Here is a 56,648-nt window from a genome sequence, read left to right on the forward strand (position 1 = left end):
GAAGACCCGCCACCGCCTGAGCCGCTCGACGAGCCTGGCGCGGTGGACGCCGAACTGATGGTGCTCGACAGGGACGACCCCACGTCGTGTGTGAACCCGGTCGGATTGTCCCATGGGCTGTTGCTTCCGGCATACCAGACGAACCCCTGATGCCCTTGAGCGGCCGCCGCGGCGAGGACGCCGGCGAAGCGTTCCGCCCAGCGGTTCTCAACGCCGAGCGCGATCGCATAGGGCAAATAGCGCTCGAAAACCTCGGGCGTGTCCCTGGGCGCGGTCATGCGATCGAGCCGCTCGGCTTCGGTGATCGAGAGATACTGCTTGAACCCGGCGATATGGTCGAGGACGGTGCGTCCCTCCGGCGTCGGCGCCGAGATCCACCAGAAAGCGGAAAGCACGAGCGGCGCGGCGAGCGCGGGAAGCGCAACCGGCAGCCACCAGCCGGTGTTCAGCGCTTCGGCAATCATCGGCGCACCGAGGGAAGCCGCGATAGCCACACCCGCCAGGCTGGCCAGCGAGAGCAGGCATTTGCCGACCGCGGAGTCGTGAAAGACCAGCCACAACAAAGCGACGGCCAAGAGACTTCCGAAGATCGCGCCCGCGGTCGAGGGGGCGACTCCGTTTGTCGCTACGACGACGGAAACGGCGCTAAGCCAAAGGCCGGCCAGGAAAAGCAGCAACCCCGCGGCAGCCCAGCCGTAGTTGCGCTTGAACAGCTTGTCTTCATATTTGACCTTCAGGACTTCCGATAAGGCATTGTTGGCAGCGGAGAAGCTCTCGTGATTTTTCTGCTCCATCATGATCTCTTCGCCCGGTCGACAAAGACAATCGAGCGCGGCCTCTTCCTCCTCTGGGAGCGGCGTCGGCGCATCGAGGCGTTCGAGCCGCGTATGCTTTCCCGAAAGCCAACCGCGGTCTTCCTCGACCATTCGAACATGGCCACGAACGCCCATGTCGACCAGCGCCGAAGCGAAACTCCGATTGTCCGCGCCCATCCGCGTCACGTACCGCATAGCGGCGGGGCTCAGATCGTCCGGCGGGGAGAAGATCGGCACGACGGTCCCGGCACGCGGATCGCGTCCGGCCCGCTGCCACGCCACGTAGCAAAATCCGCAAAGCCCAAGCAGGACGAGAAGGCCGAGTGCGGGAGGGCCGTAGTCGGCGAGCCACCAGGCGGCGCGATTTGCCGCGGCGGCTTCAGCGACGACATCCTTCGGAAAGGCCGCGGCGACGGTCAGGCCTTCGTAGGGGGCAAGGCCTTTCGTCGTCCGGAAAGCGATCTCGCCCGGACCGTCGGCGATGACTTCGGCGTTCGAGGCCGTCGATCCCTGGGATCCGGTGTACGCCGACGGCTGCGCGAAACTTGCTGATGTTGGCAGGTGAAGACGTGCTTCAGCCAGATCGATCGGGAATGGCCAACCGTTGCCCGTGGCGTTCCAATAGAGCTCGTCATAGCCCTTGAAGCGGCCGATTTGCCGCGTTGTCCGGTAGTGAAGCACGAAGCTGTGCTCGCCGACCGGGATGATCCGATCCGGATCGCCGACCTTGATCCTGACGCCGTTTCCGTAAGGCGCGCTACTGGCAGGCACCGGCGCGCCGTCGAGCGTTGCCCCATCCATGGTGAACCCAACACGAATCTGTCCGCCGCCGCGGGGATTGCGATAGCGCGTCGGAAAATCGCGAAGAATGCCGTGGTTGATCGTCACATTCTCGACGTTGACGTCGATCGTCTCGGTGACTTCGAGCGAGCTGTCCTTCTGGATTCGGACGTCGCTGAGGAAGCGCAGGATGCGCTCTTCGGCATGCGCCGACGTCGCGGCGAACAGAAGCAGCGCGGAGACGGCGCGCAGCGCGCGGAGCATGGTCAGGCCGCGGGCTGGGCGAATGAAACCTTGGGTGCGCTCTGGATGCTCGGGTCGTCGTCCTGGTAGAAAGGTTCTTCACGAAAGCCGAGCGGGCCCGCGACCACGACGGCCGGGAAGCTCTGTATGCTCGAATTCAGGTCACGGACGGTCGCGTTGTAATAGCGCCGCGCGCCCTGGAGCTCGCCTTCGATCGCGGAAAGCTGGCCCTGGAGCTGGAGGAAATTCTGGTTGGCCTTGAGGTCGGGATAGGCCTCCGCCACCGCGAACAGCCGTCCGAGAATGCCGGTCATCTGGGCATCGGCGTGCGCCGTCGCCTCGACGCTGCCGGCGTTGACGCTTGCCGCGCGCGCCTTGGTGACCTGCTCGAACACTTCGCGCTCGTGCGTCGCATAACCTTGGACCGTCTCGACGAGGTTGGGGATGAGGTCGGCGCGGCGCCGCAATTGGACGGTGATCCCGCTGAAGCCTTCCTTCACCAGCGCCCGCAGCCGGACCAGGCGATTGTACAGGCCAATCGCCATCAACAGCAGCAGGACGATGACGCCCAGCACAATCCAACCAACCATGATGAAGCCCCCTGTGATCGCCCGAAAGCGACCATAAGGCAGGACGTTGACGCGCGCTAGAAGGCGGGAATGCCGGTGATCGCGCGGCCCATGATCAGGGCGTGGACGTCGTGCGTACCTTCGTAGGTGTTGACGGTCTCCAGATTCGCCGCATGGCGCATGACGTGGAACTCGGCGCTGATGCCGTTGCCGCCGTGCATGTCGCGGGCGATCCGGGCGATATCGAGCGCCTTGCCGCAATTGTTGCGCTTGATCAGGCTGATCGTCTCGGGGATGAGCTCGCCGTCTTCGAGGCGGCGGCCAACGCGCAGCGCCGCCTGAAGCCCGAGCGAGATCTCGGTCGCCATGTTGGCGAGCTTGAGCTGCACCAGCTGGTTGGAGGCGAGTGGACGGCCGAACTGCTTGCGGTCGAGCGTATATTGGCGCGCCGCTCGGTAGCAGGCTTCCGCTGCGCCCATCGAGCCCCAGGCGATGCCGTAGCGGGCGCGGTTGAGGCAGCCGAACGGACCCTTCAGGCCCTCGACGTTGGGCAGCAGCGCATCCTCGCCGACCTCGACCCCGTCCAACACGACCTCACCGGTGATCGAGGCGCGGAGCGACAGCTTCTCCTTGATCTTGGGCGCGGACAGGCCCTTTGCGCCTTTGTCGAGCACGAAGCCGCGGATCTTGCCGTCGTGCGCCTCGGACTTCGCCCAGACCACGAACACATCGGCGATCGGCGAATTGGTGATCCACATCTTGGTGCCGGTGAGGACGTACCCACCCTGCACCTTCTGGGCGCGGGTGCGCATGCTGCCCGGGTCCGAGCCGGCGTCGGGTTCAGTCAACCCGAAGCAGCCGACCCATTCGCCGCTCGCCAGCTTCGGAAGATACTTCCGGCGCTGCTCCTCGGTGCCGTAGGCGAAGATCGGGTACATCACGAGGCTCGACTGAACCGACATCGCCGAACGGTAGCCGCTATCGACCGCCTCGACAGCGCGGGCAATCAGGCCGTAGCTGACGTAGCCGAGCCCGGCTCCGCCATAGTCGTGCGGGATGGTCGCTCCGAGCAGGCCGAGCTCGCCCATCTCGCTCAGGATCGCGCGGTCGAAATCCTCATCGAGATAAGCGCTGGTCACACGCGGCTGCAGCTTCTCCTGCGCGTAGCCCTCGGCGGTATCGCGGACGAGGCGCTCCTCGTCGCTCAGCTGATGGTTGAGATCGAACGGATCCGCCCAGTCGAACGGAAGGATGGCAGGCTCGCCCACAGTGAAATGCCCCGCGTTGTCAGAAAGTCGGGGCGCTCTTAGCGGCGCGGCGCCGTCTTCGCCACCCCGGCTAGAAGGTGCGCTTTAGGGTCAGCCCGAAATCGACGTGCTTGTTGCGCGGGCGGAACTCCGACGCCCACGGCACAGGGTTGGTCCGATTGGGCCGGAAGAATGTCCGGTGCCGCAGAGCCTTGGTATTCAACATATTGTCGACATCCAGCGTGACGGTGGTCTTGGAATTGGGACGGAACTCAATGAACGCCGACCCGTAAGCGCCGGCGTTCTTGAAATCATCGATCTCATCGGTGCGGAACAAGGTGTAATGGGCACGGTCCTGCAAGGAAGCGCCATAGCTCCACTGCCCCAGGTCCTGGCGGTAATCGACTTGCCACTGCCAGGCCGGCCAGAAATCGGTCCAGTGGCGCATCTCGTGCGTACTCGGATCTTCGACGCGCGTTTTCTGCAGCGTGCCGGTGGCGGTTAGCCGGCCACCCTTGATCCCCAGGCGGTCGAGCGGTGCGTTGACATTGATGCTTGCAAAGCGGCGCGTGCCAGTCCCGAGATTGCCCGGCGCGTCGAGACCATCGTCGTTGAGGATGCGGTCCTGGAGCTGGTTGACCTTGTCGTACCCGAGATCGAGCTTGACCAGGCCGGTCTTGAGCAGCGGGTGCTCGACCGTGAACCGATATTGCCACGTCTGCTGCGGCACGAGGTTGGCATTGCCGCCGTTGACTCGTCCCGCGGAAATATCGGCGGCACTGATGAAATCATAGAAGTTGAGCTGGGCGACGACCCGCTGCACCGCCGCGCGTGCGTGCCAGCCATTGTCATTCCAATCGAGCGCGAGGTTCGGCTTGAAGAAGCTCAGCGATCGATCGGCCTCGGCATCGCCGCGCACCTTCAGTTTCGAAGTCTCGAATCGGACGCCGCCGTCGAGATGCAGGGTCGAGGTCAGTGATCGGCCAACCGTGAGATAGCCCTCGGCGCGCTTCTCGCTGACCGTGGCATTGTCGATCGGAAGATCGACGGGCTTCTCGCTGCCATCGGCGTTGATGATCGAAAAAGTGAGGTGATTGTCGAGGTTGTTATAGGCCGCCTCGACTCCGGCATCGACGGAGAAGCCCGCGAGGTTCGACCGGGTCCAGCTCAATCGGCCAATGGTCTCGGCCTGTCTGGCTTTCTGCACCTGGCGGAAGCCGCCGAGAACCGGCGGGCCTCCGGTGTAGATGTCTTCGTAGTCGCGGCGCTTGCGCGTCGCCAACCCGACCAGCTTGATCGCACCGCCGCCGAGCGGGCGCGAAATGTCGCCGCCGACTTCGAAGCCGGGCTGATTGTACCGTTGGAACAGCTCGTCATCATGTTCGGGACCGTTCGCCGGGATCACGTGGTTGGTTTGCGGCCGGACGCCGTTCTTGTCCTCCTGGATGCGGGCGTTGAGATGGATCGTGTGATCGGCGGCCGAGCCAAGCGTCCAGTTGATCGCCGCGAACGGCTGACGGATGTAATAATGATTGACCTTGATCCGCCGCTCCGCGGTCGGGCCTTGCGCCGGAACGCGGAAATCGTCGATGCCGTTCTCGATATAGTCGGTGCGGTTGAGACCGGCGGAGAGATTGAACTCGGATGGCCCGCGATGCAGCACCACCGAGGCCGTGGCATCGGGCACAAGCAGGTGCTCGTTGGAATAGCGGCGCAGCGAGCCGGTGAAATTGCCTTCTATGCCGCGTCCGGGAGCGGCGGACAGGATGATGTTCAAAACCTGCGTCTTGCCCGCGTAATCGGCGCCATAGAGATCGCCAGGACCGACTTCGACGCGCACCACCTGCTGGGCGGGGATGCGGCTTAGCGTCTGCTGCAGGCTTTCGGACTTGCTGCTCGGCCGGGAGCCGTTGAGGACGACGTTGCCGGCGGCCCCGGCGAACCCGCGGACATTGCTGTCGCCGAGGTCGAGCGCAAAGCCCGGCACGCGCTGCGCTATGTCGAGCGCGGTGCGCGGCGCATATTGCGCAAAGAACGCCGCGTCATAGTTGGTCGTGCGCCCGCTTTGCGAAGCCGGCGCCGCTTGCGCCGCCATGGTCGGCGACGGAGCCGGCGCGGATGGCGAAGGCGCCTGAGCCGTCGCCGAGGTGGCAGTGATCAGCGCGGCGGTGGCGACCGTCGCGAGCAGCACAGCATTAGGCATTATATGGTCCCCTGGGGATGGCACCGGAGGGCACAGTTACGGGCCCGCACCGACCCGCTCCATCGGGGTTCTACCTATCTGCGGACGGTTCGACGGAACCGCCGTCCAGGTCTGCGAAGGGGCGAAGGGACTAATGCGCAGCGGCTCCGCTCCCGCCAAAGCTCTGTTTGAAGGTCAAACCGATGCGAACATGGCTATCGCGATGCCGATAATCTTCCAGCGCCGGCTCGGGCGACGTGCGGTTGGGGATGAACAGCAGCCGGTCGCGGTCGCCGCCGGTATCGGAAATATCGGTCAGGTCGAGCGTCACCGTACTCTTCGTTGACGGACGGTATTCGACGAACCCGCTGACAAAGGGCTGCGTATTGAAATTGGTGTCGAATTCGTCGGTGCGGAAGAAGGTTATCCGGCGATTGTCGTTGAGGGTGAAGCCATAAGCGAACTTGCCTGCGTCGCGGCGGATATCGGCATCCCACTGCCAGCGGGGATAGAAACCGCTGAAGTCGCGCGAGCGATGCGAGATCGGATCGTCGACGCGAGTCCGCTGAACCTGACCGTGAAGCTTGATCCTGAGTCCCGTCCACAGCCGATCGAGCGGCGCGTCGAGCGTCAGGTCGGCATATTGCCGGCGACCCTTACCGAGATTGCCCGGGGCGTCGAACGCATTGCCGTCATCGTCAAGAATGAGGATGCGGTCCTGGAGCTTGCTGACAAGGTCGTAGCCGAGTTCGAGCCGCGCCTTGCCTTGCCCAAAGATCGGGTGCTCGACCAGCAATCGGCTCTCCCACGTCCGCTGCGGCACGAGATTGGCGTTGCCGCCATTGACGCGACCAACCGACAACTCGGCCGAACTCACGAAATCGAAAAAGTCGAGCTGCGCAACGGTGCGGCGAAGGATCGCCTGGGCGTGCCAGCCGGCGCCGGGCTGCCAATCGAAGGTCACGCTCGGCTTCAGGAACTTGAGCGAGCGGTCTTCGGTGGCATCGCCGCGGACCTTGAGCCGTGACATCTCATAGTTCAGCGCCGCGTCCATCCTGAGATTGTGGGTCAGCGGACGCCCGGCGTTGACGTAGACCTCGCCGCGCAGCTCTTCGACGGTCGCGTCCTCGATCGGAAGATCGATCTTCGTTCGGTCACCACCGGGCTCGAGCGAAAAGAAGTCGAGGTGATAGTCAAGGGTGTTCCAGGCGGCCTCGGCGCCGGTTTCGAACCGGAATCCGAGCAAGTCCTGCCGCGACCAGCTGACCCGACCGATTGACTCATTGCGCTGCGATTGAGTGAGCTGTTCCGAGCCGCCCAGGATCTCGGCTCCGCCCAATGAACGGAAGAGGTAGGTGTCGCGCGTCGTCTTGTGCTGGCGGTTTGCCAGCCCCACGAGCTTGACCGCGCCATTTGCAAGGGGGCGCGTGACGTCGCCGCCGACCTCATAAACGGTGGTCTTGTAATCCTCGACGAGGTTATCGTCCCGCTCGGCATCGCCGACCGGCGTCACATGGTTGTCCTGAAGCAGGAAAAAGGTGCTCGGCGCGACCCGCGCGTTGAAGTGGACCGATTTGTCATCGGCCTGCTCGAGCGCCCAGCTACCAGACAGATAGGGGTCGTGCGGGTGGATGTGGTTGAACTTGTCGCGGAACTCGACGAGATCGCCCGTCGCGAAGTCCGTGACACGATCGAATCCCTCCTCGAAATAGTCGGTTCGTCCGAGATCGCCCGACAAGCTGAACGTGGACGGACCTCGGCTCACGAGGATCGACGCGCTGGCGGTGGGGACAACCTTGCCGAACCAGTGGCGCACGGCGCTGACCGTCGCATTGCCGGCAATGCCGCGGTCCGCCGACAGGAACAGGTTCGCGACCTGGGTTTTGCTGGAATAGTCCGCGCCGTAGAGGTCACCCGGACCAACCTCGACCTTCTTGATGCGGCTTGCGGGGATTCGAGCGAGCAATGATTGCAGCGTCTCCGACTTGGAGCTCGGACGCGCTCCGTTGAAGACGACGTTGCCAGCGGTCCCGGAGAAGCCGCGGACGTCGACTCCGGTCGCGGCCTCACTGCTGCCGAGGTCGAGGGTGAAGCCGGGAATGCGCTGAACGATGTCGAGCGCGCTGCGCGGTGCATATTGGGCGAAGAAAGCGGCGTCATAGACCGTCGTCCTGCCGGCCTGCGCCGGGGTTGCCTGCGGCAGCTCGCCCGCGCCCGGAGTTTGGGCAAAGGCAGGGGATGCAGCCAACGCCGCGACGCAAACGGTGATCAGGAGAATTCGAGCAGACGCAGACATTGACGCGAACTCCGAGAGGTTCAGAACCTCTCCGGTTTGCGCGAGCGCCGTCAGCGCACGCGGGAAACCAGCGTCAATTCTTCGTCAAAAACGTTTTTGAATCGCTGATCCAGGCCTGCCGGCTAAGCGGCGCCAGACCGGCCTTTTGTCGCTGGACGTTGATTGCGAGTCGAATGCGATCTTCGATCTCGTCAAAGCGCGGGTCGCTCGCCAGCCATCCAAAGGTCGGGTCGTAACGAAGCGCCATCATTGGGATTGGAGCAAGCCGGAACGGCTTCACCCGCGACCAATGATCGAGCGCTCCAATGGCGGCCTCGCGATTGCCAGTGAGAGCGGCGACGACACCAACGGAGAAGCGCTTCTCGTCTCCCAGCAAACCGCCATTTGGAAGGCGATCCTTGGCTTGGCGATACTGCGTGAGGAGACGATCCGCCTCCGCTTGCCGACCAGTCCTGCGCAACGCAATGATGGTTTCCGGCTGCGCGAGGCGATCGAGCGATATCCGGTCCTCCGCGACAAGCGGTCGTGCCGCGTCGTAAAGCTGAACAAGCGTATCGCCATGCCCCGAAGCAATGAGTAGCGCTGCGCTGTTCCAATAACCGGACTGGTCCCAATAATGGGGGCCTACAGCCTGCGCCGCAGTCGCAAGCGCGGGCCAATTGCCGGTCAGCGCGGCGTTGCCAAGGCGATCATAGCCGACCAGCTTTGCAGCAGCCTGATTATTGCCGAGCAAAGAAAGCGTCGATGCCAGGTTCAACCGCATCTGCCGCTCTTCAGGATAAGAGCGCTGAAGCGCGGAGGTTGTCTTTAGCTGCCCCGCCAGGTCATCATCGAATTTCTGCATCGACTGAAGGAGCAGCAACTTGGCGCGCTGGTCGGTGCTGAGATCGAAAAAGCGCTGGACGTATTGCTTCGCCTCCGCATTTCGACCGACCAGATAGAGCGCCCCGATCAGATGGTCGTAATTGAGTCCCCATAAAGGGTCGATTTCGACGGCGCGTTTGAACTCGGCAATCGCGTCATCGTAGCGGTTGAGCGCTTCAAGCGTTTGCGCGTGCCAGCGATGGAATTCGGGGCGCTGAGGGCTGAGTTGGACCGCCTTGCGCATGTAAGGCTCGGCGCTGGCGTCGAGGCTCAGCGAAAGGAACCCGATCGCGGCGTAGCCGTCCCCGAGGTTCGGATCGAGCGCGACCGCCTTACGGGCGAACGGCTCCGCATCGGCTTGAGCCTGGGAGAAGGGGATCGACCCGTAGGAGGTCGGGTGATCCGATTCGAGCATGATCAACTGCGCGAGCTCGGCATAAGCCGGGGCGTAACGTGGATCGCGGGCAATCGCTTCGCGCAGCAACCGGTCGGCCTCCCGCAGCGTCGGCTCGCGCCGCTCGCGGACGAGCTGACGTGCCGCGAGATAGCGATCGTAGACGTCTGGCGTCGTTTCCTGGGGCCGAACGCCGGCGAAGGATTGCGCGACCCGCGCGGCGACCGCGCCCGCAATATCGCCCTGGACGGCGAAAATGTCGCCCGCCTTGCGCTCATAACGCTCGGACCAGACCTGCGCCCCGTCGGAAACGCGGGTCAGGCGAGCGATGACAAGAATGCGATCCTGGGCGGTGCGGACGCTGCCGTCGAGGAGATAGGTTACCCCGAGCTTGCGCGCGGTTTCCAGCGATTGCGCTGGATCGCCAAGCTGCGCCGCCGATGCGCGCCCGAGCACTCGCAGCTGCCGTTGCCGGCCAAGCAGATTGAGGATTTCGTCGGAAACGCCCGACGCAAAATAGTCTTCGTTCTGTTTCCCGAGGTCGTCGAACGGAAGCACCGCGACGGTCGGGGCCGCCGCGACCGTCGCCGGCCTCATGAAGCTGAAGGCCAAGGCAGCAGCGACAAGCACAGCAATCGCGACCAGCGCAGGTATGACCCAACGACGTTTGCGCGACTCGGCTGAGCGAGGCGCCACACCGACGAGCGGAACCGAAGGCGCGGCCTTGGCCTGGTCGAGCAGCGCCTCGGTCTCGGCGGCGGGCCGGATGCCAAGCTCCTGGTCGAGACGACCCGAAAGTCGGCTGTGCCGGCGCATCGCCGCGGCGCGATCGCCGCCGGCGATGTCCGCGACAATCCCAAGCTGCGCGACACGCTCGTCGAGGGGGTCGAGCCGCTCGAGCTGGTTGGCGATCCGCCTTGCCGCCGTCACGTCACCGCAGCGCAGGCTTTGCTCGGCAACGCCGAGAGCGCCGCTGACTACGGACGAAGAAATGCGCGAACGTTCGTCACGTAACCAGTCGTCGAGCTCGGGCGTGATATCGTCGAGCCCGCCGAGCAATGGTGATTCAACATCATCGAGCGCATCGGCGAGCTCCGCCGCGTCTCGTTCGTCGATGAGGCGATGAACGGCGCCGATGTCGGTCGAAAGTTTCTTCGCCCCTGGCCCAACGGCCTGCCGATCAGCGACAATGTAGCCATTCGAGGATAACGACCGAAGCTCGTAGAGCGCTTGGCGGAGGCTCGCCTTTGCCTGCTCGTCGCCCCGATCGCCCCACAACAAGTCGCTGACGCGTGCTCGCGACAGGGGTGTCTTCGAAAGGGCGATCAAGGCCACAAGTGCCCGAGTCTTCCGCGATTTGGGGGTGACGTCGTCGCCCGCCGAGCTCACCAGGCGCACCGGCCCAAGCAGTCCGAGCGTGAGCTCGCTGGTCCAAAGGAGATCGGCCTTGGGCCCCTGGTCGGCCATTTCAGGTGTATCGCATAGCTAAAACAGTCTGGCTTGGCCAGCCACGGGCGTGAGGATCTACCTCGGGTTCACCTTCATTTGCACGAGGTCGTTGACCGGCGGAAGGGGATTGCGCTGGCCCGCGGCCCAGCGCGCGAAATCGGGGCTGATGTCGAGGGCCTTGAGCTGCACGAGGTCGCTGACGCGCAGGTGAGCGTAGCCAGCGCGCTGCATGCCCGCGACATAGTCCGGCGTGACATCGAGCGCCTTGAGCTGGACAAGATCTCCAGCGGGGAGGCGGCCGTAGCCGAGGCGGTCGAGCGCGGCGACGTAATCCGCGGTGATATCCAACGCCTTGAGCTGGACGAGGTCGTCGGCCGGAATGTTGGCATAGCCGAGCCGGGCGAAGCCGCCGATATATTCGGGCGTGATGTCCATCGCGCGAAATTCGACCAAATTATGGATTGCCGGTGGGCGGTAGCCCAGCCGGGCGAGGTCGGAGATGTAACGAGCATCCACTCCAACCGCCGTCATTTCGATCAAATTGTTGATCGTCGGCGTTGGGTACCGCGCGGCGGCGACCGCATCGATAAGCGAACGGCGTACGTCGAGCGCGACCAGGCTGAACGCCTCGTCTCGGCTTGGCTGACCAATGCCCCGCGCCGCGAGCAGCTGCTCGAAGGTCGGATCCGACGTCATAGTGCAGGTGCCGCCGGCATAGGATTCACCGCCATGACCGATGCAATCGAGGCGTCCGGCTTCGCGGATCACGGCGAAGCGAAGCGGTCTGCTGCCGGAAGAGTGAAATGCGGCAAGGTCGAGTCCGGCGAGGTCGGCCGCGCGAAAGGAGCTCGACCAGTTGTTGTGGTTGCGGCCGTTTCGGTCGTCGCGAAAGTCGGCGCGGATGGTGCCTGCCTCGTGGGAAGGCTCGAGCGTGAAATGAAGCCAGTCGGCGGGCTGGGCGATGACTGCGGACGACACCGACAGGCCGGCGCAACACAAAGCGAATAGGAAGGCGAGAAAACGGTTCATCTCGGGTCTCCTTGTGCGATTGATTGGGGCAAAGTTCGCCCGTTCGCCCGGGCCAGGCGCTTTAGAAATCATTGTGGAAGTTCAGTCGGAAGTGGGAGCGGGGTTAACCGCCGCCGTCGTCATCCGGATCGTTGACCGGATCCCAGTTGGCGGGTGGAACCCTGGGCGGCCTCGGCGGCGCGGGCGGGGCCGGCACCAGGTCGCGCGGCCCGACGCCCACCGCCCATAGCTCGACCAGCTTGTCGGGGTCGCGGATCACATAGCCAGAGCGGCGCAGCTGCTGGACATATTCCGGCTTCACGCCAACCGCGCGGAGCTGGACGAAATCGTCCATGTCGCCAGCCACACCCGCCGATCGCAGCGCGCGAACATAATCGCCGGTCACTCCGACGGCGCGCGCTTCGGTCAGTTCGTCCTCATCGATCGCGGGAAAACCGGCGGAGGCCAGCGACCGCGCGAACTCCGGTGTTACGCCAACCGATTTCATTCCGGCGAAATCGGATGGAGTGAGGCGAGCGAGCTTAGGTGAAACGGCGCGCATGGCGCTGACATAATCGGGCGTCACGCCGACGGCCTTCATCTCGATGATCGCATCGATCTGGCGATCGTCGGGTTCGTAAGCGCGAACAATCGAGCGAGCATGATCGGTTGCGCGATCGGCCTGGGCGAGCGCGGTCTCACGTGCATTGTCGGCCGCTGCAAGCGCATTGGCGACGGCCGCCGCCCGCGCTTCTTGTGCAGTCATCTTCTGAGTCGGCACGGTCGCGGCAACAGCTGCTGCAACCGAAGTTGAAACACCGTTTGCAATGATGTGCGCGAGATCGTTCGGAACCGGCGCGGGCGAATAATAGGGCGCCTGCGTGGTCTTCCCTTTCGACTTCGCGGAGTTGGAGCTGGCTGCTTCCTTGCTTCCGCCCGGAGCGACGGTCAGTGCAGCAAGCGGCGCCGCAATCAGCACTGCGCCGACAAGGACGCCAAGAGCGAAGGAGCGAGCCACGGGACCGCGCACGGACTTGCCGTCGAGGACGCGGGCGACACGGCGGGCGAGCGAGCCCTTAGACGGAGCGACGCCATGCGCGCCAAGCAGCAGGCCGGGGCACTCGTGGCGGGCAACGCCGACCAGCAGCTGGGCATAATCGGTATCGACGATATCGGCCGCAAGCACCGCGTCGTCGGCGGTTTCCTCGCGTAGCTGATGCGCTTCGCGGGCAAGCAGCCACACCAGGGGATTGAACCAGAAGAGGGCAGTGGCGACGCGCGCCAGCAGCAGCTTGACCCAATCCATGCGGGCGACATGCGCCAGTTCATGGGCGATGATGGCTTCGGCCTCGCTCGAGGCTTCGACGGCGCGCGTGTTGAGCACGATCACTGGGCGCATCAGCCCCCAGCTGATCGGCGAGGACAACTCGTCGCTCGTCAGCAGCGCGGTCCCATGCTTGAACCCCATCCGGCGCTGGGCCCGGGCGAGGGCGCTCAGCCAATGCCCGTCGACGAGGACGTCGGCCCGGGCGCGAAGCGTGATCAACCGGCCAAGCGCGAGCAAGGTGATGAACAGCAGGATGGCGGCCGGAACGGCATAGAGCGCCATCGTCGCCGACGTCGCGTTGACCCGAAGGCGCCGCGCTTGCTGCGGGAGGGTGGCGGTCTTCGCGTTGGCCGCGGGCAGTGACGCGCTCGTCGCATTCGTCGGGGCCGCGATGGTGGGGACTTCCGTCTGTGCCGTCGTCACCTGACCGAGCAGGGCAGGCGCCTCAACCGTCCAGCTCGTCCAGCTCGGCAGCACCAGTGGCGCGAAGGCGAGGGTCACCAGTGCGAGCAGCCCCATGTGCGCGACCCATGAGCGTTCAGCCGCGGAGCGCCGTTTCATGAGCTCGAGCAGCCCGAGCGAAACGCCGGCGATGAGCAGCGACTTGAGAGCAATGGCGACCAGGACATGCATTACTGACCCCCTTTGGCCTTCCGGGCGCGGGCGATCATCTCTTCGAGCTGGTCGATCTCGTCTTCCTTCAGGCGGTCCGACATTCCAAGCAGGGCGCTCGCGGCGCTGGCCGGTGAGCCGTTGAAGAAGACGCGGACGATTTCGCTCAGGGCGGATTTCTTGGCGACCGAGTCGGACAATACCGGGCTGTACAAGAATCCGCGATCGGATTCGCTGCGCTGGACGAACCCCTTGTCCTCGAGCCGCTTCAGCATCGCCCGCACCGCCGAGCCGCTCAGTTGGTCGGGAAGCGCATCGCAGATGTCCGCGACGGGCAGGGCCCCACGCTCATAAAGGATATCCACGATCTGGCGTTCGCGGGGCGGAAGTTTGCTCAACATCATCCTGAATTCCCTTCGGCGCACGACAGACTCGCCGCGCTACATTTGTAGTGAGTGCTACATTTGTAGCGTCATTGCAAGCCAAAAATTCTTGGGCGAAATCAATGGACCTGGGTGAGGACGATCGAGACATTATCGGGAGCGCCGCGCGCAAGCACCAGCTCCACCAGCTTGTCGGCCGCCTTATCCATCGGCGCGGAGGTCAGCTCCTCGAGGATTTCATAGTCGTCCACCAGGCGGGTCAAGCCGTCGCTGGCGAGGAGGAAGATGTCACCGGAATCGGCATCGCCGGTGGAGCTGTCCATCTGGAGATCCTCCGACACGCCCACCGCACGGGTGATGACGTTGGCGCTCTCGTGCTTCTCGGCGTCCTCGGCCTTTAGCATCCCGGCATCGACCAGGTCCTGCACCAGGCTATGGTCGCGCGACAGGCGGCGGATCTGCCCGCTCCGGATGCGATAGGCGCGGCTGTCGCCGGCCCAGAAGCAGCGGAAATGCCCGTCCGCGATCGCCAGCCCGACGACGGTCGTGCCGATCGTTCGGGAGTGGTCGCCGGATCGGGCAAGTTCGATCAGCTCGCGATTGACGACGTACAGCGCGTCGATCGCCGCCTCGACCAATTCGTCCAGGCCATAGACGATCGGGAGCGAGCGAAGCGCTTCCACGACTTTGGCGCTGGCCACGTCGCCCGCTTCATGGCCGCCCATGCCGTCGGCGACGGCCCATAGCCCGCGCTCGGTGCGCTCGAAGATGGAATCCTCGTTGACCTTCCGGCGTAAGCCCACGTGCGTACGGCTGATACAATCAAAACTCATCGCCTGCCCCCTGGCGTCCCCTATGGCGGGCAGACTAGCAATTGAGTAACGTGTATGCGATTTGATTTTGCAGACTTTGGTCGGGCGGGGGCAGCCGGCAATGAATAAAGCGTACAGCAACAAGGCATTGCCTGCCGGAACGGTGTTGCGCGAATGGCGTCTCGAAGAGGTGCTCGGCGTCGGCGGGTTCGGCATCGTCTACAAAGCGCGCGGAATCTATTTCGACGAGCTCGTCGCGATCAAGGAATACTTCCCGAGCTCGATCAGCGACCGCGATTCCGAGGACACCGTGGTCCCCATCGATTCCGATGCGGAGGAAGTCCACGCACTGGGCCTCAAGAAGTTCGTCGAGGAGGCCAAGCTCCTCTGGAACCTCTCGACGCCGACCCGCCACCCCAACATCGTCAGCGTTCGCAGCCTCTTCGAGATCCACGGCACCGCCTACATGGTGATGGACTTCGAGGACGGCGTGTCGCTGTCGCGGATGCTGAAGCAGGGCAGGCGCTTCAACGAGCGCAGCCTGTGGAACATCCTTCGCCCGATCGCGCAGGGACTCGAAAGGGCGCATCGGGTCGGCGTGCTGCACCGCGACATCAAGCCGCCCAATATCCTCATCAATGAGGACAACCGGCCGGTCCTGATCGACTTCGGCTCGGCGCGCTTCACGACCGCCGAGGCGACCAGCACCAACGTCACCTTCCACACGCCGCCGTATGCGGCGATCGAACAATATGTGAAGACCTACGAGCAGGGCCCGTGGACCGACATCTACGCGCTTGGCGTTGTGATGTACGAATGCGTGACGGGCGAGAAGCCGGCGGAAGTGCTCGAGCGCCTGCACGCAGGCATGGGCAATCCGCTCGCCGGCGCCAAATGGCCCGGCTACGGCAAGAAGTTCCTGGCCGCGATCGACGCGGCGATGGTGGTCAAGCCCGAGGACCGGCCGCAATCGATTGGCGACTGGCTGGCGACTTTCGGCAAGAGCCTCGAAGAAGAGGCGGAAACCGAGGACGGCTCCGACGACGCCACGCGTTTTATTGCCCAGCAGGTCGAGACCGAGGAAATCATACCGGTCGGCACGACCGACGCGTCCAACCTCGTGGAGACCGGCGTTCCGGCCGATCCCAAGCAGGTCAAGTTCAAGCGCATGGGGCGCGAGACCACGACGTCCAAGAAGATTCTTGTGCCGCCCGGGCCGGGCGAAGCCGAAGCCGAAGAGGTCGAGGGTGGTGACGGCGAGGAAGCGGTGGTCGCCGCGACTCCCAAGGCCGAGAAGCCGAGCAAGAAGGCGCCGGTTGCCAAGGAGTCGGGCAGCAGGCCGAAGCCAGCTCTATTGGTCGGGGCAGGTGCGATCGCGCTGCTCGGAGCGGTCGGCGCAGCCGCGCTCTTCATGCGCGGCGGCGAGCCCGCTTCGACAGAAACGGTGAACGCGACCTCTGACGTCGGCGGCAACGCCGACCTTGTGCTTGGCGGCGCAACCCCGGACGCCAATGCGGCGGTCGATGCGAACGCCGTCGGCACAGAAATGCAAAATGCAGCGACCGCGGGCCAAACCGTAACGGAGCCCGATGCAGCCGGCGCTGCGCTGCGCAAGGAGCAGGCGAAAGCCACGGCCGCCGAGGCTCGGCTGGCGGCAATTCAGAAGGCGCAGGCGAAAGCGGCCGCTCAAAAGCCAGGCACTCCCGCGGCTGCGACGAAAACCGCTGCGACGGCCCCGAGCGCCGCCGCATCGTCCGAATCCAGCGGCAGCACTAGCGGCGGCGTTTCGTCCTCGAAACTGTCGCAATTCTACGGGGTCGTCGACAGCGCCCGCGGCATGGCGAGGCAGGTGATGCGGTCCGGCAATCCGTCCAACGTCCAGCTGGCGCGAAGCTATGACGCCAACCTCAAGACGCTGAGGGATTCGATCCGAGGGGTGAATTCGGACAAGGACGCCGATCGCCTGATCAAGCAGGCGACGCAGACCCGCGCCTATGTCCAGTTCCTGGTGAAGCAGTCGCAGTAGCCGCGTCTGCGTTCAGTATCCCCGTTGGCGCTCAGGGCGTCGCTGCGAGGCGCAACCCCCTGCGATTGCCGCCGCCGGGATCGCTCCAGGCGAGCGCCTCCTGGCGGCTGCGGATCTCATGGGAGAGAGATACCTGACCGACTCTCAACACGGAGCCGATCGGGAGGACGGCAGTGCGGCCGATCCGCTGACCGTCAATGTAGGTGCCATTGGTCGAATTGAGGTCCGAGACGATGACCTCGTCGTTTGCCAGGCCCACCCTGCAGTGCTCGCGTGATACGCTCGCGTGCGCAATGATCGCGTCGGCCGGTGCGGCACGCCCAATCTTGAGGCCCGCAGGTGCGACGACGAAGCATTGCTCAGCTTCCTCATCAATCACGCACAGGCAGTGAAATTCGTCGCTCTGCTGCTCGGGCAGCGAAGGTTGAGGTTCGGGAACGTCGATCTCCGGCTCGGGCGGCCCTCCCGTCTTGCGGCTGCTCGAAGCGAAAATGACATCGTCGTTGCCGGGCCGCAGCCGGTCCCGGGTGGGTGGTGTGGCCATGCGCGACCCGCGCGCGGGTGCGACCGGCTTGAGCGGAGGCGGCTCGACCAGTCCATCCGCGGCGCTGTTCCTCTGAACCATGCGCTGGACGTCGGTGACGAACGCCCGCCACGCCGAATCCGATGCGTCGCCGGACCAGCCGGAAAGGTCGGCGGTATGGGTCAGCTCGAAGGCGATCGGACGGTCGCATTCTTCGATGATCGCCGGCACCAGCTTGTTGCGGCGGTCGGCGAGGGTCGCTTCGGCGCGAACCCAGCGCGAGGTGACCGACCGCGGCGACCACAGGACGACCACCGCCTTCGCTTCTTTCAGGCGCTGCTCGATGACCTCATCGAAGGTCTGGCCCGACTGAAGCGCGGCGTCCCACCAGACGTCGAGGCCCTCCGCACCGAACGACTCGGCGATATGCCGGGCCGCCGCGCGATCCTCGCGACTGTAGGACAGGAAAATGTCGATTCCGGACAAAAGTCCCCCTTAAGCGGCCTCAGCAATCATTCGCCCATGATCGGCCGACGACCTGGCCGGCGACCGGATTCACGGCCCGGCACGACTCGCACCGATCCAAACGTAAGAATCGGTTAATTATGTTTCGATGTCGAGGGCCAAGTGTTCACCGTCCCGTGATGGGATAGCTTTGTAATCAGATATTTGGCGGAGAGGGTGGGATTCGAACCCACGGTGGGCTTGCACCCACGGCGGTTTTCAAGACCGCTGCCTTAAACCACTCGGCCACCTCTCCGATTGGCGCCAGCATATCGTTCGGGGAGCCGAGCTGTGCAAGGCGCGCGATGAACCAAGCTGGCCGGGGAGGGGTTTTACCGCTTAGCCTCGGCAGTGATGAGGATCGTAAGGTGGCCGGCGTGAGCAGTTGGATTGTGATTGGGCTGTCGGCCATGTCGCTCGGGTCGGCGTCGGCGCCGATGGCGCAACCAAAGCCGGTCCAGCTCGCCCAGACCTATGGGCCGGTAAGCACCGTGCCGTACGGACAGCCGGCCTTTCAGCAGCCGGTCTCGTCGGCTTGGGACACCTACAAGCGGCGGCTCGCCATCCTCGCCGGGCAGCAAGGCGTACGCGCCACGACCATCCAGGCCTATGTCCCCAACCTTCAAATCAACCAAAGGGTGATCGAGCTCGAGCGCACCGAGCCGGTCGCGCGCAGCAGCGGAGGCGTCGTCGGCACGCTTGCGCCTTATCTCCGCAGCCACGTCACGCCGTCCCTGATCCAGCGTGGGCAGAGCAATTACTACGACCATTACCAGGCACTGAAGTCGCTCGAGCTGCGCTTCGGCGTCGATCCGGCGGTGTTGATGGCGATCTGGGGCCATGAGACCAGCTACGGCACGGTCACCGGCAGCACCGACCTGCTGCAGGCGCTCGCCAGCCTCGGCTACTACGGTCGCCGCCGCGAATTCTTCGAGGGCGAGTTCATTGCCGCGCTCAAGCTCATCGACCAGGGCGTGCCGCGTTGGCGTCTCAAGGGCAGCTGGGCGGGCGCGACGGGCTATCCCCAGTTCATGCCGTCGGTGGCCCTGAGGCTGCGGGCGGACGGCGATGGCGACGGCTATGCCGACATTTGGGCCAACGAACTGGATGGGCTGGCGTCGATCGCCCAATATCTTCGCGACGCCGGTTGGAAGCCGAATGTGGCCTGGGGCGTGCCGGTGCGAACCCCCGCCAACCTCAACCGGGCGGCGATCGTCAATCGCTTGAACGCGCAGCGCTGCCCGCAGGTCTATCGCCGGCACAGCCGCTGGCTGACGATGAGGGAGTGGCGCTCGCTCGGCGTGACTCCAACCGGTCGTTCGCTGCCGGACAGCGAGATGGCCAGCCTGATCGAGCCGGACGGTCCCGACGCGCGCGCGTTCCTGATGACCACCAATTACCGGGCGATCCTCGATTACAATTGCTCGAATTTCTACGCGATTTCGGTCGGGGTTCTGGCGGACGCGATTGCGCGGCGATAGACAGGCGCTCGTCCACCTGAATCAAGGATCCCGCCATCTCCATGTCGCGCATTCCCCTGTCCGCAGCTGCCGCTTCGCTGCTATTCGCAACCGCCGCGCCCGCCGCTGCGCCTCAGTTCGATACGCCGGCCAAGGTCGCGTTCGTGATCGATTTGTCTTCGGGAGCCGTGCTCTACCAAAAAAACGCCGATGTTCGCATGCCGCCGGCGTCGATGGCCAAGATGATGACCACCGACGTCGCCTTCGAGCTGATCGACAAGGGCCAGCTTCCGCTCACCAAGATGTGCACGGTGCGGCCCGAGACCTGGCAGAAGTGGCATGGCCCGCAGGCGGGATCGACCATGTTCCTGTCGCCCAATGAACAAGTCAGCGTCGAGAACCTGTTGAAGGGCATCGTGACCCTGTCGGGCAATGACGCGTCGGTGGTCCTGGCCGAATGCATCGCCGGGACCGAGCAGGCTTTCGCCGAGCAGATGAACACGCTCGGCAAGAAGATCGGCCTCACCAATAGCCATTTCGGAACGGCCAACGGTTGGCCCGACAATGGCGTGACCTATGTGTCGGCCCGCGATCTCGCGACGCTCGCGCGCTATGAAATCGAGAACCATTACAAGCTCTACAAACAGTTCTATTCGCTGCCGAGTTTCACTTGGGGCAAGACGCTCGGCTCGGGCCAGGACATCACCCAGCAGAATCGCAACCCGATTCTCGGCAAGGTGTCGGGCGCGGACGGGCTCAAGACCGGCCATACCGATGAGGCCGGCTACGGCTTCACCGGTTCGGCGGACCAGAACGGCCGGCGTTTGATCGAGGTCGTTGCCGGGCTGGGAAGCTGGAACGCGCGTGTCGAGGAATCGACGCGGCTGATCCAATGGGGCTTCAATGCCTGGTCGGCCAAGCCGTTGTTCCAGTCCGGAGCCAAGGTCGGCACCGCGCAGGTCCAGCTGGGCAGCAGCAGCGAGGTGCCGCTGATCGCCCCCCGCAATCTCGCGGTCACCGTTCCGGCGGGCCTCGCCAGCGGCGCGACCAGCCTCAAGATCCGCTACCAGGGCCCGGTCGCGGCGCCGATCGCCAAGGGCCAGCATATCGCCGATCTAGTCATCACCACCGGCGACACGCCGCCGCAGGTCGTGCCGCTGGTCGCCGGCGAGGACGTCGGCAAGGCGGGATTCTTCGGCCGCATCTGGCTCGGCCTCAAGTCGCTGTTTGGAATGGCGTGACCGCCCAAGGGCCAAAACGCGGCAGGTTCATTTCCCTCGAGGGCGGGGAGGGGGTCGGCAAGTCGACCCAGGTTTGCGCCCTCGCCCAGGCGCTGCAGAAACGCGGCCTCGACGTCCTGATCACCCGCGAGCCGGGCGGCAGCGACGGCGCTGAGAAAATCCGTGAGTTGCTGCTGGCCGGCGGCGCGGACCGTTGGAGCGCGAAAACTGAGGCGCTGCTGTTCGCGGCCGCGCGCGCCGATCATTTCGAGCGGACGATCGGCCCCGCGCTCTCCGAGGGACGGTGGGTGATCTCCGACCGGTTCGTCGACAGCTCGCTCGCATATCAGGGCGGTGCGGGCGGGCTCGGCATCGAAAAGGTGCGCGAGCTCAATGCGATGGCGATCGAAAGCGGCTTCCCCGACCGCACTCTGATTCTGCTTCTCGATGAAGGCGGCGAGCGAGCGCGGGTGCGGGACAGCGATGGAAGCGACCGCATCGGCGGCCGCGGTGCCGACTATCATCACAAGGTCGAGCTCGCCTTTCGCATGATCGCTGCCGAAGAGCCCGAGCGAGTAAAGCTGGTCGATGCCTCGGGAGCGCCGCAAGCGGTGACCGAACGCCTGCTGGATGCGATCCAGGACCTGCTCCCGTGATCCTGGGGCAGGATCGCGCCGTTGCGCAGTTCGCCAGTGCCTGGGCGACCCGCCGATTGCACCACGCCTGGCTGCTCGCAGGGCCAAGGGGCGTGGGCAAGGCGAGCTTCGCGCATGCCGCCGCCCGGCGCGCTCTCGCCGACGCCGCTGGGCCGCCGTCGGAGCTGCCATTCCTAGAGACTCCGGACGATCACCCAATCGTGAAACTGGTCGAGGCCGGCAGCCACCCCGACATGCGCTGGCTCGAAAGGCTCGCGAACGAGAAGACCGGCAATCTCAACCGCAACATCAAGATCGACCAGGTTCGCGAACTCGGTGGATTCATGGCCATGACCGCTGCATTGTCGCCGTGGCGCGTGGCGGTGATCGACAGCGTCGACGACCTTGAGCCCGCGGGCGCCAACGCGCTACTGAAGATGCTCGAGGAGCCTCCGTCCAATACTCTATTCTTCCTGGTCAGCCACGCCGCCGGACGCCTGCTGCCGACGATCCGCTCGCGCTGCCGGCGCCTCGACTTCCATGAGCTTGACGACGACGCCATGACGTCAATCCTGGAAACGCAGGCGCCGAGCCTCAGCGCGGCGGAGCGGCAGAAGATCAGCGGCATGTCCAACGGATCGGCGGGTAGGGCGCTCGCGTTCGCCGAGCTCGACCTTGCCAGGCTCGAGGACGCCGCGCTCGGCATCCTTCGCCAGGGCGATCCCACCAATGCCCGCCGCTCTGACCTCGCCGCCGAGCTCGGCAAGAAGGCGGCGGCGGATCGCTATGCAGCGTTCCTCGATCTCGCGCCCTCGCTGATTGCGCGGGAGGCGCGAGGACTTGAAGGCCAACCGCGCGAACGGGCGCTCGATGCATATGCAAAGGCCCGCGAGCTGGCGACCATCGCGCCGCGCCTGTCATTGGATCCCGCGGCGACCGTGTTCCAGATCGGCGGCATCCTCGCCGAAGTTGCGGGGCCCGCTTCCTTGAAGCGCTAGGCCCGCCCGGCTACGTGCGGCTCGAACATGGCCGAGCCTTACCTCATTACCACTGCGATCAGTTATCCCAACGGTCCGCCCCACATCGGCCACGCCTATGAGGCGATTGCAGGCGACGCGATCGCTCGCTTCCAGCGGAGCCAAGGGCGCGACGTCCGCTTCGTCGGAGGGACCGACGAGCACGGTCTGAAGATGGTTCAGACCGCGCGCGCGCAGCACCGCGAAACGATCGACCTCGCGGATGAAATGTCCGGTTATTTCCGTAAGATGGTCGAGCTCTTTGGGCTCTCTTACGATGCCTTCGTGCGGACCACCGAGCCGCGCCATCACCGCGCCAGTGCCGCCTTGTGGAAGGCGCTGGAGGAGGCTGGCGACCTCTATCTCGACCGCTACGAGGGTTGGTATTCGGTCCGCGACGAAGCCTTCTACGACGAAAGCGAGCTGGTCGCCGGCGAGGGAGACGAAAAGCTCTCACCTCAGGGAACGCCCGTGGAATGGACCGCGGAGGAAACCTGGTTCTTCCGGCTGTCGAAGTATCAGGAGCCGCTGCTCCGGCTCTATCGCGACAATCCTGACTTCATCCGTCCCGAAAGCCGCCGCAACGAGGTTCTGCGCTTCGTCGAGACTGGCCTCAAGGACCTCAGCGTCTCGCGCACCAGCTTCGACTGGGGCGTGCCGGTGCCGGGTTCCGAGGGGCACGTGATGTACGTCTGGGTCGACGCGCTGACGACCTACATGACGGCCGTCGGCTATCCCGACGATCAGGCGGAATATGAGCGCTTCTGGCCCGCCGACCTGCACCTGATCGGCAAGGACATCGTCCGCTTTCACGCCGTCTACTGGCCGGCCTTCCTGATGTCGGCCGGACTGCCGTTGCCCAAGCAAGTGTTCGGACACGGTTTTTTGCTCAGCCGCGGCGAGAAGATGTCGAAGAGCGTCGGCAACGTGATCGACCCGATGGAGCTCGCCGAGCGGTTTGGCGTCGACGCTGTGCGCTATTTCCTTCTTCGTGAAGTGCCGTTCGGCCAGGACGGAAGCTACAGCGCGGAAGCCATCGTCGCGCGCGCCAATGCCGATCTTGCGAACAGCTTCGGCAATCTCGCGCAACGAATATTATCCATGGTTCACAAAAATTTGGGCGGTGTTCTTCCGGCGGCCGGAGAAGCCGCGGAAGACCGTGATCTGCGTGCCCTGGTCGAGACCGCGACCCGCACGGAAGTCCCCGAAGCCTTTGAGCGCCTGGCCTTCTCGGTCGGCATCGAGGCCTGGCTGCGCGCAGTCTTTGCCTGCAACCAATATGTCGATGTGCAAGCGCCGTGGACGCTGCGCAAGACGGAACCCGAGCGCATGGCGGCCGTGCTTGGAACGCTCGTCGCCGCAGTGCGCGAGCTGGCACGGGCGATCGCGCCGATCATTCCGGAATCGGCCGACAAGCTGTTGACCCTGATCGACGCGGGTGAGGGCGGGGTTCCGATCGCCCAGCCGACGCCCTTGTTTCCCCGGCTCGAGCTGGACGAGGAGGAGGAGGCGTGAGGTTGATCGACAGCCATTGCCACCTCAATTACGAAGGCCTGGTCGAACGCCAGGCCGAAGTGCTTGAAAATGCCCGTGATCGCGGCGTTCAGGGTTTCCTCAACATCTCCACCCGGCAGCGCGAATGGGACGCGATCGTCGGCGTAGCCGAGCGAGAGTCCGATGTCTGGGCCAGCATTGGCGTCCATCCGCACGAAGCCGACGCGCATCCCGATCTGGGCGCCGCAGCGCTGGTCGAGGCCGCCGATCATCCACGCGTAATCGCGATCGGCGAGTGCGGGCTCGATTATTATTACGACAAGTCCGACCGCGCGGCGCAGCGCGAGCGGTTTGAGGCGCATGTCGAGGCGGCGCAGCAAACGGGGCTGCCGCTGGTCGTGCACACGCGCGATTCCGAGGAGGATACCGCAGAAATTCTAACCCGCGCCGTCAGGGAGAAGGGGGTTAGGGGCGTGCTCCATTGCTTCACGGGCTCGGCGGAACTGGCGAGGACAGGGCTCGATCTCGGCTTTTACGTGTCGCTGTCCGGGATCGTCACCTTCAAGAACGCTCAGGACCTTCAGGAGATCGCGAAATGGTTGCCCGCCGACCAGATGCTGGTCGAGACGGATTCGCCGTTCCTCGCGCCCGTTCCGCACCGTGGCCAGAAATGCGAGCCGGCCTTTGTCGCCGACACTGCCGCCTTCGTTGCCGAGCTTCGTGGCGAGCCGCTCGAAGAGCTTGCCGAGACCACGACCGCGAACTTCTTCAAGTTGTTCAATAAAGCGGCGTGAAAGTCCGGATCCTCGGCTGCGGAACGTCGACCGGCGTTCCCAAGATCGGCAATGACTGGGGTCGCTGCGACCCGGACGAGCCGCGAAACTACCGCCTGCGCTCGTCAATCCTGGTTCAAAGCGCCGGTGCCAACGTCCTTGTCGATTGCGGTCCCGACCTCCGCCAGCAGCTGCTTGCCGCCCATGTCGGCACGCTCGACGCAGTTGTGGTCACGCACACGCACGGCGATCACTGTCACGGCATCGACGAGCTTCGCCCGGTGGCGTCGGCGATGGGGGGACCGGTTCCGCTTTATGCACGAGCCGACGACCTGTCGGAGCTTCAACGCCGCTTTGCCTACGCTTTCGAGAAAAGCGATTTCTATCGGCCGATCATCGACGGGCGCTCAATCGGAGACGGGGAGCGCTTCGGCGCGGCAACAATGCGAAACGTGCAGCAGCCGCACGGCGGTCCGACCTCGCTTGGCTTGCGCTTCGATGAAGACCACCGATCGGTCGTCTATGCCATCGACTTCAGCGACTTAACCGACGACATGGCCGCCTTGTACCAGGGCGCCGACGTGTGGATCGCCGACTGCCTGACGCGAATGCCGCATCCGACACACGCCCATCTCGACGGCGTGTTGGGCTGGGCCCGTGATTTGCGGATCGGGCAACTCTATCTAACGCATATGGGGAACGGCCTCGACTATCGGACTTTGGTCGCCGAGCTGCCCGATTGGGCGGCGCCAGCCCACGATGGCCTGGAGATTGAGCTCTAGATGACCAACGATCTCATGCTTGGCGGCGTTTACATCCTGATGGCGATCATGCTTGTCCTGGGCTCGTTGATGACCCGGCGCGAGCCCGCGGCCAAGCTCGTCACCGTCGCGCTCGCGTGGATCGCGATCTTCGCCGCGGGCTTCGTATTGTTCACGTTCCGCGACGATTTCGGCTGGGTCACCCAGCGGCTCCAGGCGGAAGCCCTGGGCACGCCGGTGCAGCAAGGGCGAGAAACGCGGATCCCGATGGCAATCGACGGCCATTTCTGGGTCGAGGGGCGCCTGAACGGCGAGAAGGTCAAATTCCTGGTCGACAGTGGAGCGACCATGACCACGATCGATCGTGACACGGCCTTGCGCGCGGGCGTTGCCGTTTCGCCGCGCCGCGACCAGTTCGTGCGCACGGGCAACGGCATTATCCGGGTGTCGACAGGCCGCGCCGCCGAACTGGTGGTGGGGGGCATCGCGCGCCAGGACGTCGGGCTCCAGGTCGCCGACCATGACGACTTGAATGTCCTCGGCATGAATTTCCTGTCGTCCTTGCGAAGCTGGGGAGTGCAAGGGCGATGGCTGGTTCTGGTCGCCTGATGCGCTCTGTAGTTTACATAATGCATATTATCATACTTACAGATTTGCAGAGCGAGGGGCCCCGCCTTGGCTAATCTCGCCCGCCTTGTCGCGATCATGCGCCGGCTCCGCGATCCGGTGAGCGGTTGCGAATGGGATCGCCAACAAAGCTTTGCGACCATCGCCCCCTATACGATCGAGGAAGCCTACGAAGTCGCGGACGCGATTGCGCACGACGATATGGACTCACTCGCCGACGAACTCGGCGATTTGCAGCTCCAGATCGTCTTCCACGCCCAGATCGCCGAGGAAGCCGGTCATTTCGCGCTCGACGACCTGATCGGGCGCATCTGCGACAAGCTGGAGCGCCGCCACCCGCACATTTTCGGCAATGCGAGCCACAGCCCCGGCTGGGAGGAACTGAAGGCAGCGGAGCGCAAGAAATCCCCCGACGACAGCGCTTTGGCTGGCGTCGCTCTGGCGCTTCCGGCGCTAGAACGCGCCGCCAAGCTCCAGCGCCGCGCGGCCCGGACCGGTTTCGACTGGCCCGACCAAGCGGGGCCGCGCGCCAAGATCGACGAGGAACTGGCCGAGCTCGATGCCGAGAGCGAACATCCGCGCATGCTGGAAGAGCTCGGCGACCTGCTGTTCGCGGTCGTGAACCTCGCACGCCATCTCAACATCGAACCGGAAGCCGCGCTTCGCGAGGCCAATCGCAAGTTCGAGGCTCGCTTCCGCGCGATCTAGACCGCGCCGGGCTTTGCGGACCTGTCGCTCGACGAAAAAGAAGCGCTATGGGTCGCGGCCAAAGCCGCTCAGGCCGATTCCAAGGCCTGAAACCGCGCCCAATTGTCGGGCGACAATCGTACCATGAGCTGAACCTGATCGCGGTCCAGCTGCTGGTCGAGCACTTCGCCCCGAGCGTGCAACCAAGCGATACGGCCGCCGTCGCTCGCCGGCACCCGCACCTCGTGAACCTGCTCTCCTTGCCTCAATTGCTCTGCCATGCATTGGCGCAGTTGATCGAGCCCCTCGCCGGTGACGGCTGAGATCGGTACGACATTCTCGCGCCGCGCGGCTTCCTCGAACAACCGATCGCGCTCCTCGCCAGACAGGAGATCGACCTTGTTCCATGCCTCGATTCGTGGCGGCGCGCCTTCGTCCGCGAGTCCGAGCGATTGCAGCACCTGGTCGACGTCGTCGCGCTGAGCCTCGTAATCCGGATGGGACATGTCGCGCACGTGCACCAGCAGGTCGGCGGACGCGACCTCCTCCAGCGTCGCGCGGAACGCGGCGATGAGCTCGGTCGGAAGGTCCGAGACGAATCCCACCGTGTCCGACACTATGACCTTGTCGAAACCAGGCAGCCTGATGTCGCGCATGGTCGGGTCGAGGGTCGCGAACAACAGGTTTTCCGCAAACACAGCTTCGCCGGTCAGGTGATTGAAAAGCGTGGACTTTCCGGCGTTGGTGTAGCCGACCAGCGCGATCACCGGCCACGGCGCCCGCTGGCGGCGGTCGCGATGGAGCGAGCGGGTGCGCTTCACCTGGTCGAGCTCGCGGCGGATCTTCGCCATGCGGTCGCGGATCATGCGGCGGTCAGCTTCGATCTGGGTTTCGCCGGGGCCGCCGAGAAAGCCGAAGCCGCCGCGCTGGCGCTCGAGGTGGGTCCAGCTGCGTACGAGCCGCCCCGCCTGATATTCGAGGTGCGCAAGCTCGACCTGCAACTGGCCTTCCGAGCTCGCCGCGCGCTCGCCGAATATTTCGAGGATCAGCCCGGTGCGGTCGATCACCTTGGTCCCCGCCTCGTCTTCCAGGTTCTTCTGCTGAACCGGCGTCAGCAGCGCATCGACAATCAGCAGGCCGGCATCCTTCTCCTTGGCAAGCGCCCCAATCTCTTCGACCTGGCCTTTGCCCAGCAGCGTCGCCGGACGCACCGTGCGCACGCGAAACGAGCGCTCGCCGGCAATTACGATGCCGATCGCCTCGGCCAAGCCTTCCGCCTCCTGCAGACGAGCCTCGACTGACCGGCGCGCGCCCTCGCGCGGCAACTCCGGCACTACCAGCACCGCCCGCTCGCCGCGCGCCACCTCGATCGCGCCATTGCCGTCGAATCGCGAGTTCAGGCGCTGTCCCCTTTGTCTTCCGGCGCCGGCTCAGCCTCAAGATTTAGGGCGTGGGCGGGCTGAAGCGTCGAGATCGCATGCTTGTAGACGAGCTGGATCTGGCCTCCCCGCTCGAGCACCAGGGCGAATTGGTCGAACCCGGCGATGTGCCCCTGGAGCATCACGCCATTGACGAGGAACAAGGTGATGCGCTCGGTCTCGCGTGCGGCGGCGGCGAGGAACACGTCTTGCAAGGTCGCCTTCGCTGCCTCAGCCGGAGTCGCGCTCGCGAGAAAGTCTGGCGGCAACTCGGACGGCATGATGGTCGAGATGGAATGCTTGTAGACCAGCTGCGACGAGCCTTCGCGCCGAAGCAGCAGCGAGAAAGTGTCGAACCAGGTGACGACGCCTTGCAGCTTGACGCCTTTGACGAGGAAGATCGTAACCGGCAACTTCGCGCGCCGCACGCTGTTCAGGAACTGATCCTGCAAACTGAGGGGTTTCTTTCCAGCCATGGCCAGCCTTGGCGGTTACTCCTCCCCCTCCCGCTTGTCGCCAATCCCCAGCGCTTTTAGTTTCCGGTGCAGCGCCGAGCGCTCCATGCCGATGAACGACGCGGTGCGCGAGATGTTGCCGGAAAAGCGCCGGATCTGAATTTTCAGATACTCGCGCTCGAAGGATTCGCGGGCTTCGCGGAGCGGACTGCCCATGATCGCCATCGCCGTGCTCGCCCCGCCCATCGCATTCTGATTGTCGAGCACTTCGGGTGGCAAGAGGTCGACCTCGATGCACGAGACGCGGTCGCCGGGCGCGAGGATCACCGTGCGCTCGATGATATTGCGGAGCTGGCGGACGTTGCCCGGCCAGTCGTGCGCCTGGAGCGCGGCCATCGCCTCTTCGGAGATGCGTGGGGGCGGCGTGCGGCGCTCGGCGGCAAAGCGGGCGAGGAAGTGGCTGACGAGCTCCGGAATGTCCTCGCGGCGCTCGCGCAGCGGCGGCAGGCGCACGGGAACGACGTTCAGGCGGTAGAACAGATCCTCGCGGAAGCGGCCGGCGGCGATTTCGTCGTGGAGGTTGCGCGAGGTCGCCGACAGCACCCGGACGTCGACCTTAACCGGACGCTGGCCGCCGACCCGGTGGTAGCTCTGGTCGGTGAGCACGCGCAGGATTTTCCCCTGCGTCGTCAGCGGCATGTCGGCGATTTCGTCGAGGAACAGAGTTCCGCCATGCGCATGTTCGAGCAGGCCCGGGCGCATTGCGCCCTCGGTTTCGGAGCCGAACAGTTCCTCCTCGACCCGGTCGGGGCTCATCATCGCCGCCGACAGCACGATGAAGGGCGCGCGGGCACGCGGGCTCCACAGGTGGATCATCCGCGCCGCGATTTCCTTGCCGACGCCAGGCGGCCCCGAGATCAACACGCGGCTGCCGGTCGGCGCGACCCGCTTCAGGGTGGCCCGGACGGTATTGATCGCGACCGAGCTTCCGTGGAGCTGGTCCTCGTCGCCCATTCGCTGGCGCAGCGTCGCATTTTCGCGCCGCAAGCGGTCGGTCTCGGTGGCGCGATCAACGAGGTAGATCAGCCGCTCCGCCTCGAACGGCTTCTCGATGAAGTCGACCGCCCCTTCCCTCACCGCGGCGACCGCGGTGTCGAGATTGCCGTGACCCGAGATCATCAGCACCGGGATGGTCGAATCGCGACGCTTCACTTCCTGCAGCAGCTGCAGCCCGTCCAGACGCGACCCCTGGAGCCAGACGTCGAGTAAGACCATCGACGGCCGCCGTTCGTCGATCGCGTCGAGCGCGGAGGTGCTGTCGCCAGCGGTCCGCACCGCATAGCCCTCGTCTTCGAGCACGCCGCTGACCAGGTCGCGGATGTCGGCCTCGTCATCCACCACCAGCACTTCAAGCGCCATCAGCCCTCACCCTCGCCTTCATTGTCTTCGCCATTTTCGTTGGACGCTTCATCGCTTGCCAGTGCGGCAAGTTTTGCCGTGTCGAAGGCAATCCGGACGTGAGTCCCGCCGCCGGCCCGGTCGAGAAACGCGATCTCGCCCATATGTTCCTCGACGATCTTCTTGACGATCGCGAGGCCAAGGCCGGTGCCGCGCACCCGCGTCGTCATATATGGCTCGGTCAGCCGCTCACGGTCCTCGGGCAGCCCGACCCCGGTATCGAGCACGTCGATCACGAGATGATCCTGCTCCTCGTGGAGCCTGAGCTCGACGCGGTCGCCGGCGAGGCTATGCTCCCCGCGATTGATCCGCCCTTCAATGGCTTCGACCCCGTTCTTCACGACATTTGTCAGAGCCTGGGCGAGTTGGCGGCGGTCGCAAACCATTGGGAACTCGCCCTGCGGCGGATCGAGCACGAAGCGGATCTTGGGATGTGCGACCTCGTGCAGAAACAGCGCCTGGCGCGCGATCTCATGGACGTTCTCCTCGCGAAACGCGGGTTTGGGCATGCGCGCGAAGTTCGAGAATTCGTCGACCATGCGGCGAAGGTCGCCAACCTGGCGGATGATCGTTCCCGACAGCCGCTCGAACGTCTCCTTGTCCGAGGTGATTTCGTCGCCGAACTTGCGCTGCATCCGCTCGGCGGCGAGCTGGATCGGGGTCAGTGGGTTCCTGATCTCATGCGCGATGCGCTGTGCGATGTCGGACCAGGCGGCGCGGCGCTGATCGGTCAGTTGGTCGGTGATGTCATCGAAGGTCAGCACCGATCCGTCCTGGTAGCGCGCGCGCTTCACCGCGAGCGTGCGCTGGACGCCGTCTGTGGCGACGATGACGTTTGCTTCCGATTGCTCCCCGCGCATGAATTCGGCAAGATCGGTGGATACCGCGCCGAGATCCTGCCCTTCGACCTCGCCCTGACTCTTCTGCAGCAGCGCCTCGGCCGAGCGGTTCACGAGGAGAATGCGGTTTGCGGTATCGAGCGCAATCACGCCCGCAGTGACGCTCGACAGCACGGCCTCCATGAAGGCGCGGCGCGCGTCGAGCTGGATATTCGCGGTGCGCAGCGCCCCCGTCTGTTCGTCGAGGCGCCCGGCCATTCGGTTGAAGGCGGTAGCGAGCGTCTGGATTTCGTCCTCGGTGTCATTGGTGACGGGGACGCGCGCGGTGAAATCACCCTCCTCGATCCGCCCTGCCGCGCCGACGAGCTCACCGACCGGCCGAACCATACGGTCTGCGAGCTTGAGGGCGGTGAAGATCGCCAGGCCGACGATGATCAGCGCGCCTAGCAACAAAGCCGCATTGAATTTCAGCTGGTTCGCGCGCGATTTCGCAAGCAGTCCCCGGTAATCCCTGAGCACGTCGTTGGCGCGCTTCATCTGCGCGCCGACATCCGGATCCACCGCCCCAGCGTACAGATAGGTGTCCGTGTTAGGAATCAGCCTTGTAACGATTGAAATTCTATTGGGTGAGCCGGCGTCCGCATATGCGTTGGCAGGTAGATGCTTGAGCTTTGCGATTGCAGCTTTGACGCCTCCGTCATTCATGGCCAAACCGTATTGGCCACTCATGACCGCTTGGGTGTGCAACTCCCCAGTGGGTCCAAGCTGAAGGATCGCCGCTTCATTCAGCGCCCGCCGATAGAGCTGGTTTGCAAGAAACGTCTTAAACAAAGGGTCGTCGGCCGACACCTTACCAAGCGCGTCGTTTACGTCGCTGGCCATGGTCGTTGCTTCATCGCCGATGCGGCGAAACTCGTATTGTTCCGCCCCTCGAGCAATCTGGACCGTATTTTCGAGCATGTTCCTAGCGCGGTCGGAGAACCAGAACTCAAGACCGCTCTGGAACAACAGCGATGCAAAAATCGCGACGAGGACAGTTGGTACGGCAGCGATTGCTGAGAACAGCGCGACCAAGCGGACGTGGAGGCGACCGCTGCCAACGCCGCCCTCCTCGGCCCGACGGATCGCCACTTTTCGCGAATAGAGCGCCATCAACGCGATTGCCGGGATGAGGTTAGCAACCAGCAGGAAAGCAATGACCGGCGGCGACAACAGCGAACCTGGCTCTGCCCCGCCGCGAAGCATCCAGGCGCTGAGGCCCATAATCGCCAGAAGGAACAGCCCGACCGCCAGCGCCACCAAATCGTAGAAGCGTCCGCTTGCCCGCTGCTGCTGGAGCCAGCGTTCCGCCCTCGAAGTCAAACGCGATTCGGCCGTGCGAGCATCCATTCGGGCTCGCCCTAGCACGGCCTTTAGGGCCGTTGCATCAAAAACACACTTGTGACGATGAAGACCGCGTCAGGCGGCCGAACGGGTGAGCCAGGGCGCGTAAAAATCGCGTAGCATTCGCACCACAATTGCGGGATCGTCCTGCTGGTTGACGCAGTTCCTGAGCTCGGCCGAACCCGGCAGGCCCTTGGTGTACCAACCGATATGCTTGCGGGCGAGATTGACCCCGGTGTGGGTGCCGTAGAGGGCAAGCATCTCATCATATTGGGTCAGCATCGTGTCGAGCTGCTCGTCCAGCTCAGGATCGGGCGCCCTCCCCGTCCCGGCCAGCTCGGCCATGACCTGCGCGATCAGCCACGGACGGCCGTAAGCGCCACGCCCGATCATCACCCCGTCCGCGCCCGACTGCTCGAGCGCGGTTCGGGCATCGGCGACCGAGCAGATATCGCCGTTGACGATGACCGGCACGCTGACGGCTTCCTTGACCGTGCGAACGAACGCCCAGTCGGCCTCGCCCTTGTACATCTGGCAGCGGGTGCGGCCGTGGATGGTGATCATCTGCACGCCGAGGTCTTGCGCGATCCGCGCGAGCTCTGGCGCGTTGAGGCTGTCGTGGTTCCAACCCATCCGCGTCTTCAGCGTCACCGGGACCTTCACCGCCTTGACGGTCGCGTCGATGATCGCCGCGGCCGCCGTCAGGTCGCGCATCAGCGCCGAGCCGGCCCAGCCGTTGACCACCTTCTTGACCGGGCAGCCCATGTTGATGTCGATGATCGCCGCGCCGCGCTGCTCGTTAAGCTTGGCAGCCTCGGCCATCACCCGCGGCTCGCAGCCGGCCAGCTGCATCGCCACCGGCTCCTCCGACGGATCCCACAAGGCCTTCTGCAGCGACTGGCGCGTCTCGCGCACCATCGCCTGGCTGGCGATCATCTCGGTCACCGTCAGGCTCGCGCCATAGCGCTTGACCGCGCGGCGGAACGGCAGGTCGGTGACGGCCGTCATCGGCGCCAGGATCACCGGCGACGCGACCTCGACCGGGCCGATCTTGATGGGCTTCAGCGCATTCATGGATCGCAGCCAGATAATGGAACAGCCCTTGGCGGACAAGGCTAGCGGGCCTAGACGCCCGCCCGAATGACTACGACTGCCCTTATCGTGGCCGCCGGCAGAGGCGAGCGCTTGGGCGTGGGCGTGCCCAAGCAATTCCTGTCGATCGCCGGCAAGCCTGTCCTTCGCTGGGCGGTCGAGTCTCTGATCCGTCATCGCGCGGTGCGATCCGTCCGGGTCGTGATCGGACGTGGCCAGGAAGACGTCGCTGCCTCCGCCCTCGCGGGGCTCGACGTCGGCGCGTTGATCCCCGGCGGTGCGGAGCGCGCGGATTCCGTCCGTGCCGGCCTTGCCGCGATTGCCGGTGACGCGGTGCTCGTCCACGACGCCGCCCGGCCATTCTGTCCACCGGAAGTCGTCGATCGGTTGCTGGCGCCATTGGAATTCTACGAAGGCGCGGCGCCGGTGCTCCCGGTTGGGGACACCCTGGCGCGGATCGGTGAAGAGCTCGGCGAGCCGGTGGACCGGACCGGCCTGGTCCGCGTCCAAACCCCCCAGGCGTTCCGCCTCGATGCACTGCGCGCCGCCTACGACCGCTGGACGGGCGATTCCCCGATCGACGAAACCACGGTCGCTCGTGCCGCCGGAATGCGGGTGGCCACGGTCGAGGGCGACCCGGCACTCGAAAAGATCACCACATCCGCCGACTTCGCGCGCGCCGAGCAATGGCTGGCAGGCAGGCTCACGCCGCGTACCGGCATGGGCTTCGATGTCCACGCCTTCGCCGGCGAAGGGCCGCTTATGCTCGGCGGCGTCGCCGTTCCGCACGACCGCGGACTCGCCGGGCACAGTGACGCGGATGTGGTGCTCCATGCGATTGCCGATGCCCTGCTCGGCGCCGGCGGGCTCGGCGACATCGGCGAGCACTTCCCGCCCTCGGATCCACAGTGGAAGGGCGCATCGTCAGACCGTTTCCTCGCTCACGCGGTCGAGTTGCTGCAAGCGAAGGGAGCAATCCTCGATCATATGGATTGTACGATCATCGCGGAGGAACCGAAGGTGGGGCCATATCGCGCCGCAATGCGGGCACGGATCGCCGAGATCGCCGGCCTCCGCCTCGATCAGGTCAGCGTCAAGGCGACAACCACCGAGGGGCTCGGCTTCACCGGCCGGCGCGAAGGCATAGCCGCTCAGGCGGTGGCCAGTATCCGTTTGGGGTGGCCGGCGTGAAGGACACGCTCCTCCCCGACATCCTGGTCGACAAGGCGCGCGAGGTGGTCGAGGCCAATATCAAGGCTGGCCGCCGCGTGACCGTCGCCGAAAGCTGCACCGGCGGCCTGGTCAGCGCGGCGATCACGGAAATCCCGGGATCGTCGGAGATGTTCGAGGCCGGCTACGTGACCTATTCCAACGCCGCCAAGATCCATGAGCTCAAGGTCAGCTCGGAAGTGGTGGAAACCTTCGGCGCGGTGAGCGTCGCCACCGCCTGGGCGATGGCGCGGGGCGCCCTTGCCGCTTCCGACGCCGATATCGCGGTCGCGATCACCGGAATTGCCGGGCCCGGCGGCGGAAGCCCGTCCAAGCCGGTCGGAACCGTCGTCTTTGCAACGGCGGAGCGCGAAGCGGATCCGGCGAAGATCGTCGCCGACCAGAAGTTCTTCGACGAGAAGACCCGCTCGGGCGTCCGGCTTCAGGCCGCGCTTTGCGCGCTCGATCTGCTGATGCCGTAGAGCGCCGCCGCGCGCTGCTCAAAGGCCGCGGTCATGCGCCTCAGCGCGCGGTCGAACATCGCACCGGCGAGAGTCTCGAACAACCGCGACTTGAACGCGAAGTCGACCGAGAAATGGACTTCGGTCCCGGCGTCGGCCGCGCGGTCGAACCGCCATTCGTTGTGCAGATACTTGAGCGGACCCTCGATGTAATCGACGCAGATACGGGTCGGCCGCTCCTTCCTTACCCGGCTGGTGAAGCGCTCTTTGAAGGCGTTGAAGCCGACCACGAGGTCGGCGATCGTCTCGGCTTCGCTCGACGAGCGGACCCGCACCGCGACCACCCAGGGCAGGAACTCGTCATAGCGAGCGACATCCGACACGAGGTCGAACAGCTGCTCAGGCGTGTAGGGTAAGTGCTTGGTCTCGCTGTGGCGCGGCATCAGCCGTTCAAACGCTCCAGTTGCGCCAGCCGCGCCGCACGCATCTTCTGGAAGTCGTCGCCGGCGTGATAGCTCGAGCGGGTCAGCGGCGACGCCGCGACCAGCAGGAAGCCCTTGGCGCGGGCGATCGCGGCATAAGCGTCGAACGCTTGCGGGGTCACGAATTCCTCGACCTTCGCATGACGCGGCGTCGGCTGGAGATACTGGCCCATGGTCAGAAAATCGACGCCGGCCGAGCGCATGTCGTCCATGACCTGGTGGACTTCGAGCCGTTGCTCGCCGAGCCCGACCATGGCGCCGGACTTGGTGAAGATGTGCGGCGCCTGCCGCTTGACGCTCTCGAGCAGGCGAAGCGAGGCATAATAGCGCGCGCCGGGCCGGATCGTCGGATAGAGGCGCGGCACGGTCTCGAGATTGTGATTGTAGACGTCGGGCCCGGCCTCGACGATCCGCTCGACCGGCGCCTCGCTCTTGTTGCGGAAGTCGGGAGTCAGGATTTCGATCGTCGTCGACGGCGTGTTGCGCCGCAACGCCTCGATCACCTTCACGAACTGGGACGCGCCGCCGTCGGGCAGATCGTCACGGTCGACGGAGGTGACCACGATATGCTCGAGGCCGAGCTCGGCGGCCGCGGTCGCGACATGCTCGGGCTCGAGCGGATCGACTGCGCGCGGCATGCCCGTCTTGACGTTGCAGAAAGCGCACGCCCGCGTGCAGGTGTCGCCGAGGATCATCACCGTCGCATGCTTCTTGGTCCAGCATTCGCCGATGTTCGGGCAGGCCGCTTCCTCGCACACCGTGGCCAGGTTGAGCTCACGCATCAGCCGACGGGTCGCGTGATAGCCTTCGCTGACGGGGGCTTTGACCCGAATCCAGTCAGGCTTGCGTTGCCTGGGCACTGCGGCTGGTGCGTTCATGGCGGCCAGATAGCGATTGCGCTCACGCCTTGCCACCCCTGCCCTCATGCCGCTAGCCGCACGCCATGCCCTATCTCGACGAGTTGATCGAAGGCTACCACCGGTTCCGCGCTACCGACTGGGCGCGCGAGCGTGAACGCTGGTCCGACCTCGCCGAGGGACAAAGCCCGAAGGTGATGATCCTCGCCTGCGCCGACAGCCGGGTCGATCCCGCTCACATTTTCGACGCCCGGCCCGGAGAAATGTTCGTCACCCGGAATATCGCCGCTCTGGCTCCGCCGTACGAGACCAGCAGCGGCTTTCACGGTGTGTCGGCAGCGCTCGAGTTTGCGGTCACCCAGCTCGAAGTCGGCGAGATCCTCGTCATGGGCCACGGCCTGTGTGGCGGCTGCGCGGCCGCGCTGACCGGCCAGTTCGACAATACGGAGCCGGGCGAAGGCCATTTCATCGCCGATTGGGTGCGGATGTTGAGCGAAGCGCGGGACGACATCCGCGCGCGCCATTCCGAGCTGGGCCAGGAAGCATTTCTCGAGATGGAGCGCGAGGCGGTCAAGGTCAGCCTCGCCAACCTGCGCACCTTCCCGTGGATCGCGGAACGCGAACAAGCCGGCAGCCTCAAGCTGCACGGCGCGCATTTTTCGATCTCGGAGGGTCGTCTGTACATGCTCGACGAGGCGGAAGGAGACTTCCGCCCCGTCTAAACAAGCTCAAAAGTGGGCGTTAAACGCCTGTACTAGCAACGAATGTCGTAGCTGTAGTGCGGCTGGCCGTATTGATCGACGTAGTAACAATAGCCGCGGGTATCGCGGTAATATTGCCGGCCCTTGACCGTCGCGCCGAGCACGCCGCCGAGAATCGCACCGGCGATCGCGCCCTGGCCGACACTGACGCCCGGAATCACGGCCCCGGCAATGCCGCCAGCAACAGCACCGCCGATGGCACCCGTGGCGACCCGCCGGCCTTGGCTGTCGTACGTGTAGCCTTGGTTGTAGCCGTTGTTGTAATAGGGGCTACCGTAATAGCCGTTATTGTAGCCATAGCCGTTGTTATAGCCATATGGGCTCGTGGCGCAGCCGGCCGCCGACACGCTCGCCGCGGTCAGAGCTGCAAGTGCTAGTTTCCTCATCATTCCGTCCCTTCCAACTGGCCCCCAGCTTCCGCGATGATAAGCGCTGAGGCGGCGTTTCGTTCCCGCACTGACCGTGAACGGTTCAGGAACGTAATGACGTTTCCCGGTCGATTGTGGCCAATCCGCGTTACTGCGATAGAGAGGCGGAAAAGGAGTCGGAATGCGGGACCGAACGGAGCAGGAAGCCAATATCGCGCTCCTGATCGATGCCGACAACGCCAGCCCCGAGCATCTCGACGAAGTGCTCCTCGTTCTTGGTGAGCTCGGTACGATCAACATTCGCCGCGCCTACGGCAATTGGGAAAAAGCCAGCCTCAAGGGATGGAGCGCCCTGTCGAGCTCGCATTCGATTATCCAGATGCAGCAGCGCGATGTGGTGAAGGGCAAGAGCGCGACGGACATGAAGATGACCATCGACGCCATGGACCTGCTGTATCGCGGCAATGTCGACGGCTTCGGCATCATGTCGTCCGACAGCGACTTCTTGCCCCTGGCGCAGCGCATCCGCGAGGACGGGCTGCAGGTTTACGGCTTCGGCACGGCCAAGACGCCTCTCTCCTTCCAGCAGGCCTGCTCGCGCTTTTACGACGTTGGCGCACTTGCCCTCGATGACGACGGCCAGCTCGAGCAGCCGGTGCTCGCCAAGGGTCAGCGCCCGGTCGATCCGGAACTGCTCCAGGTCCTCGGCTCGGCGTACAAGGCATCGAAGCGCGACGAGGAGGGCTATACGTCGCTGTCGGAGCTTGGCCAACGCGCCAAGGCGGTGTCGAGCTTCGCCGCCCGCAATTTCGGCTACACGCGCCTGTCAGACCTCATCAAGGCCGTGCCCAATTTCGAGGTCAAGGGCGGCGAAGACGGCACCTTGCTGGTCAAGCGACTGCGCTAACGAAATTCGAACGGGGTTGTTGTGCGCAGGCCACAGATCGAACCTTTTGACGTCAAGGCGGAACCGGGGCCTCGCCCGCCTGTTCTGACGACTAACCTAAATTAGGCTCACCCCGACATGCTCGTGACTACGAAGCCCGAAGAGATTCTCGAAACGGCGCTCGACGCCCTCGCCAGCCAAGCCGATTGGCAGGCGGTGCTCGATGAGCTCCCGGCGCCGATCTACACGACCGATACCGAAGGCGCCGTGACTTACTGGAACCGCGCCTGCGTCGACCTCGCCGGCCGCGAGCCGCAGCTTGGGCAGGACCGATGGTGCGTCACCTGGCGCATTTATTCCACGACCGGGGAGCGGGTACCCCACGACCAATGCCCGATGGCCCAGGCGATCCGCGAGGAGCGCGTCATCCGCGACGCCGTCGCCATCGCCGAGCGGCCCGACGGCAGCCGCATCGCCTTCCGTCCCTATCCAACGCCCCTGTTCGATATTGAGGGCAACATCACCGGCGCGATCAACATGCTCGTCGATATCACCGACGAGCAAACCGACGTGCTCCATGACCAGGCGGAACGCTGCCGCCGTCTCGCCAGCGCACTCTATAGCCGCGAGAGCAACGTCGTCCTCGAGCATATGGCCGAGTGCTTCGAGCGCACCGCGGCCGACCTAAAGGCCGACAACGACAGCTAGCGGCCGCGCTTCTTCGAACCGACTAAAGCAGTTCGAGATCGACGGTGACCTCGTGGCCTGCCGCGATTCCAGCCTTGCGACGCACCTCCTTCTTGATCGGAAGCAGATAGCCGCCGCTGTTCAGCGGGAACACCGATGTGCGCCAAATAACGCCACCGATGTTCGCCTCGACGCGCACCGAGCCGAAACCGCGGCGGCTGCCGAAGGCATGGGCGCGGATTTCATCCGACTGTTCCTCGGGAACGGTGATGAAATGCCAGCGGCCCGCGCCCTCGCCTTTCCAGATCCAGACCGGCGAGGTGACGGTGATCACGGCTTCTTCTGCCAGTCATATTGCGCGATCCGCCGGCCAGCCGCACTGTCGTCGATCAGCTGCGCCAGGCGTTTAGCACGGGTCTCGTCACGCTTGGCGCTTGTGATCCAATGGAGAACGGTCTTGCGATACCCCCGTGGCCGCTTCTCCCAATCAGCCCAGGCGGCTGTGTTCTTCTTGAAGGTCATCTCCTCAGCCGAAGTCAGCTCCTTTTGCTCGTTTTCGTAGGAGTAGAGCCCGGTCTTGGCCTTATTCTCCTCGTAGGCGCGCTCGCCCGCTGACGTCATGAGGCCATCGGCTGTCAGCGCCTCGAAGCGCTCGACATTGACCTTGCTCCAGATGCTGCCCTTGCGGCGAGGCGTGAAGCGGATCGTGTAGGCGTAGTCGCCGAGCGATTTGCGCAGTCCGTCGATCCACCCGAAACACAAGGCCTGGTCGCGCGCCTGCGGCCAGTCGACCGACGGCTTGCCGCTGCCCTTCTTCCAGAAGCCGACGAGCAGCTCCGGGGCGTGCTGATGATTGGCCTCGAGCCAGCGGCAAAAGTCCGCTTCGGTTGCGAAGAATGTCGGTTCCGGCATCGCGGATGCACCGTGGCAGCGGTTGACGCGGGGTCAAGCCGAGGCGAGGCTTGGCCGAGTGAATACAACCTCCCGCTCCCGTGCGCAGCGCCATCAAATATGGCTGGAACAGATCGACACGGTCCTGCGCGCCCAAGGGATGGCGCGAGCTGCGCCGCTCGCGCTTCAGGCGCTGGCCGACGGGGTGGAGCACCCGACCCTGCTGAACCTCGCGGCGTCGGTTCGTTTCGGCGAAGGCCGATTCGACGAAGCGGCGGCACTGCTCAGGCGGGCACGGGCCCTGGCTCCCAGGGACCCGCACATATTGAACAGCCTCGGAATATGCCTGAACACACTAGGGCAGCCGGAAGCGGCGCTGCAGGCCTTCGACGCCGCGCTTGGTCTCGACCCGGCGATGGCGGTTGCCCACTTCAACCGCGGCACCGCGCTTGAGGGGATCAGCCAGATCAATGAGGCGAGAGCGAGCCACGAACGCGCGGCCGCGCTGGACCACAGCTACATCGACCCGCTGGCCAGGCTCGCATGGCTCGACGTGGAAGCGGGCGATGCGGCTTCGGCGCGGGCGCATGGGGAACGCGCGCTCGCTCTCTCGCCATCGAGCCACGTCGCCCAGATGGCGCTCGCTTTTGCCGATGTTCAGCAACGCCAGCTCGCCGCTGCCGAACAGCGTCTATCGAAGCTGGATCAAGACCCCGGCATCACCTCGGTAAACCGGTCGATCGTGCTTGGGCTCATCGCAGATCTCCGCGACGCCGAGGACCGGCGCGCGGAAGCGTTCGCGGCCTATCAGGCGTCCAATGCGCAACTGAAAGCGGTTTATGAGCCGCAATACGCGGCGCCGGCGACGGAAACGGCGCTTGGCCGCGTGCGGCGGCTGGCATCCTGGTTCGAAGCGGCCGATCCCGAACCCTGGAAGGAAGCGCCGATCGCCCGGCCCCGCGCATCCGATCCCAAAGTGCATGTCTTCCTCGTGGGGTTCCCACGCTCGGGCACCACTCTGCTCGACAACGTGCTTGCCGCCCATCCCGACGTCGTCAGCCTCGAGGAAAAAGATTGTCTCGAGCCCGCGCTCGCGACCTTTCTCAACTCGAACGAGGGCACGGAACGACTGGCGCACATCGGCTCCGGCGACGCCCTGCGGCAGCGTGACTCCTATTGGTCCAAGGTTCGCAGCTTCGGCATCGAGCCGCGCGGCCGAGTGTTCATCGACAAGCTGCCGCTCGCCAGCGTTTACCTGCCGGTGATTGCAAAGCTGTTCCCGAATGCCCGGATCTTGTTTGCCCGGCGCGATCCGCGCGACGTCGTACTCAGCTGCTTCCGCCGCCGGTTCGGGATGAACCCGTCGATGTACCAGCTGCTGACCCTCGAAGGCGCCGCCGAATTCTACGACGCCGTGATGCAGCTGTCCGAGCTGTATCGGCGTATCCTTCCCTTGCCGCAGCATGTCGTGCGTTACGAAAGCCTGGTCGGGGACTTCGAGGGCACAACCCGCGCCGCGTGCGACTTTCTCGGTCTCGAATGGGACGAGGCAATGCGCGATTTCGCCGCCAAGGCGCGAGCCCGCGGAATCTCCACCCCCAGCGCAGCGCAGGTCGCCCGCGGCCTCAACCGCGAAGGCCAAGGCACCTGGCGCCGCTACCGGGAGCAGATGGCGCCGGTGCTGCCGCTGCTCGAACCATGGGTCGAACACTTCGGTTACGCTACCTCGTAAGCTTCCGATAAGTCATCCGGTGCGGGCGCGTCGCTTCCTCGCCCAAGCGCCGGACCTTGTCTTCCTCATAGGCCTCGAAATTGCCCTCGAACCATGCGACCTGGGCGTCGCCTTCGAAGGCCAGGATGTGGGTCGCGAGGCGGTCGAGGAAGAAGCGGTCGTGGCTGATGACCACGGCGCAGCCGGCGAAATTTTCGATCGCTTCCTCCAGCGCCCCCAGGGTCTCGACGTCGAGGTCGTTGGTCGGCTCGTCCAATAGGAGCACGTTGCCGCCGCGCTTCAGCATCTTGGCGATGTTGACGCGGTTGCGCTCGCCGCCCGACAGCTTGCCGACGTTCTTCTGCTGGTCCTGGCCCTTGAAGTTGAAGGCGCCGACATAGGCCCGGGTCGACTGGTCGTGGCCGTTGACCTTCATGTAGTCGAGCCCGTCGGAGATCTCCTCCCAGACGTTCTTCGAACCATCGAGATGGTCGCGGCTCTGGTCGACGTAGCCGAGATGCACGGTGGGCCCGATATCGATCTCACCCGAATCCGGCTTCTCTTGGCCGGTGATGATTTTGAACAGGGTCGACTTGCCGGCGCCGTTGGGGCCGATCACTCCGACGATGCCGCCGGGCGGCAAAGTGAAGGAAAGATTCTCGAACAGCAGCTTGTCGCCATAGGCCTTGGTGACGCCGTTGAGCTCGATGACCTTGCCGCCGAGCCGTTCGGGGACCTGGATGAGGATTTCCGACTTGCCCGGAACGTATTTTTCCTGCGCGGCAACGAGTTGGTCGAACTTGGCGATCCGCGCCTTCGACTTGGTCTGGCGGGCCTTCGCGCCCTGCCGGATCCACTCGAGCTCGTGCCGAATTGCCGTCTGGCGCCCGGATTCCTCGCGCTCTTCCTGCTCGAGACGCTTGCCCTTCTTCTCGAGGTAGGTCGAGTAATTGCCCTCGTACGGGAAGTATTTGCCGCGATCGAGCTCGAGGATCCAGCTCACCACATTGTCGAGGAAATAGCGGTCGTGGGTGATCATCAGCACCGCGCCGGCATATTCCTTCAAGTGATTTTCGAGCCACTGCACGCTTTCGGCGTCGAGGTGGTTGGTCGGCTCGTCGAGCAGCAGGATCGAGGGCTTCTGGATGAGCAGGCGAGTCAGCGCGATGCGCCGCTTCTCGCCGCCCGACAGGCTCTCGACCGACCAGTCCGAAGGCGGGCAGCGCAGCGCCTCCATCGCGACCTCGAGCTGGTTGTCGAGAGTCCAGCCGTCGACCGCGTCGATCTTGCCCTGGAGGTCGCCCATCTCCTCCATCAGCGCATCGAAATCGGTGTCGTCCTTGGGATCGCCCATCTCGGCCGAGATCGCGTTGAAGCGGTCGACCATGTCGGCGACCACGCGCGCGCCGTCCTTGACGTTCTCGAGCACGTTCTTGCTGGGGTCGAGCTGCGGCTCCTGCGGCAGGTAGCCGACGGTGATGTTCTCACCCGGCCACGCCTCGCCCAGATACTCCTTGTCGATGCCAGCCATGATCTTCATCAGCGTCGACTTGCCGGCGCCGTTGGGGCCGACGATGCCGATCTTGGCGCCATGGTAGAATTGCAGGTTGATGTGGTTGAGCACCGGCTTCTGAGCGCCGGGGAAGGACTTGGTCATGTCCTTCATGACAAAAGCATATTGGGCGGCCATGGGGTCGCGGATGTCCTTTCGATATGAGTGCTGGAGACTGGCCGCGCAGTTAGTGGACCGCGCGGGCTTTTTCTAGTCGCAGCATCGATCCGGGCAACCCTGAGGGTCAGTGACCTTTGTGGCCTGTCGCGGACTTGGCTCCAGCAATCGCGGTGGGCTTTGCTTCGATCCGCGCGATTTCATCGCTGGATGGCCAATGGTCCAATTGGGCACAGGCAGTCGATGCGTCACTCCGCTTGTTGGTCGCCAGGGACAGGTCGGTCAGGTACGCCCATACGCCCCTGCCCGTATCGGCCGGCGAGAATCCGAGTGAATCGATTCTTAGCGCGGCGGCCCTGCACAATGTCCACGCGGCATCGGTTGTCGCCTGTCCCGTTTCAGCGCTCAACAAAGTGTCGCGAGCCTGCTGGGCGCTACTGTCGCCGGTTATCGCCTGCTTCAACGTCTGGTCTTCCGTGACCCGGAAGTTCATGATTGCCGCCGCCGAATAATCGGACATCTGCCCATCACTGCTGCGAAGATCGAAGATAGAGTCGCCATTGAGTGGCTCGGCGTAGATCTCCCATCGCCCAAGCGGCTGCAAAACGTGCGCAGCGTTGGGAAACACATCGTTCGCCCAGGGCGCGTAAAGAGTCATCGTCGTCAGCGGGTTCGAAGAACCATCGAGCTGACTTTCCGTGTGCACCTGTTCCTGGATCGAGACGGTCAGCAAACCCTCGATCGTCCGGTCAATGAAATCGGCCGTCTGGTTGAACTGGTCCTTGTTGAGAGAGGTGACGAGCGCGCCGGTTGGGTTCAGCAATGTCGCCGCACGTTTCACGATGTCGATTGCAGTCCCCGCGGCGGAGATGTTGTAGTTGCGCGTCGAAGTGAAGGTGATGTCGAGCTTGACCGACTGATTGTCTCCGATCCGGAAGTAAGGGAGCAGAACCAGGTCATTGCCGACATCCGTGATCCACACGTCGCCAGACTTGCCACTGTCCCGCGTTACCGTGATCAATGGCTTGGATGAGCTAACTCCGAGCGGATTGACAGTGGCGCTGACTTTTAGCACCTTGCCAACCAGCTTCCGGGAGAACAGGCGCTTTACCCAACCGCGGCTCTCGGTACGGTAGTTGCGCCTCGAATTCGCATCGCCCGCATTTTGCGCACAGGTGACGAACCTGACGATGAGCCGCTCGTAACCGTCGCGATTGACTGGAAATTTGCTCGCGCCGCTAATAGCCGCAGCCCGCCCTTTTACACGCAAATGGACAAGCACGCCGTCGTTGACGTTTTCGATGAGCGACTGATCGCTGGCCTCCGCTGCACAGTTTGGATCAATCGAAGCAGTTTGCAGAGCAGCGAATGCGATGATTGTCGGAAATGGCATACTCGTCCCCCTACGCGGCTTCGACGGAAGCCAGGTCCGAGCAGGACAAAGTATGACTCCGATTTATTTCGGATTCAACTCCTTAGAATAACGATGGAAATTCCCCCCTAATCGCGTCCGACCATCGCCTCGGCATTGGCGAAGCGGTAATCGCGATACTGGTCGCGCAAATCCTTCTTCGACAGCTTGCCGGTCGCTGTGTGGGGCAGCGCCTCGACGAACTCGATGGCATCGGGAAGCCACCATTTGGCGACCTCGCCGGAGAGATAGTCGCGGATGTCCGCCTCGCTGACCTGGCCGACGTCGTCGCGGACGATCAGCAGCAACGGCCGCTCGTCCCATTTGGGATGGGGAATGCCGATCGCCGCGGCTTCGAGCACGCCCGGGCAGCCGACCGCGGCATTTTCGAGCTCGATCGAGCTGATCCATTCGCCGCCCGACTTGATCACGTCCTTGGCCCGATCGGTCAGACGCAAAGTGTTGTCGGGGTGAATGACCGCGATGTCGCCGGTGTCGAACCAATTGTCGGCATCGACGCAATCCTCGTCTTTCTTAAAGTAGCGGCGGACGACGGCCGCCCCCCGGGTCTGGAGGTGACCGGAACTTTGCCCGTCGCGGGGCTGGACCTTGCCTTCGTCGTCGACGATCCGCAGCTCGACCCCGAACAGCGAACGGCCGGGCCGCGACTGATAAGCGACCTGCTCATCCTCGCTCATCGCCTCCCAATTGGCCGGCGGCGCGCCGACGGTGCCGATCGGCGTCATCTCGGTCATGCCCCACAGATGGCGGACGCGGATCCCGCGCTTGCGGAACCAGCGGATGGTCGCGGGCGGCGCCGAGGAGCCGCCGACGATGATCGTGTGCAGCTTGCCGAGGCTGGCACCGTGGTCCTCGATGTGGTCGATCATGGTAATCCACACGGTCGGGACGCCCGCCGAATGGGTCACGCCCTCCTGCTCGTAGAGGCGGCAGATGTGCTCGGCCTGGTTGTCGGCGCAGACCACGAGCTTGAGCCCGGTGATGGCCGCCGCATAGGGCAGGCACCAGCTGTTGGCGTGGAACATCGGGACCACGGGCAGCATCACCGACTGGGCTGACAGGTCGAACACGTCGGGCGCGATGATCGACATCGCATGGAGCACGGTCGAACGATGCTCGTAGAGCACGCCCTTGGGGTTCCCGGTCGTCCCGCTGGTGTAGCAGAGGCCGCACGGGGCGCGTTCGTCGCCCTCGATCCAGCGATAGTCGCCGTCCTCGGCGCCGAGCCATCCGTCGAACTCACTCTCGAAGCAGATGTAATGCTCGACGGTGGTCAGTTGCGGCTTCAGGCGCTCGACCAGCTCCGCGAATGCCGCATCGTAGAGCAGGACGCGGTCCTCCGCGTGGTTGATGATGTAGCTCAGCTGACCGTCGAAGAGCCGTGGATTGAGCGTGTGCAGCACGCCCCCCGCTCCGACTACGCCGAACCAAGCGGCGAGGTGGCGATCATGGTTCATCGCCAGCGTGGCAACGCGATCGCCGGCGCGCACTCCGAGCCGTTCGAGCGCTTCGGCCATGCGCCGAGCGTCGTGAGCAAGGTCTTTCCAGTTGGTTCGAACGGTGGTTCCGTCGGTTCGGGCGGCGACGATTTCCCGGCTGCCGTGCTCGCGCTCGGCATGGTCCATCAACCGCATGATCCGCAGCGGAAAATCCTGCATCGCGCCCAACGACATCGGCGCCTCCCCTCTTGGAGCGCATCATGCCCGAAAAGGCGCGGCCGTTCTAGAAGGGCAGCTTGAACCCCGGCGGCAGCGGCAGGCTGCTCTGCATTTTCTGCATTTCCTCCGCCGCCGCCGCGTCGGCCTTCGCGCGGGCATCGTTGATCGCGGCAGCGACGAGGTCCTCCACCATCGTCTTTTCCGACGGCTGGAGCAGGCTCTCGTCCAGCTCGACGGCGAGAATGCGGCCCTTGGCGGTGGCGCGGATCTTCACCATTCCGCCGCCCGACGTACCCTCTACCTCGATCTTTTCGAGGGTGTCCTGGGCCTTCTGAAGCTCGTTCTGGGCGTTCTGCGCCATCTGCATGATGGAGTCGAAATCCGGCATTTCCGGCATGTTAATTGCCCCTAGTTGAGAAGGATTCGAGTTCGGCGTCGGGAAAGCTGTCGACCACGGCGCGGACGTTTGGATCGGCCAGCACGTCGGCTCTAACGCGTTCCTCGGCGATCTTCTCCTGGTCAAGCAACGACGGTTCGCCCGCGTCGTCCGAGAGGGTTATCTGCCAGCTCATGCCCGTCAGCGGCTTGAGCACCGCCGCAAGCTCGCGCGGCCAATCGCCGCCCAGGGGCCGCATCGGCTTCAGCACCATCTCCGGAGCGGCATAGCGAACCACCCCGACCTGATCGTGGAGCTGAACTGCAAGATTGTGCTTGCCGTTGGCCTCGAGGAATTTGACGAGCGCCGGAAAGTCCGCCGGCAGGGCCGCGGTGGGCGCGGACGGCTTGCCCGCGGATCCCGCCGCGGGCGCGGCAGCGGCGCCCTCTCCGGTTATCCTGGCGATGAGCGCGGCAGGGTCGGGCATGTTCGCGGCATGGATCAGGCGCAGCAGCGCCATTTCCGCGGCCTCGCGTGGCTCGGGCGCGACGTCGACGTCCTGCAGGCCCTTCAGCAGCAATTGCCACAGGCGATGCAGCGCGCCCCACGACAGCGCTCCGGCGATCTGTTCGGCACCTTGCCGCTCCTCGGCCGATTGAAGCGCATCGGGCTGCGCCCCCGCCTTGACCCGCGTTGCGGAATGCAGTGCCTCCATCAGGCCGCGCAGCAACTGCGTCGGATCGATCCCGAGCTCGTGCGCCTCGTCGAGATCGGCCAAGGCGATGGTAACGTCGCCGGCCAGGACGAGATCGAGCAGCCGGCGGATGCGCCCGCGGTCGGCAAGCCCGAGCATGTCGCGGACCTGCACGGCGGTGACGGTGCCCGCGCCATGCGCGATCGCTTGGTCGAGGATCGACAGCCCGTCGCGCGCCGAGCCCTCGGCCGCCCTGGCGATCATGCCGAGCGCTTCGGGCTCGACTTCGACCTGCTCGGCCTCGGATACCGACGCGAAGTGGGCCGCGAGCTTCTCGGCCGGGATGCGGCGAAGGTCGAAGCGCTGGCACCGCGACAGCACGGTGACCGGAACCTTGTTCACCTCGGTCGTCGCGAACAGGAACTTCACATGCTCAGGCGGTTCCTCAAGAGTCTTGAGCAAAGCGTTGAAAGCAGCCTTGGACAGCATGTGGACTTCGTCGATGATGTAGATTTTGTAGCGGGCGCTGACCGAGGCATAACGGACCGCGTCGATGATCTCGCGGATATCGTCGATGCCGGTGTGCGAGGCGGCGTCCATCTCGATCACGTCGATGTGACGGCCCTCGCTGATCGCGCGACACGGTTCGCAGACATTGCAGGGCGTGATGGTCGGCCCGCCCTGCCCGTCCGGGCCGATGCAATTGAGCGCCTTGGCGATCAGCCGCGCGGTCGAGGTCTTGCCGACTCCGCGGACGCCGGTGAGCAGGAACGCATGGGCGACCCGGCCGCGGGCGATCGCATTGGCGAGCGTCTGGACCATCGCATCCTGGCCGATCAGCTCCGCGAACGTCTGCGGGCGATATTTGCGGGCGAGGACGCGATATGCGCCACCGTCGGCGGCTTTGGGCGGGACATCGGGAAGGTCGAGGCCGAGCCCCGGTTCTTGCGCTGGATCGACGAGGTCGAGGGGATCGGACATTGCGCCTTATCTAGGGGTCGCCGACGCGCTTGTCGAAGCCTGATCACCCAGGCTGATGCCGACCTCATGCCCCCATCGCGAGCTCGGGCCGAGGTCGAAATCGGAGAATAGCATCACGCCGATCATTAGAATGAAAAGAACGATGTCGGTCCGCCGCGAGCGAGTGAACAGAAGCGCCGCCATGGGAACGAAATAAGGCAATTGGTAGAACCAGAACCAATAGTCGTTCAGCGCCGGGACGGCGCGGGTCCATTGCCACGCCATGGTCGCGCCTTCGACCAGCAGGATTCCGCCGATCACCAACCGCTTGCGCGCCCAATAATGGTCGTCGAGGTTCTTCCACTCGCCTTCGCTGCGCGGAAAGATCATCGAGGCGGAGAGATAGTAGATCATCGCCACCGCCAGCGCGATGAAGACCGTACGCCAGCGAACGTGAAGCAGTTCGCGCACCGACCAGCTGAACAGCCAGTAACCGGCGACATCGACCATCACGAACAAGGCGAGAAGCGGCGTCAGCACCCCGATCGGCCGCCGGGAATGGGCGTCAATCGCGTCCGCGAACTTGATGGCGATTTCGATAAACGTCAGACCGATCAGCAGCCCGAAGACCGAAAACAGGAATTCGAATTCTGTCATGGCCCCACCCCGATGCCCCGTTGTGACATCGGTTGAGCGAGTTCCAAAGCAGGAAAAGGTGGAAGCCGACGACCCGGCACGAAATCGTTGTGGCTGCTTCCTTCCGGACCTGACCAGGTTGGCGACAGCGCCGTCCGCCGACTTCCGGACGCGCATATGGGGGACTAGCAACATGGACGCAAGTTCATGTGACCCTCCGCGGCACTTCATGCACCGTTCAGCGCGAGACGCGGCGCAATAGCGCGTTGGCCGAAAAGGATTAGCTCATGCCACTTCACGTGTTGATCCTGTCGCTCGCCGCGGCCGCAACGCAGCCGGTGCCAAGACCTCACCACTTCAGCCATCAATTCGTCAGTCCCATGGGAGAGCCGTTCCGTGCCGGCGCTGGCGGGGATGCGCTGACGGCGTGGTTCGGACAGGCCGACGCAAATCACGATGGCATTCTCTCGAGCGAGGAAATGCAGGCGGATGCCGAGCGCTTCTTCGCGATGCTCGACAGCAATCACGACGGCGAGATCGATCCCGACGAGATCACCGAATATGAGGTGAATATCGCTCCGAGAGACCGAACGGGACTACTCAACCTTCCCGAGCCGGTCGTGGCCGCCGACACCGACTTCAACCGCGGTGTTTCGCGCGAAGAGTTCCGGAAGGCCGCAATGCTTCGCTTCCAGGCGCTGGACGTGGATCATCAGGGGCGCCTGACCCTGTCGCTGCTGGAATCGCTGTCGCCCGCCGGTCCGCCCCGCGCGAAGCATGTCGAGGGCCCGGACGACACCTTGTCAGGAATCGATCCGGCCAGTTAAAGCGCGAGCGAGAGGCATAGATGTTCGTGTCAGCCCTGTTCCTGCCGCTGCTCGCAGCCGGCATTGCAACGCCGTCTTCAAGGGATCCGATCGTCGTCAAAGGCCACGCCTGGGCGCCGTTCATCAGCCCAATGGGCGAGCCGTTTCGCGCCCGCTCGGCGGACGACGATTCCCTCGTCCGGTGGTTCAACCAGGCGGACCGCAATCGGGATGGGTCCCTTAGCCCCGACGAGATGCGTGCCGATGCCGACCGCTTCTTCGCCACCTTGGACAGCGATCGCGACGGTGAGATCGATCCCGTTGAGCTCGCGCAATATGAGTGGGAAGTCGCGCCCGACATTCAGGTCATGTCACGAACCAGACCGCCGCCGGGACAGGCTCCGGCGAAAGCACGCCCGACCGCCGGACCAGGCGGAGAAGAGGAAGTGCGCTCTTACTATCCCCATGGGCTCCAGGGCGCGGCGCGCTACGCGGTCCTGAACCTGCCGGAGCCGGTGGCCGCCGCCGACGTCAATTTCGACCGCAGCATCACCTTGAACGAATTTCGGCAGGCCGCCGCCGAGCGCTTTCAGCTGTTGGACGGAAGCCGGGCGGGCAGCCTCAACCTCTCCCAGCTCCAGTCTATGCGCCTCTCACTCAGCACGTCGAAGCGGAAGTATGATGATCCGGACGCCCGGATCGGCAGCCCGCTTCCGCCGGGCAACTAATTGCCTGGGCCAGGCTCTCCGAGCATATCGAAAGACTGGTCGTAATGAACGCCGGCTCGCGTCTTGTTCGCGGGGACCTCCTTCAGCGTCATATGCACCAGATAGGGCGGCGTATCGGCGATCCAGAAGGAAACCGTTCCGCCCCCGGGCACCGGCGAGTCGACGACCCAGGCGTCGATCATCCCGCGATACCCGGCCCGGATCCGTTCGCGCCCGCGAACCCTTTCGAGCACCACTTCGGGATCGCCCTCGGCGGGAACGGCTGGCAGAGCAAAGGTCTTTCCGACCGCCAAAGGCAGCGCTGCGGGCATGAGGCTGCGCATGCAGCAGTTGAAGTCGTACGACGGTGCCTTCACCGGGACCTTGCTGACGGTTTCGTGCCCAGTCACGTCGGTAACACGGCCTTCGGCGCCCGTCGCCGAGAAGGTCCAAACCTCTTTGCTTCCATCTGGGTTGACCAGGACATTGCTGACCGGAGCGAAGGTCGCCGGGTCAAACATGTTGACGCTGCTCGTCACCCGACCGTCGAAATAGCCGAGGGTCTGCGTGCGGACCCACAGCTTGCGGCCATTCACGTCGCGCAGGCGCAGCTGGTCCGTCCATATTCCCGGAATGAGCGTGCGCCCGTCGGTCGTCGTCTGGCTCGCTACCAGCGCGTTGTCGTAGGGCTTCAACCTCGCCGCATCGACAATACCGTCACCGAGAATGACTGCGACCGGATCCGACGAGGCTGGTGCGGAGCCCGATGCCGCGGAGGCAAGCGCGGCGCAAATCAAGGACGTGGCACTCCGCAGAGTCACCGCCCGCAGCCCACGGTCCGGTACGAGTAGGTGACGTTGAGAATCTTCCAGGTCCCACCCTCGCGGGTAAGGTCGAAATGGTTGACCCCGCAATGATGGACTTTTCCGTCGATCAAGAACGTATAGGGGGTCCACGCCATCGCGATGTCTCCATCGACCCTCACGATCGGCCCTTTCAGCCGCGGCTCAAATTTCTCAGGCCCCGGTCTGACGCCGGCAACGAATTCCGCCCAGCTTGGATGACGGATGACGACGGTGCCATCAGGTCCTTGCGCGACGACAGTGGCTTTCCCCTCGGGACGGATAGCTGCCAAGACCTGGCCGCCATCATGCGCAACAACGCCGGCCAGCAAGGCATTGATCGTGGCCATGACCGCGGCGGCATCAGGATCGACATGGCGACGCGAATGGTCAGTCGCATCGGCCGGTCGGTCAGCAACCGGGGCCGAAACTTCTGGCAGAAACAGCCTCCCCGTCTGCTGCACTTGCGCCGACAGGCAAACAGTCCCGAAGACTAAGCAGGTGGCAATTCGTCGCATCGGCCCTCCCGAACGGAGGGCTACGATCCGGCGAGTGCGCGGCGCAATATCCAACTGCGGCGCTTCGGACATGGCCAATTCAGCGTGATTACCGCCCCATCCAGTTGGTGGCGGCGGCCGGAATCCGGACATCGAGAGTCTTCATGTCGCCAGTGAGAATGATCTGACACGCCAGGCGCGAGGTCCGAGTCACGTGCGCTGCGAAATCGAGCAGATCCTCTTCCTCCTCGCTCGCCGCGGGCAGCTTCTCGAAATCCGCAGCAGCCACGATCACATGACAGGTCGAGCAGGCCATGACGCCCTCGCATGCGCCTTCGAGCGGCTCACGGGCCGCCCACGCGACGTCGAGCAGCCTCTGCCCAGGCTCCGCTTCGACTTCCTTGTCGAGAGTTCCGTCCGCCCGGAAAAACCGCACCAGGGTCACGCGTCGAGCCGCTCCTGGGCCTTGGCCACTGCGGCAATGCGCTGGCACGCGTCAACCAGCTCCTTTTGCGTGGTGTAGCGGCCGAAGCCGAGGCGGATCGACGACCGGCTTTGCGAGTAGCTGAGGCCGAGCGCGCGAAGCACATGGCTTGGACGGCCCGAGCCGCTTGCGCAGGCCGAGCCGAGCGAGAAGGCGATGTCGCGCAGGTCGGCCATCATTCGCGCTCCATCGACGCCATCACGGCGAAGGTTGAGGTTGCCGCGATAGCGGTGGGAGATGCTGCCGTTGATGACCCAGCCCGGACCCAGAGCGTGAACCGCGGCCGCCCACAGCTTCTGGACATGATCGTAGTCGCGCGTCGCCCGCTTCTGCGCCAGCTGCGCTGCTTCACCGAAGCCGACACATAGCGCGGGCGACAGCGTGCCCGAGCGCATCTGGCGCTCCTGGCCGCCGCCATGAAGCAGCGGCGCGGGCTCGGCCCCGTCGCGCATCCACAAAGCGCCGATCCCCTTGGGCCCATGGATCTTGTGCGCCGAGATGGCGATCAGATCGGCATCGAGCGGCAGGTCGATCCGGCCGAAACCCTGGACCGCGTCGCACAGCATCAACGCGCCCACCTGATGCGCCGTGCGCGCGATCTCGGTGACCGACTGGATCACGCCGATCTCATTGTTCACCAGCATCACCGCGACCATCAGCACGCGCTCGTCGAGCTCGCGCTCTAGGTCGTCGAGGTCGAGCAGGCCGTCGGGCTTCACCGGCAGGATTGTGAGGTCGATGCCATGATCGGTCAGCCACTCGCAGGTGTCGAGGACGGCGGCGTGCTCGGTCGCGACGGTGATGATCCGGTTGCGGCCCGGCGGCGCTTTCTCCGCCGTGCCCTTGAGCGCCCAGTTGATCGCCTCGGTCGCGCTTCCGGTGAAAGCGACGCTGCCGCCGCTGACGCCGATCGCCTTGAGCACCTGGTTCCGCGCGACCTCGACTGCCGCATCCGCCTCCCGCCCCCACCGCGACGGCGAGTGCGGATTGGCGAAGCGCTCCTCGATCCACGGGCGCATTGCCTCGGCAACTTCGGGAGCGAGCGGCGTGGTCGCCTGATAATCGAGGTAGATCATGCGGCCCGCGCGTTGGCGCGTTCGGCGATCCGCCGCCATTCCCCAAGAAAACGCGCGATGTCGGCCTCGTCCGTGTCCGCGCCGAAGCTGACGCGGATCGCGCACTCTGCAATTTCGGGAGAGACACCCATCGCCGCGAGCACTCGGCTCGCCTTCATGCTTCCGGACGAGCAGGCGCTCCCCGCGGACACCGAAATGCCGGCGAGATCGAACTGGATCACCTGACTGGCGCTTGCGACACCGGGCATGGCGTAAGCGCCAATGGTGGGGATTCGCGGTGCGCCGGCTGCGATCACGGCGCCGCCGGAAGCAAGGATGCCGTCCTCGAGCGTTGGGCGAAGCGCTTCAAGGCGCGGCATGGCGTCTGCGAAACGACCGCCCTGCAACGCCGCAACCATGGCCGCCGCTCCCGGAAGGTTTTCGGTGCCGCGGCGATATCCGCGCTCTTGCCCGCCACTCGCGTCAAGCGTGCCGAGGTCCTTGACCAGCACCGCGCCAACCCCAGGGGGGCCGCCGAGCTTGTGCGCCGAGACGGCAATGAAATCGGCATCCGGAAGCGCAATCTTGCCGACTGCCTGGGCGCAATCCGCCAGCAACAGCGAGCCGGCGGCCCGGACGCGGTCGTAGATCTGGCCGAGAGGCTGGATGACCCCAGTCTCATTGTTGACCAGTTGGATCGCGACCAGCGCCGGTCCTTTGGCCAACGCATCGTCGAAAGCGGGGAGGTCGATGAGCCCATCGCCATCGGCCAGCAGGACTGTCGCGTCTGGCCCCATTGCCGCTTCCACAACGTCGTGCTCGGTGGGTCCGACGACCCGACGCTCCAGCGTCGCCCGCGCCGCGACGATCTGGATCGCTTCGCTGGCACCGGATGTGAGGATGACGTCATGACACCAGCCGAGCGTATCGGCGACGGTCTTGCGCGCGTACTCGAGGGCGGCGCGCGCTTTGCGCCCGTCCGCATGCGGTGAACTCGGATTGGCCCAATGCTCGAGTGCCTCCGCCATCGCCGCCCGCGCTTCAACGCTCACCGGCGTGGTCGCGGCATGGTCGAGGTACAGTCTGTCGGAGCTGCTCAAAAGCGCTGGATTCCTGCCGATTGCCACCTGAACGGGCGTCCCTATATAGGAGCCGACGCCGCAGTGCACCCGCGCATGCGGCCCAGATTTTACGCGAGCTTTTGCATTCCATGCCCGAAGTGATTTTTCCCGGCCCGGAAGGGCGCCTTGAAGGCCGTTTTCATCCCGGCACCCGTCCCCGCGCCCCGGTTGCGCTGATCCTCCATTCCCATCCGCAAGCGGGCGGGACGATGAATAACAAGATCGTCCAGCTGCTCTACCAAACCTTCGTCAAGCGCGGCTTCGCCACCCTCCGCTTCAACTTCCGCGGCGTCGGCAAGAGCCAGGGCCTGTTCGACAACGGCATCGGCGAATTGAGCGACGCCGCCTCGGCGCTCGACTGGGTGCAGAGCATTCATCCGGAGGCTGAGACGACCTGGGTCGCGGGCGTCAGCTTCGGCGCCTGGATCGGCATGCAGCTGCTGATGCGCCGGCCCGAGATCAAGGGCTTCATCTCGATCGCCCCGCCCGCCAACATGTATGATTTCAGCTTTCTCGCCCCGTGCCCGTCGTCGGGCATCATCGTCCAGGGCGAAGCCGATGAAGTGGTCACGCCGAGCGCGGTGCAGAAGCTGGTCGATAAGCTCCGCACCCAGCGCCACATCACCATCAATCACGAGACGATCCCGGGCGCGAACCACTTCTTTGCCAACGAGCTCGACCTGCTGATGAAATGCGTCGACGAATATCTCGACATGCGGCTCGCGACCGACCCGATCAAGCCGGCTACACTGTCCAGATCATCACGTTCATGACGATGACCAGCGCCGCGGCGAGCATGAGCAAGCCGCGGCCCCTGCTCTGACGAACAAGCGCCAGCCTGAATCCGGCAGCGCCGAGCAGGAACGCGGCGACCATTGCGGTCCCCATCATAATCGACGAAAAATTCTCCATTTCCCCGCCTAGTTTCACCAAGGCTTAACCACATTGGGTCAAGTTGGCGCGATGCCGCCGTCCGAACAGCAGAAGCGCCTCGAGGAGGCGTTCGACAAGATCGAGGAAACGATCCTGCCGTGCATTTCGATGATTCTCGAAACGCTGATCGAAGCGTCGGAGTCGGTTGCCGAAGGCGAACGTCGCTTCCTGATCGGCGAGCTCAAAACCCTCGCCGCCGAACTCGAGGAGCTGACCCTGACGGTCGAGCGATCGAGCCCGGCGCATGTCGAGCCCGGCGAATATAAGGCGCGGAGCGCCGCCTAAGCCTGGTTGACGATCCGCGCGTGAAGCGCCGGGTCGACATTCCCTCCCGACAGCACGACCACCGTTCCTTGCGCCGGAGCAAGCTTGCCCGCCAGCAGCGCCGCGAGCCCGACCGCCGCCCCCGGCTCCACCACCAATTGATGCCGCGCCCACGCGAAGCGAACGGCGTCCGCCACCTCCGCGTCCGTGACGGATAGTGCCTTGGCCCTTCGCTCGCGAAGGACGCCGAGCGTGATCGGCGATACCTTGAGCGTCTGGATCGCATCGCAAAAGGTGGGCGGGGCGTCGGGACCGACCGGCACGATCTCACCGCGCTCGAGCGAATGGGCCATGTCGTCCCAGCCTTCGGGCTCGACGACCACCACCTCGGCGTCGGGGCAAGCCAGCGCGATTCCGGATGCAAGCCCGCCGCCACCGCACGGGACGATGATCCGCGCCGGTGGCTCGGGCATTTGTTCGAGGATCTCGAGCCCGACCGTGCCCTGCCCCGCGACGATCATCGGGTCGTCGAAGCTCGGCACGACGGTGGCGCCGGTCTCTTCGGAAATCCGCGCCGCGATCGCCTCCCGGCTCTCGCCGAGACGGTCGTAAAGGATGATCTCCGCCCCCTCGCCGCGCGTACCCTCAACCTTCACTTGGGGCGCATCCGCCGGCATGACGATGATGGCGCGGATGCCGAGCCGCCGCGCCGCGATGGCGACACCGCGCGCGTGGTTACCGGAGGAAAATGCGACCACGCCTCGCTCGCGCTCTTCCGGCGACAGCTGCGCCAGGCGATTGCTCGCCCCCCGCAGCTTGAACGACCCGCCGGTTTGCAGGCATTCGCAT

General features: G+C 64.7%; 53 protein-coding genes, 1 tRNA gene, 1 other RNA gene and 1 pseudogene (2 of these 56 running past the window's edge). 20 read left to right on the forward strand and 36 right to left on the reverse strand.

All coding sequences use genetic code 11. The features are described 5' to 3' along the window. From N539_RS0113230 to N539_RS0113275, 10 genes are all read right to left on the reverse strand, one after another. Positions 1-1,859, reverse strand: the 5' portion of a protein-coding gene (locus N539_RS0113230; protein WP_037552788.1) for a DUF2207 domain-containing protein. Its footprint begins 40 nt before the window's first position; the window shows 1,859 of its 1,899 coding nt (coding positions 1-1,859); it begins with the start codon at positions 1,857-1,859; its stop codon lies beyond the left edge, outside the window. A gap of 2 nt (positions 1,860-1,861) precedes the next feature. Continuing rightward, entirely contained in the window at positions 1,862-2,428 is a 567-nt protein-coding gene (locus N539_RS0113235) for a LemA family protein (protein ID WP_028970652.1), read from the reverse strand. Between the two features lie 56 nt (positions 2,429-2,484). Beyond that, on the reverse strand, positions 2,485-3,675 hold the full coding sequence (locus tag N539_RS0113240) for an acyl-CoA dehydrogenase (RefSeq protein ID WP_028970653.1): 1,191 nt from the start codon (positions 3,673-3,675) through the stop codon (positions 2,485-2,487). Between the two features lie 70 nt (positions 3,676-3,745). Beyond that, positions 3,746-5,857, reverse strand: coding sequence for a TonB-dependent receptor plug domain-containing protein (locus N539_RS0113245; RefSeq protein ID WP_156029955.1), 2,112 nt, complete (start codon positions 5,855-5,857; stop codon positions 3,746-3,748). A 130-nt stretch (positions 5,858-5,987) separates the two neighbouring features. After that, a complete protein-coding gene (locus tag N539_RS0113250; protein ID WP_081774363.1) occupies positions 5,988-8,132 on the reverse strand; it encodes a TonB-dependent receptor plug domain-containing protein in 2,145 nt (714 codons plus the stop codon). A gap of 73 nt (positions 8,133-8,205) precedes the next feature. Continuing rightward, the gene (locus N539_RS0113255; RefSeq protein ID WP_028970656.1) at positions 8,206-10,857 is read right to left on the reverse strand and encodes a BTAD domain-containing putative transcriptional regulator; all 2,652 of its coding nucleotides are present in this window, start codon (positions 10,855-10,857) and stop codon (positions 8,206-8,208) included. 57 nt (positions 10,858-10,914) lie between these two features. Beyond that, entirely contained in the window at positions 10,915-11,868 is a 954-nt protein-coding gene (locus N539_RS0113260) for a hypothetical protein (RefSeq protein ID WP_028970657.1), read from the reverse strand. 103 nt (positions 11,869-11,971) lie between these two features. Then, positions 11,972-13,807: a M56 family metallopeptidase gene (locus N539_RS0113265; RefSeq protein ID WP_028970658.1), complete on the reverse strand. Its 1,836-nt coding sequence runs from the start codon at positions 13,805-13,807 to the stop codon at positions 11,972-11,974. Then, a complete protein-coding gene (locus N539_RS0113270) occupies positions 13,807-14,190 on the reverse strand; it encodes a BlaI/MecI/CopY family transcriptional regulator (RefSeq protein ID WP_231463059.1) in 384 nt (127 codons plus the stop codon). The genes N539_RS0113265 and N539_RS0113270 overlap by 1 nt, the downstream gene beginning before the upstream one ends. 98 nt (positions 14,191-14,288) lie before the next feature. Further along, on the reverse strand, positions 14,289-14,972 hold the full coding sequence (locus N539_RS0113275; protein ID WP_051531807.1) for a PP2C family protein-serine/threonine phosphatase: 684 nt from the start codon (positions 14,970-14,972) through the stop codon (positions 14,289-14,291). Positions 14,973-15,102: 130 nt separating this feature from the next. Here N539_RS0113275 and N539_RS17965 point away from each other — a divergent pair, with 130 nt between their 5' ends. Continuing rightward, on the forward strand, positions 15,103-17,007 hold the full coding sequence (locus N539_RS17965; RefSeq protein WP_051531808.1) for a serine/threonine protein kinase: 1,905 nt from the start codon (positions 15,103-15,105) through the stop codon (positions 17,005-17,007). Positions 17,008-17,038: 31 nt separating this feature from the next. Here N539_RS17965 and N539_RS17970 read toward each other — a convergent pair whose 3' ends face one another. Next, positions 17,039-18,016, reverse strand: a complete 978-nt coding sequence (locus tag N539_RS17970) for a TIR domain-containing protein (RefSeq protein WP_028970661.1) — start codon at positions 18,014-18,016, stop codon at positions 17,039-17,041. Between the two features lie 184 nt (positions 18,017-18,200). Continuing rightward, positions 18,201-18,290 (reverse strand) — tRNA-Ser (locus N539_RS0113290). Between the two features lie 121 nt (positions 18,291-18,411). Between N539_RS0113290 and N539_RS0113295 the strand changes: the two genes are divergently transcribed. From N539_RS0113295 to mazG, 9 genes and pseudogenes are all read left to right on the forward strand, one after another. After that, the gene (locus N539_RS0113295; RefSeq protein ID WP_231463061.1) at positions 18,412-19,515 is read left to right on the forward strand and encodes a lytic murein transglycosylase; all 1,104 of its coding nucleotides are present in this window, start codon (positions 18,412-18,414) and stop codon (positions 19,513-19,515) included. Positions 19,516-19,556: 41 nt separating this feature from the next. Next, entirely contained in the window at positions 19,557-20,735 is a 1,179-nt protein-coding gene (locus N539_RS0113300; RefSeq protein WP_028970663.1) for a D-alanyl-D-alanine carboxypeptidase family protein, read from the forward strand. Continuing rightward, positions 20,732-21,370, forward strand: a complete 639-nt coding sequence (gene tmk, locus N539_RS0113305) for a dTMP kinase (protein ID WP_028970664.1) — start codon at positions 20,732-20,734, stop codon at positions 21,368-21,370. The genes N539_RS0113300 and tmk overlap by 4 nt, the downstream gene beginning before the upstream one ends. After that, positions 21,367-22,347 (forward strand): DNA polymerase III subunit delta', encoded by a 981-nt coding sequence (locus N539_RS0113310; protein ID WP_051531809.1) that lies wholly within the window; start codon positions 21,367-21,369, stop codon positions 22,345-22,347. Before tmk ends, N539_RS0113310 begins: the two co-directional genes overlap by 4 nt. A 27-nt stretch (positions 22,348-22,374) precedes the next feature. Next, on the forward strand, positions 22,375-23,880 hold the full coding sequence (metG, locus tag N539_RS0113315; RefSeq protein ID WP_028970666.1) for a methionine--tRNA ligase: 1,506 nt from the start codon (positions 22,375-22,377) through the stop codon (positions 23,878-23,880). Further along, complete coding sequence (locus tag N539_RS0113320; protein ID WP_028970667.1) at positions 23,877-24,653, forward strand: TatD family hydrolase; 777 nt, start codon at positions 23,877-23,879, stop codon at positions 24,651-24,653. The genes metG and N539_RS0113320 overlap by 4 nt, the downstream gene beginning before the upstream one ends. Then, on the forward strand, positions 24,650-25,414 hold the full coding sequence (locus N539_RS0113325; RefSeq protein ID WP_028970668.1) for an MBL fold metallo-hydrolase: 765 nt from the start codon (positions 24,650-24,652) through the stop codon (positions 25,412-25,414). The genes N539_RS0113320 and N539_RS0113325 overlap by 4 nt, the downstream gene beginning before the upstream one ends. Continuing rightward, on the forward strand, positions 25,415-26,002 hold the full coding sequence (locus N539_RS0113330) for a retropepsin-like aspartic protease family protein (RefSeq protein ID WP_028970669.1): 588 nt from the start codon (positions 25,415-25,417) through the stop codon (positions 26,000-26,002). It begins immediately after the preceding gene. 66 nt (positions 26,003-26,068) lie between these two features. Further along, positions 26,069-26,818: pseudogene (gene mazG, locus N539_RS17130) on the forward strand (nucleoside triphosphate pyrophosphohydrolase). Here the strand turns inward: mazG and hflX are convergent. The 5 genes from hflX to dusB all read right to left on the reverse strand — a co-directional run bounded on the left by hflX (position 26,797) and on the right by dusB (position 33,334). Next, complete coding sequence (hflX, locus tag N539_RS0113340) at positions 26,797-28,071, reverse strand: GTPase HflX (protein WP_443027625.1); 1,275 nt, start codon at positions 28,069-28,071, stop codon at positions 26,797-26,799. The pseudogene mazG and the gene hflX overlap by 22 nt on opposite strands. A 32-nt stretch (positions 28,072-28,103) precedes the next feature. After that, positions 28,104-28,601: an RNA chaperone Hfq gene (gene hfq / locus N539_RS0113345; RefSeq protein ID WP_028970671.1), complete on the reverse strand. Its 498-nt coding sequence runs from the start codon at positions 28,599-28,601 to the stop codon at positions 28,104-28,106. A 15-nt stretch (positions 28,602-28,616) separates the two neighbouring features. Then, positions 28,617-29,999 carry a nitrogen assimilation response regulator NtrX gene (gene ntrX / locus N539_RS0113350; protein ID WP_028970672.1) on the reverse strand — a complete coding sequence of 461 codons (1,383 nt, stop codon included), beginning with the start codon at positions 29,997-29,999 and terminating at the stop codon, positions 28,617-28,619. Further along, positions 29,999-32,266 (reverse strand): sensor histidine kinase NtrY-like, encoded by a 2,268-nt coding sequence (locus tag N539_RS17135; protein WP_051531810.1) that lies wholly within the window; start codon positions 32,264-32,266, stop codon positions 29,999-30,001. Before N539_RS17135 ends, ntrX begins: the two co-directional genes overlap by 1 nt. A gap of 69 nt (positions 32,267-32,335) precedes the next feature. After that, positions 32,336-33,334: a tRNA dihydrouridine synthase DusB gene (dusB, locus tag N539_RS0113360; protein WP_028970673.1), complete on the reverse strand. Its 999-nt coding sequence runs from the start codon at positions 33,332-33,334 to the stop codon at positions 32,336-32,338. 66 nt (positions 33,335-33,400) lie between these two features. Between dusB and N539_RS0113365 the strand changes: the two genes are divergently transcribed. Beyond that, positions 33,401-34,543: a bifunctional 2-C-methyl-D-erythritol 4-phosphate cytidylyltransferase/2-C-methyl-D-erythritol 2,4-cyclodiphosphate synthase gene (locus tag N539_RS0113365; protein WP_028970674.1), complete on the forward strand. Its 1,143-nt coding sequence runs from the start codon at positions 33,401-33,403 to the stop codon at positions 34,541-34,543. After that, positions 34,540-35,043: a CinA family protein gene (locus N539_RS0113370; protein WP_028970675.1), complete on the forward strand. Its 504-nt coding sequence runs from the start codon at positions 34,540-34,542 to the stop codon at positions 35,041-35,043. The genes N539_RS0113365 and N539_RS0113370 overlap by 4 nt, the downstream gene beginning before the upstream one ends. Here the strand turns inward: N539_RS0113370 and N539_RS0113375 are convergent. Continuing rightward, complete coding sequence (locus N539_RS0113375; RefSeq protein ID WP_028970676.1) at positions 35,004-35,465, reverse strand: type II toxin-antitoxin system RatA family toxin; 462 nt, start codon at positions 35,463-35,465, stop codon at positions 35,004-35,006. The two genes, N539_RS0113370 and N539_RS0113375, sit on opposite strands and share 40 nt — an antisense overlap. Further along, a complete protein-coding gene (gene lipA, locus N539_RS0113380) occupies positions 35,465-36,382 on the reverse strand; it encodes a lipoyl synthase (protein ID WP_028970677.1) in 918 nt (305 codons plus the stop codon). The genes N539_RS0113375 and lipA overlap by 1 nt, the downstream gene beginning before the upstream one ends. 65 nt (positions 36,383-36,447) lie before the next feature. Between lipA and N539_RS0113385 the strand changes: the two genes are divergently transcribed. Next, positions 36,448-37,083, forward strand: a complete 636-nt coding sequence (locus N539_RS0113385) for a carbonic anhydrase (RefSeq protein WP_028970678.1) — start codon at positions 36,448-36,450, stop codon at positions 37,081-37,083. A 32-nt stretch (positions 37,084-37,115) separates the two neighbouring features. Here the strand turns inward: N539_RS0113385 and N539_RS17975 are convergent, their stop codons facing one another. Further along, positions 37,116-37,508 (reverse strand): hypothetical protein, encoded by a 393-nt coding sequence (locus tag N539_RS17975; protein ID WP_156029957.1) that lies wholly within the window; start codon positions 37,506-37,508, stop codon positions 37,116-37,118. A gap of 163 nt (positions 37,509-37,671) precedes the next feature. On the opposite strand from N539_RS17975, the gene N539_RS0113395 reads away from it, so the two are divergent. Both N539_RS0113395 and N539_RS0113400 read left to right on the forward strand, forming a co-directional pair. Then, complete coding sequence (locus N539_RS0113395; RefSeq protein ID WP_028970679.1) at positions 37,672-38,397, forward strand: NYN domain-containing protein; 726 nt, start codon at positions 37,672-37,674, stop codon at positions 38,395-38,397. A 117-nt stretch (positions 38,398-38,514) separates the two neighbouring features. Continuing rightward, entirely contained in the window at positions 38,515-39,084 is a 570-nt protein-coding gene (locus N539_RS0113400) for a PAS domain-containing protein (RefSeq protein ID WP_028970680.1), read from the forward strand. 22 nt (positions 39,085-39,106) lie between these two features. On the opposite strand, the gene N539_RS0113405 is transcribed toward N539_RS0113400, so the two are convergent. Continuing rightward, entirely contained in the window at positions 39,107-39,397 is a 291-nt protein-coding gene (locus N539_RS0113405; protein WP_028970681.1) for a DUF1905 domain-containing protein, read from the reverse strand. Further along, on the reverse strand, positions 39,394-39,975 hold the full coding sequence (locus N539_RS0113410; RefSeq protein WP_028970682.1) for a YdeI/OmpD-associated family protein: 582 nt from the start codon (positions 39,973-39,975) through the stop codon (positions 39,394-39,396). The genes N539_RS0113405 and N539_RS0113410 overlap by 4 nt, the downstream gene beginning before the upstream one ends. Positions 39,976-40,033: 58 nt before the next feature. Between N539_RS0113410 and N539_RS17980 the strand changes: the two genes are divergently transcribed. Continuing rightward, the gene (locus N539_RS17980) at positions 40,034-41,686 is read left to right on the forward strand and encodes a tetratricopeptide repeat-containing sulfotransferase family protein (RefSeq protein ID WP_156029959.1); all 1,653 of its coding nucleotides are present in this window, start codon (positions 40,034-40,036) and stop codon (positions 41,684-41,686) included. Here the strand turns inward: N539_RS17980 and ettA are convergent. From ettA to ffs, 7 genes are all read right to left on the reverse strand, one after another. Continuing rightward, positions 41,676-43,355 (reverse strand): energy-dependent translational throttle protein EttA, encoded by a 1,680-nt coding sequence (gene ettA, locus N539_RS0113420; RefSeq protein ID WP_028970683.1) that lies wholly within the window; start codon positions 43,353-43,355, stop codon positions 41,676-41,678. The genes N539_RS17980 and ettA overlap by 11 nt on opposite strands. 106 nt (positions 43,356-43,461) lie before the next feature. Then, on the reverse strand, positions 43,462-44,727 hold the full coding sequence (locus tag N539_RS0113425) for a hypothetical protein (RefSeq protein WP_028970684.1): 1,266 nt from the start codon (positions 44,725-44,727) through the stop codon (positions 43,462-43,464). Positions 44,728-44,834: 107 nt separating this feature from the next. Next, positions 44,835-46,439 carry a long-chain fatty acid--CoA ligase gene (locus N539_RS0113430; RefSeq protein ID WP_037552790.1) on the reverse strand — a complete coding sequence of 535 codons (1,605 nt, stop codon included), beginning with the start codon at positions 46,437-46,439 and terminating at the stop codon, positions 44,835-44,837. Between the two features lie 49 nt (positions 46,440-46,488). Then, positions 46,489-46,812, reverse strand: a complete 324-nt coding sequence (locus N539_RS0113435) for a YbaB/EbfC family nucleoid-associated protein (RefSeq protein ID WP_028970686.1) — start codon at positions 46,810-46,812, stop codon at positions 46,489-46,491. A 10-nt stretch (positions 46,813-46,822) separates the two neighbouring features. Continuing rightward, positions 46,823-48,475, reverse strand: a complete 1,653-nt coding sequence (locus N539_RS17150; protein ID WP_037552791.1) for a DNA polymerase III subunit gamma/tau — start codon at positions 48,473-48,475, stop codon at positions 46,823-46,825. A 6-nt stretch (positions 48,476-48,481) separates the two neighbouring features. Next, positions 48,482-49,111, reverse strand: a complete 630-nt coding sequence (locus N539_RS17985) for a hypothetical protein (RefSeq protein WP_051531813.1) — start codon at positions 49,109-49,111, stop codon at positions 48,482-48,484. Between the two features lie 54 nt (positions 49,112-49,165). Beyond that, positions 49,166-49,260, reverse strand: an RNA gene (gene ffs, locus N539_RS18270) — signal recognition particle sRNA small type. A gap of 117 nt (positions 49,261-49,377) precedes the next feature. Here ffs and N539_RS17160 point away from each other — a divergent pair. Both N539_RS17160 and N539_RS17165 read left to right on the forward strand, forming a co-directional pair. Beyond that, positions 49,378-49,917, forward strand: coding sequence for an EF-hand domain-containing protein (locus tag N539_RS17160; RefSeq protein WP_051531814.1), 540 nt, complete (start codon positions 49,378-49,380; stop codon positions 49,915-49,917). Positions 49,918-49,937: 20 nt separating this feature from the next. Further along, positions 49,938-50,624, forward strand: a complete 687-nt coding sequence (locus N539_RS17165) for an EF-hand domain-containing protein (RefSeq protein WP_051531815.1) — start codon at positions 49,938-49,940, stop codon at positions 50,622-50,624. Here N539_RS17165 and N539_RS0113460 read toward each other — a convergent pair. Genes N539_RS0113460 through N539_RS0113480 form a run of 5 tightly spaced genes read right to left on the reverse strand, consistent with a single transcriptional unit; the run spans position 50,621 to position 54,581 of the window. Continuing rightward, positions 50,621-51,424 (reverse strand): hypothetical protein, encoded by an 804-nt coding sequence (locus tag N539_RS0113460; RefSeq protein WP_156029961.1) that lies wholly within the window; start codon positions 51,422-51,424, stop codon positions 50,621-50,623. The two genes, N539_RS17165 and N539_RS0113460, sit on opposite strands and share 4 nt — an antisense overlap. Further along, positions 51,421-52,041: a hypothetical protein gene (locus tag N539_RS17170; protein ID WP_156029963.1), complete on the reverse strand. Its 621-nt coding sequence runs from the start codon at positions 52,039-52,041 to the stop codon at positions 51,421-51,423. The genes N539_RS0113460 and N539_RS17170 overlap by 4 nt, the downstream gene beginning before the upstream one ends. A gap of 10 nt (positions 52,042-52,051) precedes the next feature. Continuing rightward, positions 52,052-52,387 (reverse strand): 2Fe-2S iron-sulfur cluster-binding protein, encoded by a 336-nt coding sequence (locus N539_RS0113470; protein ID WP_028970688.1) that lies wholly within the window; start codon positions 52,385-52,387, stop codon positions 52,052-52,054. Beyond that, a complete protein-coding gene (locus N539_RS0113475) occupies positions 52,384-53,502 on the reverse strand; it encodes a cysteine desulfurase family protein (protein ID WP_028970689.1) in 1,119 nt (372 codons plus the stop codon). The genes N539_RS0113470 and N539_RS0113475 overlap by 4 nt, the downstream gene beginning before the upstream one ends. Beyond that, positions 53,499-54,581, reverse strand: coding sequence for a cysteine desulfurase family protein (locus N539_RS0113480; RefSeq protein WP_028970690.1), 1,083 nt, complete (start codon positions 54,579-54,581; stop codon positions 53,499-53,501). The genes N539_RS0113475 and N539_RS0113480 overlap by 4 nt, the downstream gene beginning before the upstream one ends. Before the next feature lie 110 nt (positions 54,582-54,691). Here N539_RS0113480 and N539_RS0113485 point away from each other — a divergent pair, with 110 nt between their 5' ends. Further along, on the forward strand, positions 54,692-55,375 hold the full coding sequence (locus tag N539_RS0113485; protein WP_028970691.1) for an alpha/beta hydrolase: 684 nt from the start codon (positions 54,692-54,694) through the stop codon (positions 55,373-55,375). Here N539_RS0113485 and N539_RS18860 read toward each other — a convergent pair. Then, the gene (locus N539_RS18860) at positions 55,347-55,514 is read right to left on the reverse strand and encodes a hypothetical protein (RefSeq protein ID WP_197018423.1); all 168 of its coding nucleotides are present in this window, start codon (positions 55,512-55,514) and stop codon (positions 55,347-55,349) included. The genes N539_RS0113485 and N539_RS18860 overlap by 29 nt on opposite strands. Before the next feature lie 51 nt (positions 55,515-55,565). Between N539_RS18860 and N539_RS0113495 the strand changes: the two genes are divergently transcribed. Further along, on the forward strand, positions 55,566-55,820 hold the full coding sequence (locus N539_RS0113495; RefSeq protein WP_028970692.1) for a hypothetical protein: 255 nt from the start codon (positions 55,566-55,568) through the stop codon (positions 55,818-55,820). Here N539_RS0113495 and N539_RS0113500 read toward each other — a convergent pair. After that, positions 55,817-56,648, reverse strand: the 3' portion of a protein-coding gene (locus N539_RS0113500; RefSeq protein ID WP_231463063.1) for a threonine ammonia-lyase. Its footprint extends 113 nt past the window's final position; 832 of the gene's 945 nt are visible here — the last part of the coding sequence; its start codon lies beyond the right edge, outside the window; it ends in the stop codon at positions 55,817-55,819. The two genes, N539_RS0113495 and N539_RS0113500, sit on opposite strands and share 4 nt — an antisense overlap.

The sequence above is a fragment of the Sphingomonas sp. URHD0057 genome, assembly GCF_000620665.1.
Taxonomy (GTDB): Bacteria; Pseudomonadota; Alphaproteobacteria; order Sphingomonadales; family Sphingomonadaceae; genus Sphingomicrobium.

What these genes read in the sequence shown, in the direction of transcription:
- N539_RS0113235 (WP_028970652.1), bottom strand. Translation starts at nt 2,428, where the DNA reads ATGGTTGGTTGGATTGTGCTGGGCGTCATCGTCCTGCTGCTGTTGATG.
- N539_RS0113245 (WP_156029955.1), bottom strand. Translation starts at nt 5,857, where the DNA reads ATGCCTAATGCTGTGCTGCTCGCGACGGTCGCCACCGCCGCGCTGATC.
- N539_RS0113250 (WP_081774363.1), bottom strand. Translation starts at nt 8,132, where the DNA reads ATGTCTGCGTCTGCTCGAATTCTCCTGATCACCGTTTGCGTCGCGGCG.
- N539_RS0113255 (WP_028970656.1), bottom strand. Translation starts at nt 10,857, where the DNA reads ATGGCCGACCAGGGGCCCAAGGCCGATCTCCTTTGGACCAGCGAGCTC.
- N539_RS0113260 (WP_028970657.1), bottom strand. Translation starts at nt 11,868, where the DNA reads ATGAACCGTTTTCTCGCCTTCCTATTCGCTTTGTGTTGCGCCGGCCTG.
- N539_RS0113265 (WP_028970658.1), bottom strand. Translation starts at nt 13,807, where the DNA reads ATGCATGTCCTGGTCGCCATTGCTCTCAAGTCGCTGCTCATCGCCGGC.
- N539_RS0113270 (WP_231463059.1), bottom strand. Translation starts at nt 14,190, where the DNA reads ATGATGTTGAGCAAACTTCCGCCCCGCGAACGCCAGATCGTGGATATC.
- N539_RS17965 (WP_051531808.1), top strand. Translation starts at nt 15,103, where the DNA reads ATGAATAAAGCGTACAGCAACAAGGCATTGCCTGCCGGAACGGTGTTG.
- N539_RS0113300 (WP_028970663.1), top strand. Translation starts at nt 19,557, where the DNA reads ATGTCGCGCATTCCCCTGTCCGCAGCTGCCGCTTCGCTGCTATTCGCA.
- metG (WP_028970666.1), top strand. Translation starts at nt 22,375, where the DNA reads ATGGCCGAGCCTTACCTCATTACCACTGCGATCAGTTATCCCAACGGT.
- N539_RS0113330 (WP_028970669.1), top strand. Translation starts at nt 25,415, where the DNA reads ATGACCAACGATCTCATGCTTGGCGGCGTTTACATCCTGATGGCGATC.
- hfq (WP_028970671.1), bottom strand. Translation starts at nt 28,601, where the DNA reads ATGGCTGGAAAGAAACCCCTCAGTTTGCAGGATCAGTTCCTGAACAGC.
- ntrX (WP_028970672.1), bottom strand. Translation starts at nt 29,999, where the DNA reads ATGGCGCTTGAAGTGCTGGTGGTGGATGACGAGGCCGACATCCGCGAC.
- N539_RS17135 (WP_051531810.1), bottom strand. Translation starts at nt 32,266, where the DNA reads ATGGATGCTCGCACGGCCGAATCGCGTTTGACTTCGAGGGCGGAACGC.
- dusB (WP_028970673.1), bottom strand. Translation starts at nt 33,334, where the DNA reads ATGAATGCGCTGAAGCCCATCAAGATCGGCCCGGTCGAGGTCGCGTCG.
- N539_RS0113365 (WP_028970674.1), top strand. Translation starts at nt 33,401, where the DNA reads ATGACTACGACTGCCCTTATCGTGGCCGCCGGCAGAGGCGAGCGCTTG.
- N539_RS0113375 (WP_028970676.1), bottom strand. Translation starts at nt 35,465, where the DNA reads ATGCCGCGCCACAGCGAGACCAAGCACTTACCCTACACGCCTGAGCAG.
- lipA (WP_028970677.1), bottom strand. Translation starts at nt 36,382, where the DNA reads ATGAACGCACCAGCCGCAGTGCCCAGGCAACGCAAGCCTGACTGGATT.
- N539_RS0113385 (WP_028970678.1), top strand. Translation starts at nt 36,448, where the DNA reads ATGCCCTATCTCGACGAGTTGATCGAAGGCTACCACCGGTTCCGCGCT.
- N539_RS17975 (WP_156029957.1), bottom strand. Translation starts at nt 37,508, where the DNA reads ATGAGGAAACTAGCACTTGCAGCTCTGACCGCGGCGAGCGTGTCGGCG.
- N539_RS0113395 (WP_028970679.1), top strand. Translation starts at nt 37,672, where the DNA reads ATGCGGGACCGAACGGAGCAGGAAGCCAATATCGCGCTCCTGATCGAT.
- N539_RS0113400 (WP_028970680.1), top strand. Translation starts at nt 38,515, where the DNA reads ATGCTCGTGACTACGAAGCCCGAAGAGATTCTCGAAACGGCGCTCGAC.
- N539_RS0113410 (WP_028970682.1), bottom strand. Translation starts at nt 39,975, where the DNA reads ATGCCGGAACCGACATTCTTCGCAACCGAAGCGGACTTTTGCCGCTGG.
- ettA (WP_028970683.1), bottom strand. Translation starts at nt 43,355, where the DNA reads ATGGCCGCCCAATATGCTTTTGTCATGAAGGACATGACCAAGTCCTTC.
- N539_RS0113425 (WP_028970684.1), bottom strand. Translation starts at nt 44,727, where the DNA reads ATGCCATTTCCGACAATCATCGCATTCGCTGCTCTGCAAACTGCTTCG.
- N539_RS0113430 (WP_037552790.1), bottom strand. Translation starts at nt 46,439, where the DNA reads ATGTCGTTGGGCGCGATGCAGGATTTTCCGCTGCGGATCATGCGGTTG.
- N539_RS0113435 (WP_028970686.1), bottom strand. Translation starts at nt 46,812, where the DNA reads ATGCCGGATTTCGACTCCATCATGCAGATGGCGCAGAACGCCCAGAAC.
- N539_RS17150 (WP_037552791.1), bottom strand. Translation starts at nt 48,475, where the DNA reads ATGTCCGATCCCCTCGACCTCGTCGATCCAGCGCAAGAACCGGGGCTC.
- N539_RS17985 (WP_051531813.1), bottom strand. Translation starts at nt 49,111, where the DNA reads ATGACAGAATTCGAATTCCTGTTTTCGGTCTTCGGGCTGCTGATCGGT.
- N539_RS17160 (WP_051531814.1), top strand. Translation starts at nt 49,378, where the DNA reads ATGCCACTTCACGTGTTGATCCTGTCGCTCGCCGCGGCCGCAACGCAG.
- N539_RS17165 (WP_051531815.1), top strand. Translation starts at nt 49,938, where the DNA reads ATGTTCGTGTCAGCCCTGTTCCTGCCGCTGCTCGCAGCCGGCATTGCA.
- N539_RS0113475 (WP_028970689.1), bottom strand. Translation starts at nt 53,502, where the DNA reads ATGATCTACCTCGATTATCAGGCGACCACGCCGCTCGCTCCCGAAGTT.
- N539_RS0113485 (WP_028970691.1), top strand. Translation starts at nt 54,692, where the DNA reads ATGCCCGAAGTGATTTTTCCCGGCCCGGAAGGGCGCCTTGAAGGCCGT.
- N539_RS18860 (WP_197018423.1), bottom strand. Translation starts at nt 55,514, where the DNA reads ATGGAGAATTTTTCGTCGATTATGATGGGGACCGCAATGGTCGCCGCG.
- N539_RS0113495 (WP_028970692.1), top strand. Translation starts at nt 55,566, where the DNA reads ATGCCGCCGTCCGAACAGCAGAAGCGCCTCGAGGAGGCGTTCGACAAG.